Origin of the sequence: Pseudomonas sp. Irchel 3E13 (assembly GCF_900187455.1) — a bacterium.
Lineage (GTDB): Bacteria > Pseudomonadota > Gammaproteobacteria > Pseudomonadales > Pseudomonadaceae > Aquipseudomonas.
In genome coordinates this window covers 57374-113246 of sequence record NZ_FYDX01000016.1, presented here as the reverse complement: position 1 = coordinate 113246, position 55873 = coordinate 57374, and the positions used below count along the sequence as shown (strand labels likewise).

At 62.7% G+C, this 55873-nt stretch carries 55 protein-coding genes and 1 pseudogene (2 of these 56 cut by a window edge); 30 read left to right on the top strand and 26 right to left on the bottom strand.

Features of this window, described 5'->3' with window-relative positions; translation table 11 throughout:
- A protein-coding gene (locus CKW37_RS25385) for a glutamine synthetase family protein (protein WP_095158952.1) crosses the window boundary here: on the bottom strand, window positions 1–773 show its 5' portion. 610 nt of this gene lie to the left of the window's left edge; the window shows 773 of its 1383 coding nt (coding positions 1–773); the start codon lies at window positions 771–773; the stop codon falls past the left edge of the window.
- Window positions 774–1015: 242 nt separating this feature from the next.
- On the opposite strand from CKW37_RS25385, the gene CKW37_RS25380 reads away from it, so the two are divergent.
- From CKW37_RS25380 to CKW37_RS25360, 5 genes are all read left to right on the top strand, one after another.
- Window positions 1016–1888, top strand: coding sequence for a LysR family transcriptional regulator (locus CKW37_RS25380; RefSeq protein ID WP_095158951.1), 873 nt, complete (start codon window positions 1016–1018; stop codon window positions 1886–1888).
- Window positions 1889–2053: 165 nt separating this feature from the next.
- Window positions 2054–2317 (top strand): DNA-directed RNA polymerase subunit omega, encoded by a 264-nt coding sequence (gene rpoZ / locus CKW37_RS25375; protein ID WP_095158950.1) that lies wholly within the window; start codon window positions 2054–2056, stop codon window positions 2315–2317.
- A 60-nt stretch (window positions 2318–2377) separates the two neighbouring features.
- Window positions 2378–4486 carry a bifunctional GTP diphosphokinase/guanosine-3',5'-bis pyrophosphate 3'-pyrophosphohydrolase gene (spoT, locus tag CKW37_RS25370; RefSeq protein WP_095158949.1) on the top strand — a complete coding sequence of 703 codons (2109 nt, stop codon included), beginning with the start codon at window positions 2378–2380 and terminating at the stop codon, window positions 4484–4486.
- A gap of 23 nt (window positions 4487–4509) precedes the next feature.
- On the top strand, window positions 4510–4890 hold the full coding sequence (locus CKW37_RS25365; protein WP_095158948.1) for a RidA family protein: 381 nt from the start codon (window positions 4510–4512) through the stop codon (window positions 4888–4890).
- Window positions 4891–4945: 55 nt separating this feature from the next.
- A complete protein-coding gene (locus tag CKW37_RS25360; protein WP_095158947.1) occupies window positions 4946–5683 on the top strand; it encodes a hypothetical protein in 738 nt (245 codons plus the stop codon).
- Between the two features lie 12 nt (window positions 5684–5695).
- Here CKW37_RS25360 and CKW37_RS25355 read toward each other — a convergent pair whose 3' ends face one another.
- Complete coding sequence (locus CKW37_RS25355; protein WP_095158946.1) at window positions 5696–6553, bottom strand: SDR family oxidoreductase; 858 nt, start codon at window positions 6551–6553, stop codon at window positions 5696–5698.
- 197 nt (window positions 6554–6750) lie between these two features.
- Between CKW37_RS25355 and exbB the strand changes: the two genes are divergently transcribed.
- The 6 genes from exbB to CKW37_RS25325 all read left to right on the top strand — a co-directional run bounded on the left by exbB (window position 6751) and on the right by CKW37_RS25325 (window position 13559).
- On the top strand, window positions 6751–7758 hold the full coding sequence (gene exbB / locus CKW37_RS25350) for a tonB-system energizer ExbB (protein WP_095158945.1): 1008 nt from the start codon (window positions 6751–6753) through the stop codon (window positions 7756–7758).
- Between the two features lie 3 nt (window positions 7759–7761).
- The gene (gene exbD, locus CKW37_RS25345) at window positions 7762–8190 is read left to right on the top strand and encodes a TonB system transport protein ExbD (RefSeq protein WP_095158944.1); all 429 of its coding nucleotides are present in this window, start codon (window positions 7762–7764) and stop codon (window positions 8188–8190) included.
- Window positions 8187–8927, top strand: a complete 741-nt coding sequence (locus tag CKW37_RS25340) for an energy transducer TonB (protein ID WP_095158943.1) — start codon at window positions 8187–8189, stop codon at window positions 8925–8927. The genes exbD and CKW37_RS25340 overlap by 4 nt, the downstream gene beginning before the upstream one ends.
- Before the next feature lie 147 nt (window positions 8928–9074).
- Window positions 9075–9995 (top strand): hydrogen peroxide-inducible genes activator, encoded by a 921-nt coding sequence (locus tag CKW37_RS25335; protein WP_095158942.1) that lies wholly within the window; start codon window positions 9075–9077, stop codon window positions 9993–9995.
- A 9-nt stretch (window positions 9996–10004) separates the two neighbouring features.
- Window positions 10005–12080: an ATP-dependent DNA helicase RecG gene (gene recG / locus CKW37_RS25330; RefSeq protein WP_095158941.1), complete on the top strand. Its 2076-nt coding sequence runs from the start codon at window positions 10005–10007 to the stop codon at window positions 12078–12080.
- A 78-nt stretch (window positions 12081–12158) separates the two neighbouring features.
- Window positions 12159–13559 (top strand): aminoacyl-tRNA deacylase and HDOD domain-containing protein, encoded by a 1401-nt coding sequence (locus CKW37_RS25325; protein ID WP_095158940.1) that lies wholly within the window; start codon window positions 12159–12161, stop codon window positions 13557–13559.
- A gap of 44 nt (window positions 13560–13603) precedes the next feature.
- Here CKW37_RS25325 and CKW37_RS25320 read toward each other — a convergent pair whose 3' ends face one another.
- The 4 genes from CKW37_RS25320 to CKW37_RS25305 all read right to left on the bottom strand — a co-directional run bounded on the left by CKW37_RS25320 (window position 13604) and on the right by CKW37_RS25305 (window position 15947).
- A complete protein-coding gene (locus CKW37_RS25320; protein WP_095158939.1) occupies window positions 13604–13978 on the bottom strand; it encodes an SCP2 sterol-binding domain-containing protein in 375 nt (124 codons plus the stop codon).
- Window positions 13979–14133: 155 nt separating this feature from the next.
- Window positions 14134–14409 (bottom strand): HU family DNA-binding protein, encoded by a 276-nt coding sequence (locus tag CKW37_RS25315; RefSeq protein ID WP_095158938.1) that lies wholly within the window; start codon window positions 14407–14409, stop codon window positions 14134–14136.
- 187 nt (window positions 14410–14596) lie between these two features.
- Window positions 14597–15745 (bottom strand): NAD(P)/FAD-dependent oxidoreductase, encoded by a 1149-nt coding sequence (locus CKW37_RS25310; RefSeq protein ID WP_095158937.1) that lies wholly within the window; start codon window positions 15743–15745, stop codon window positions 14597–14599.
- A 34-nt stretch (window positions 15746–15779) separates the two neighbouring features.
- Complete coding sequence (locus CKW37_RS25305) at window positions 15780–15947, bottom strand: rubredoxin (RefSeq protein WP_095158936.1); 168 nt, start codon at window positions 15945–15947, stop codon at window positions 15780–15782.
- A 148-nt stretch (window positions 15948–16095) separates the two neighbouring features.
- Here CKW37_RS25305 and CKW37_RS25300 point away from each other — a divergent pair, with 148 nt between their 5' ends.
- The gene (locus tag CKW37_RS25300; protein WP_095158935.1) at window positions 16096–16662 is read left to right on the top strand and encodes a chorismate lyase; all 567 of its coding nucleotides are present in this window, start codon (window positions 16096–16098) and stop codon (window positions 16660–16662) included.
- Entirely contained in the window at window positions 16662–17552 is an 891-nt protein-coding gene (gene ubiA / locus CKW37_RS25295) for a 4-hydroxybenzoate octaprenyltransferase (protein WP_095158934.1), read from the top strand. The genes CKW37_RS25300 and ubiA overlap by 1 nt, the downstream gene beginning before the upstream one ends.
- A gap of 87 nt (window positions 17553–17639) precedes the next feature.
- Here the strand turns inward: ubiA and CKW37_RS25290 are convergent, their stop codons facing one another.
- Window positions 17640–18008, bottom strand: coding sequence for a hypothetical protein (locus CKW37_RS25290; protein WP_095158933.1), 369 nt, complete (start codon window positions 18006–18008; stop codon window positions 17640–17642).
- Between the two features lie 148 nt (window positions 18009–18156).
- On the opposite strand from CKW37_RS25290, the gene phoB reads away from it, so the two are divergent.
- From phoB to CKW37_RS25275, 3 genes are all read left to right on the top strand, one after another.
- Window positions 18157–18846 (top strand): phosphate regulon transcriptional regulator PhoB, encoded by a 690-nt coding sequence (gene phoB / locus CKW37_RS25285; RefSeq protein WP_095158932.1) that lies wholly within the window; start codon window positions 18157–18159, stop codon window positions 18844–18846.
- A 153-nt stretch (window positions 18847–18999) separates the two neighbouring features.
- Complete coding sequence (phoR, locus tag CKW37_RS25280) at window positions 19000–20274, top strand: phosphate regulon sensor histidine kinase PhoR (RefSeq protein WP_256587860.1); 1275 nt, start codon at window positions 19000–19002, stop codon at window positions 20272–20274.
- 114 nt (window positions 20275–20388) lie between these two features.
- Window positions 20389–21729, top strand: a complete 1341-nt coding sequence (locus tag CKW37_RS25275) for a hemolysin family protein (protein ID WP_095158930.1) — start codon at window positions 20389–20391, stop codon at window positions 21727–21729.
- 6 nt (window positions 21730–21735) lie between these two features.
- Here the strand turns inward: CKW37_RS25275 and CKW37_RS25270 are convergent, their stop codons facing one another.
- From CKW37_RS25270 to CKW37_RS25235, 8 genes are all read right to left on the bottom strand, one after another.
- Window positions 21736–22632 (bottom strand): peptidoglycan DD-metalloendopeptidase family protein, encoded by an 897-nt coding sequence (locus CKW37_RS25270; protein WP_095158929.1) that lies wholly within the window; start codon window positions 22630–22632, stop codon window positions 21736–21738.
- Window positions 22633–22809: 177 nt separating this feature from the next.
- Entirely contained in the window at window positions 22810–23712 is a 903-nt protein-coding gene (locus tag CKW37_RS25265) for a response regulator (RefSeq protein WP_095158928.1), read from the bottom strand.
- 163 nt (window positions 23713–23875) lie between these two features.
- Entirely contained in the window at window positions 23876–24631 is a 756-nt protein-coding gene (gene phoU, locus CKW37_RS25260; RefSeq protein ID WP_095158927.1) for a phosphate signaling complex protein PhoU, read from the bottom strand.
- Window positions 24632–24753: 122 nt separating this feature from the next.
- Window positions 24754–25587, bottom strand: coding sequence for a phosphate ABC transporter ATP-binding protein PstB (gene pstB, locus CKW37_RS25255; RefSeq protein ID WP_095158926.1), 834 nt, complete (start codon window positions 25585–25587; stop codon window positions 24754–24756).
- An 85-nt stretch (window positions 25588–25672) separates the two neighbouring features.
- On the bottom strand, window positions 25673–27343 hold the full coding sequence (pstA, locus tag CKW37_RS25250) for a phosphate ABC transporter permease PstA (RefSeq protein ID WP_095158925.1): 1671 nt from the start codon (window positions 27341–27343) through the stop codon (window positions 25673–25675).
- 17 nt (window positions 27344–27360) lie between these two features.
- The gene (locus CKW37_RS25245; protein ID WP_095158924.1) at window positions 27361–29649 is read right to left on the bottom strand and encodes an ABC transporter permease subunit; all 2289 of its coding nucleotides are present in this window, start codon (window positions 29647–29649) and stop codon (window positions 27361–27363) included.
- Window positions 29650–29787: 138 nt separating this feature from the next.
- Complete coding sequence (locus tag CKW37_RS25240) at window positions 29788–30786, bottom strand: phosphate ABC transporter substrate-binding protein PstS (protein ID WP_095158923.1); 999 nt, start codon at window positions 30784–30786, stop codon at window positions 29788–29790.
- A gap of 162 nt (window positions 30787–30948) precedes the next feature.
- The gene (locus CKW37_RS25235; RefSeq protein ID WP_095158922.1) at window positions 30949–32238 is read right to left on the bottom strand and encodes an MFS transporter; all 1290 of its coding nucleotides are present in this window, start codon (window positions 32236–32238) and stop codon (window positions 30949–30951) included.
- A 363-nt stretch (window positions 32239–32601) separates the two neighbouring features.
- Here CKW37_RS25235 and CKW37_RS25230 point away from each other — a divergent pair, with 363 nt between their 5' ends.
- The gene (locus tag CKW37_RS25230) at window positions 32602–33003 is read left to right on the top strand and encodes an acyl-CoA thioesterase (protein WP_009402429.1); all 402 of its coding nucleotides are present in this window, start codon (window positions 32602–32604) and stop codon (window positions 33001–33003) included.
- A 71-nt stretch (window positions 33004–33074) separates the two neighbouring features.
- A complete protein-coding gene (locus CKW37_RS25225) occupies window positions 33075–33971 on the top strand; it encodes a D-hexose-6-phosphate mutarotase (protein WP_095158921.1) in 897 nt (298 codons plus the stop codon).
- Between the two features lie 19 nt (window positions 33972–33990).
- Here CKW37_RS25225 and CKW37_RS25220 read toward each other — a convergent pair whose 3' ends face one another.
- The 4 genes from CKW37_RS25220 to purE all read right to left on the bottom strand — a co-directional run bounded on the left by CKW37_RS25220 (window position 33991) and on the right by purE (window position 36496).
- Entirely contained in the window at window positions 33991–34524 is a 534-nt protein-coding gene (locus CKW37_RS25220) for a DUF3299 domain-containing protein (RefSeq protein WP_256587854.1), read from the bottom strand.
- 51 nt (window positions 34525–34575) lie between these two features.
- Entirely contained in the window at window positions 34576–34821 is a 246-nt protein-coding gene (locus CKW37_RS25215; RefSeq protein WP_095158919.1) for a GlsB/YeaQ/YmgE family stress response membrane protein, read from the bottom strand.
- A 90-nt stretch (window positions 34822–34911) separates the two neighbouring features.
- Entirely contained in the window at window positions 34912–35994 is a 1083-nt protein-coding gene (locus tag CKW37_RS25210; RefSeq protein WP_095158918.1) for a 5-(carboxyamino)imidazole ribonucleotide synthase, read from the bottom strand.
- Between the two features lie 10 nt (window positions 35995–36004).
- Window positions 36005–36496 carry a 5-(carboxyamino)imidazole ribonucleotide mutase gene (gene purE, locus CKW37_RS25205; protein WP_065758113.1) on the bottom strand — a complete coding sequence of 164 codons (492 nt, stop codon included), beginning with the start codon at window positions 36494–36496 and terminating at the stop codon, window positions 36005–36007.
- Window positions 36497–36750: 254 nt separating this feature from the next.
- Here purE and CKW37_RS25200 point away from each other — a divergent pair, with 254 nt between their 5' ends.
- Window positions 36751–37392, top strand: coding sequence for a hypothetical protein (locus CKW37_RS25200; RefSeq protein ID WP_095158917.1), 642 nt, complete (start codon window positions 36751–36753; stop codon window positions 37390–37392).
- A gap of 7 nt (window positions 37393–37399) precedes the next feature.
- Here CKW37_RS25200 and CKW37_RS25195 read toward each other — a convergent pair whose 3' ends face one another.
- Window positions 37400–38308, bottom strand: coding sequence for a LysR substrate-binding domain-containing protein (locus CKW37_RS25195; protein WP_095158916.1), 909 nt, complete (start codon window positions 38306–38308; stop codon window positions 37400–37402).
- 180 nt (window positions 38309–38488) lie between these two features.
- On the opposite strand from CKW37_RS25195, the gene aspA reads away from it, so the two are divergent.
- From aspA to CKW37_RS25170, 5 genes are all read left to right on the top strand, one after another.
- Window positions 38489–39913, top strand: coding sequence for an aspartate ammonia-lyase (gene aspA, locus CKW37_RS25190; protein ID WP_095158915.1), 1425 nt, complete (start codon window positions 38489–38491; stop codon window positions 39911–39913).
- A gap of 188 nt (window positions 39914–40101) precedes the next feature.
- The gene (locus CKW37_RS25185) at window positions 40102–41097 is read left to right on the top strand and encodes an asparaginase (RefSeq protein ID WP_095158914.1); all 996 of its coding nucleotides are present in this window, start codon (window positions 40102–40104) and stop codon (window positions 41095–41097) included.
- Window positions 41098–41148: 51 nt separating this feature from the next.
- A complete protein-coding gene (locus CKW37_RS25180) occupies window positions 41149–42141 on the top strand; it encodes an AraC family transcriptional regulator (RefSeq protein WP_095158913.1) in 993 nt (330 codons plus the stop codon).
- Window positions 42142–42291: 150 nt separating this feature from the next.
- Entirely contained in the window at window positions 42292–43338 is a 1047-nt protein-coding gene (locus CKW37_RS25175; protein ID WP_095158912.1) for a histone deacetylase family protein, read from the top strand.
- Complete coding sequence (locus CKW37_RS25170; protein WP_095158911.1) at window positions 43335–44438, top strand: polyamine ABC transporter substrate-binding protein; 1104 nt, start codon at window positions 43335–43337, stop codon at window positions 44436–44438. The genes CKW37_RS25175 and CKW37_RS25170 overlap by 4 nt, the downstream gene beginning before the upstream one ends.
- A 69-nt stretch (window positions 44439–44507) precedes the next feature.
- On the opposite strand, the gene CKW37_RS25165 is transcribed toward CKW37_RS25170, so the two are convergent.
- The gene (locus CKW37_RS25165) at window positions 44508–46037 is read right to left on the bottom strand and encodes a PLP-dependent aminotransferase family protein (RefSeq protein ID WP_095158910.1); all 1530 of its coding nucleotides are present in this window, start codon (window positions 46035–46037) and stop codon (window positions 44508–44510) included.
- A 91-nt stretch (window positions 46038–46128) separates the two neighbouring features.
- Here CKW37_RS25165 and CKW37_RS25160 point away from each other — a divergent pair, with 91 nt between their 5' ends.
- The 3 genes from CKW37_RS25160 to CKW37_RS25150 are packed head-to-tail and all read left to right on the top strand — an operon-like array spanning window position 46129 to window position 47907.
- Window positions 46129–46758, top strand: coding sequence for an FMN-binding negative transcriptional regulator (locus tag CKW37_RS25160; protein ID WP_095158909.1), 630 nt, complete (start codon window positions 46129–46131; stop codon window positions 46756–46758).
- A 13-nt stretch (window positions 46759–46771) separates the two neighbouring features.
- Entirely contained in the window at window positions 46772–47218 is a 447-nt protein-coding gene (locus tag CKW37_RS25155; RefSeq protein ID WP_095158908.1) for a GNAT family N-acetyltransferase, read from the top strand.
- A gap of 14 nt (window positions 47219–47232) precedes the next feature.
- Window positions 47233–47907: a GNAT family N-acetyltransferase gene (locus CKW37_RS25150; RefSeq protein WP_095158907.1), complete on the top strand. Its 675-nt coding sequence runs from the start codon at window positions 47233–47235 to the stop codon at window positions 47905–47907.
- Between the two features lie 4 nt (window positions 47908–47911).
- On the opposite strand, the gene CKW37_RS25145 is transcribed toward CKW37_RS25150, so the two are convergent.
- Window positions 47912–48811 (bottom strand): homocysteine S-methyltransferase family protein, encoded by a 900-nt coding sequence (locus CKW37_RS25145; RefSeq protein WP_095158906.1) that lies wholly within the window; start codon window positions 48809–48811, stop codon window positions 47912–47914.
- A 106-nt stretch (window positions 48812–48917) separates the two neighbouring features.
- Here CKW37_RS25145 and CKW37_RS25140 point away from each other — a divergent pair, with 106 nt between their 5' ends.
- Window positions 48918–49736, top strand: coding sequence for a transporter substrate-binding domain-containing protein (locus CKW37_RS25140; RefSeq protein WP_095158905.1), 819 nt, complete (start codon window positions 48918–48920; stop codon window positions 49734–49736).
- The gene (locus CKW37_RS25135; RefSeq protein WP_095158904.1) at window positions 49733–50554 is read left to right on the top strand and encodes an amino acid ABC transporter permease; all 822 of its coding nucleotides are present in this window, start codon (window positions 49733–49735) and stop codon (window positions 50552–50554) included. Before CKW37_RS25140 ends, CKW37_RS25135 begins: the two co-directional genes overlap by 4 nt.
- 31 nt (window positions 50555–50585) lie before the next feature.
- Here CKW37_RS25135 and CKW37_RS25130 read toward each other — a convergent pair whose 3' ends face one another.
- The 4 genes and pseudogenes from CKW37_RS25130 to CKW37_RS25115 form a co-directional block, all read right to left on the bottom strand.
- A complete protein-coding gene (locus tag CKW37_RS25130) occupies window positions 50586–50864 on the bottom strand; it encodes a helix-turn-helix domain-containing protein (protein ID WP_095158903.1) in 279 nt (92 codons plus the stop codon).
- A pseudogene (locus tag CKW37_RS25125) lies at window positions 50861–51892 on the bottom strand (HipA domain-containing protein); the annotation flags it as partial. The pseudogene CKW37_RS25125 and the gene CKW37_RS25130, both read right to left, overlap by 4 nt.
- A gap of 195 nt (window positions 51893–52087) precedes the next feature.
- Entirely contained in the window at window positions 52088–53896 is a 1809-nt protein-coding gene (oadA, locus tag CKW37_RS25120; protein WP_095158902.1) for a sodium-extruding oxaloacetate decarboxylase subunit alpha, read from the bottom strand.
- A gap of 10 nt (window positions 53897–53906) precedes the next feature.
- Window positions 53907–55322 carry an acetyl-CoA carboxylase biotin carboxylase subunit gene (locus CKW37_RS25115; RefSeq protein WP_095158901.1) on the bottom strand — a complete coding sequence of 472 codons (1416 nt, stop codon included), beginning with the start codon at window positions 55320–55322 and terminating at the stop codon, window positions 53907–53909.
- 204 nt (window positions 55323–55526) lie between these two features.
- Here CKW37_RS25115 and CKW37_RS25110 point away from each other — a divergent pair, with 204 nt between their 5' ends.
- Window positions 55527–55873, top strand: partial view of a LysR family transcriptional regulator gene (locus CKW37_RS25110; RefSeq protein WP_175653128.1) — the 5' end (the start) only. The gene runs 601 nt beyond the window's last position; the window shows 347 of its 948 coding nt (coding positions 1–347); the start codon lies at window positions 55527–55529; its stop codon lies off the right edge, out of view.

The window sequence follows — 55873 nt, the reverse complement described above, 5'->3', positions numbered from 1 at the left end:
TTGGCCATGAACGTGGAGTCCATTTCATGGTCGTAGGCGACGTTCTTGATCACCCGCTTGAGCAGCAGCGCGTAGTCACAAGCTTTCAGCGGATCGGCGACGTGGTGCAGGTTCACTTCGAACTGCGCCGGGGCGCTTTCCTTGACGATCGCGTCGGCCGGGATGTCCTGTTCCTTGGCGGCTTCGAGAATGTCCTGCAGGCAATCGACGTATTCGTCGAGGTCGTCGATCAGGTAGACCTGGGTCGATTGCGGACGCTTGCCGGAAATCGGCGAACGCGGCGGTTGCGGGCGACCGTTCAGGTTGTCCTGGTCGATCAGGTAGAACTCCAGCTCGAACGCGGCGCAGATGGTCAGGCCCAGGGCGTCGAACTTCTCGATAACGCCACGCAGCACTTCGCGCGGGTCGGCGAAGAACGGCTTGCCGTCCATCTCGTGCATGGTCATCAGCAACTGCGCGGTAGGACGCTTCTGCCAGGGCTCGAAGCTCAGGGTGCCGGGGATCGGGTAGCAGATGCGGTCGGCGTCGCCGATATCCAGGCCCAGGCCGGTGCTTTCCACCGTTGAGCCATTGATGTCCAGGGCGAACAGCGACGCGGGCAGGTTGATGCCCTTTTCATAGACTTTGACCAGGCTCGCCCGCTCGACGCGCTTGCCGCGCACCACTCCGTTCATATCGGCGATCAGCAGATCGACGTACTGCACCTCAGGGTGGGCCTTTAGAAATTCGGCCATTTCGTCAACGGGGATGGCGCACGGAGAGACCGACGTCATGGCTAGGCATCCTTTAGAGTTTTTATTGGGGCAGCGATGTAGGGGGGTAATGCGGGTATTCGGGGCGGCGATGGCTGGCTTTTATTCTCGGGATTTCCATCGTGGGGAACGGCTGGCGCGTCATCTATCGGACGAGCGCTCCAGGTTCTGCGGCATCACGCCTTGCTAGACGGCCACCGTCGCACTATAGAATGGCCCCCACGCAACAGACATTGGCATTTTGGCAAGCAAAGAGTGCATCGATGCAATATCAGATCAGCCATGCCGACCTCTCCCTGGTTCTCGCCCTGGTCCGCGGACGCTCCCTGGCCAAGGCGGCAGAACTGCTCAAGGTCGACGTTTCCACGGTGTTCCGCTCGATCCGGCGGATGGAGGCCGCGCTCGGCACCGCGTTGTTCGTTAAAAGCCGCAAGGGCTACATCCCCACCGGCACCGCCCAGGCCCTGGCCGAACAGGCCGAGCGCGCCGAGCAGGCGCTGGACGCCGCACGCGTGGCGCTGGCCCATGGCGAACAGGTGGTCAGCGGCACTGTGCGCCTGACCTGCACCGACGCGGTATTGCACAGTCTGCTGCTGCCGGCGCTGGCCGAGTTCATGCCGGCATACCCGGCGCTGTCACTGGAACTGGCGACGTCCAACACCTTCGCCAACCTCAGCCGCCGCGACGCTGACCTGGCCTTGCGCCTGACCAACTCGCCGCCCGAGCATCTTGTAGGACGCTGCCTGGGTTCGGCTTCTTATGTCGTGTGCGGTCGCGAGGAATTTCGCAGCCGCTTGACCGAAGCGCCCGCCAGCGTGCCGTGGATCTCGCCGGACGATTCCATGCAGGATCACCCCACGGTGGTCTGGCGCAGCGAAAAACTGCCCGGCGTAATGCCGCGCTACCGCTGCAGCGGCATTTCGTCCATCGCCCAGTTGGTCAGCGCCGGCCTCGGTGTGGCCGCGCTGCCGGACTATATGGCGCACACCCTGCCGGGGGTCGAGCAACTGAGCGAAGCGCTGCCCGGTTGCGATACCCAATTGTGGCTGCTGACCCGCCCGGATTGCCGGGCATTGCGCTCGGTCCAGGCACTGTTCGACGAACTGACCCCGCGTTTGCGCAATGCGTTGATCTGACAGGTCACGCAAGACAGTTGTAATAGACGCTTACAAGTAGGTATCGTCGGCATATCCGGGGCTCGAACCGAAATCAGCGCTTCCCTAACGGCTGGTGATTTTTTAAACTATCGAGTCCGCTCGCCCATTTGGGCAGAACACCGCATTCGCTATTTGAGGAACACCATGGCCCGCGTAACCGTTGAAGATTGTCTAGACCACGTGGATAACCGCTTTGAGCTGGTCATGCTGTCCACCAAGCGTGCCCGCCAACTGGCCACCGGCGGCAAAGAGCCGAAAGTGGCGTGGGAAAACGACAAGCCTACCGTCGTTGCCCTGCGCGAAATCGCCGAAGGCTTCATTACCAATGAGTTTCTCGCCGCAGAAGATATCGTCACTGAAGACCCGGTCTTCACTGCGTTCGACGAAGAGGCCAACGAGGCCGTCTAAGTCTATGCCTGGTCGACGTTGTGCGGCGCGGGTCCCTTATCCTCGGCAGGAGGTCGTATCTTGCCGAGCATAGATGCCCTCGCCGATCGTCTGTCGACCTACCTCGGGCCCGACCAGGTCAACCTGGTCCGCCGAGCCTATTTCTACGCTGAACAGGCCCACGACGGCCAACGCCGCCGCAGCGGCGAGGCGTACGTCACGCATCCGCTGGCCGTCGCCAGCATCCTCGCCGACATGCACATGGACCATCAGAGCCTGATGGCGGCCATGCTGCACGACGTGATCGAAGACACCGGCATCGCCAAGGAAGCCCTCAGTTCACAGTTTGGCGAAACCGTCGCGGAACTGGTCGATGGCGTCAGCAAGCTGACCCAGATGAACTTCGAGACCAAGGCCGAGGCCCAGGCGGAAAACTTCCAGAAGATGGCCATGGCCATGGCCAGGGATATCCGGGTGATTCTGGTCAAGCTGGCCGATCGCCTGCACAACATGCGCACCCTTGAAGTGCTGTCTGGCGAAAAACGCCGGCGCATCGCCAAGGAAACCCTGGAAATCTACGCCCCCATCGCCAACCGCCTCGGCATGCACAGCGTGCGCATCGAGTTCGAGGACCTGGGTTTCAAGGCGATGTACCCGATGCGCTCGGCGCGCATCTACCAGGCTGTCAAACGCGCCCGCGGCAACCGCAAGGAAATCGTCAACAAGATCGAAGAGTCGCTCAGCCACGCCCTGGCGGTGGATGGCATGGAAGGCGAAGTCAGCGGTCGGCAAAAACATATCTATGGCATCTACAAGAAGATGCGCGGCAAGCGTCGCGCCTTCAACGAGATCATGGATGTCTACGCGTTCCGCATCATCGTCGACAAGGTCGACACCTGCTACCGCGTGCTCGGTGCTGTGCACAATCTGTACAAGCCCCTGCCCGGCCGCTTCAAGGACTACATCGCAATCCCCAAGGCCAACGGCTACCAGTCGCTGCATACCACGCTGTTCGGCATGCACGGGGTCCCCATCGAAATCCAGATCCGCACCCGCGAGATGGAAGAGATGGCCAACAACGGCATCGCCGCCCATTGGCTGTACAAGTCCAGCGACGACGAACAGCCCAAGGGCACCCACGCCCGCGCACGGCAGTGGGTCAAGGGCGTGCTGGAAATGCAGCAACGCGCCGGCAACTCCCTCGAATTCATCGAGAGCGTGAAGATCGACCTGTTCCCGGACGAGGTCTACGTCTTCACACCCAAGGGCCGCATCATGGAGCTGCCGAAAGGCTCCACTGCGGTCGACTTCGCCTACGCGGTACACACCGACGTCGGCAACAGCTGCATCGCCTGCCGGATCAACCGCCGCCTCGCGCCGCTGTCCGAACCGCTGCAGAGCGGCTCGACGGTCGAAATCGTCAGTGCCCCGGGCGCACGACCGAATCCGGCGTGGCTGAACTTCGTGGTCACCGGCAAGGCCCGCACGCACATCCGCCACGCCCTCAAGCTACAGCGCCGTTCCGAGTCCATCAATCTGGGCGAACGCCTGCTGAACAAGGTGCTCAACGGCTTCGACAGCGCCCTGGACAAGATTCCGCCAGAGCGCGTCCAGGCCATGCTCGCCGAGTACCGCCTGGAACTGATCGAAGACCTGCTCGAAGACATCGGCCTGGGCAACCGCATGGCCTACGTCGTGGCCCGACGCCTGCTCTCCAGCGAAGGCGAGCAGCTGCCAAGCCCGGAAAGCCCGCTGGCCATCCGCGGTACCGAAGGTCTGGTGCTGAGCTACGCCAAATGCTGTACGCCGATTCCGGGCGACCCCATTGTCGGCCACCTCTCGGCCGGAAAAGGCATGGTGGTGCACCTCGAAGGCTGCCGCAATATCAGTGAAATCCGCCATAACCCGGAAAAATGCATCCAGCTTTCCTGGGCCAAGGACGTCACCGGCGAGTTCAACGTCGAACTGCGCGTCGAGCTGGAACACCAGCGCGGCCTGATCGCCCTGCTCGCCAGCAGCGTCAACGCGGCCGACGGCAACATCGAGAAAATCAGCATGGACGAGCGTGATGGCCGCATCAGCGTCGTCCAGCTTGTGGTCAGCGTGCACGACCGCGTACACCTGGCCCGCGTGATCAAGAAACTGCGCGCACTGGCGGGGGTCATCCGCATCACCCGCATGCGCGCGTAGCCCTTCCCGTGCAAGGAGTCACCATGAGCAAGACCGTCATCACCAGCGACAAGGCCCCAGCCGCCATTGGCACCTACTCCCAGGCGATCAAGGCCGGCAATACCGTCTACATGTCGGGCCAGATCCCGCTTGATCCAAAAACCATGGAACTGGTCGAAGGCTTCGAAGCCCAGACCGTCCAGGTATTCGAAAACCTCAAGGCCGTGGCCGAGGCTGCTGGCGGTTCCTTCAAGGACATCGTCAAGCTGAACATCTTCCTGACCGACCTGAGCCACTTCGCCAAGGTCAACGAAGTCATGGGCCGCTACTTCGAGCAGCCGTACCCGGCTCGCGCGGCCATCGGCGTTGCCGCCCTGCCACGCGGCTCGCAGGTCGAGATGGACGCGATCCTGGTTCTCGAGTAATACCCTGCGGCGAGCCTGAGGGTTCGCCGCTTTTCCTCCCCTGAAGGACCCCGTAATGCGCAACGCGCTTGCCCTTTCGCTGCTTGCCGCACTGCTCGGCGGCTGCGCGAGCCACAAACCCGAAGACTACAACGGTGTCTGGATCAACCAGAACGCCATCGATGCTGCGTCCAAAGGCACTGGCCTGCGTTACGCACTCGAGCGCCACGGACCGAACTTCGAATGGAAGGTCAACGTCGCCGCCGGACAAGCCAGCTACAGCAACGGCTTCGAGCTGGTGGAAGGCCGCCTGAAGGCCATCGATGAAGACCACTGGCAAGTAGAACTCGACGGCGACCAGGTGGAAAACCTCGAACTGGATGGCAAGGAACTGGTGCAGGCCACCAGCGACTGGGCCCCGGAACAGCGTTTCCAGCGCAGCAGCGACACCATCAACCCCGATATTCCCCCAGGCGCCGCCTTCGAGCAGGCCCTGTATGGCGCCTACCTGAAAGGCAACTGGAAAATCCTCGAAGGCCCTGGCCAGGGCGGCACCGTGCGCTTTCGCGACAACGGCGCCCTCGACGGCCTGCCCAATCTGGACCGCTACGCCCTTTGCCTGGCGGGCGATTGCGCCAGCATGACCGGCAAGTTCGACAGCCTGTGGCTCGAGCGCAACCAGCAGGGCAATCCGTGGATCTTCAAGCGCGACGGCAAGCAGATGGAAATCTTCCAGTCCATCAACGACTCCCAGCCCGACGAAATGCCATCGCTGCGCCCCGGCGCTCGCCGCTGGCTGCTGGAACAGAAATAACGGACGGGCGCGTCAGCCGCGCCCTTCAAGAATCGCCGCATAGCCTTCGCGATAACTCGCAAATGTGGGCGTCCAGCCCAGCGCCCGAGCCCGGGCGTTGCTGCAGCGCTTGCTACCGGTACGGCGCACGCGCTGCTCCTCGGACCACTCGGTAACCCCCATGTACTCGCGCAACCAGGCCACCACCTCGGCCAGCGGCGCGGGCGCATCGTCCACACCGATGTAGCAATCCTCCAGCGCCCGCCCGTCCCGATCCGCCTGCAGCAGAAACGCCAGCAGGCCGGCGGCATCCTCGGCATGGATGCGGTTGCCGTACAGCGGCGGCTCCTCGGTAACCCGATACCCTTGGCGCACCTGGCTGAGCAGCCATTCGCGGCCCGGCCCGTAGATCCCGGTCAGGCGCACCACGCTGGCCGGCACGCCGCTCTCCAAGGCAAGGCGCTCCGCCTCCAGCATCACCCGCCCGGAATATTCGCGTGGCGCGGTTTCCGCGGTTTCATCTATCCACTCGCCGTCCTGCTGGGCGAAAACACTGCTGCTGGAAACGAATAGCAGCCGACGCGGCTTCTGCCCCCGCTCGGCCAGCCAGCTCAGCACGTTGCGCAGCCCCTCTACATAAGCTGAGCGATAACCCGGTTCGTCATGCTGGCTAGCGGCCACGCTGTAGACCAGATAATCAGGCGCCACCACCGGCCAATCAGCCGGGCATTGACCTTGTTCGAGATCAGCCTTGATGCCCGTGACCCCCTCCGGCAAAGCGCCAGTATTCCTGCGCAAGCCGCTGACCGCCCAGCCAGAAGCCAGCAATTGCCTGGCCAGGCGCCCCCCCACATCGCCACAGCCGACGATCAGAACTGAAGGTAAAGACATGCCAAAACTCCCATAACCAAAGACCGAACTATTTCGCCAAAATCGATAGGCGGCTAGCCATCGCTGTAAAAAAAGCTACTTTATTACTTCTGCTAACAAGAATTACTTGCAATAATGGCCGCCCCTTTTTTCTGTTCTCGGCCTGTTTCGAGGCCTTGAAGACCATTCACGCATCCTCTTCATCAGGTCCGGCCAGCATGACACGCATCCAACCTTCCGCTTCGCCAACCACGTCGCGCGCCTTGCGCGCCATCGCAGCGCTGATGCTCAGCCTGACGCTGGCACCTGCCGCGATGGCAGAAGAACCTGCCGCAGCCACCGCCACTCCCGCAGCAGCGGTCGCACCTGCGACGCCAGCCGCAGAAGGCACCGCTGCCGCACACGGCGCAGAGCACGCAGCCGCTACTCCGGCAGACCCGGCCGCCGCGCCAGTCGAAGCGTCGGTGGAAGGTCCCCTGAATGCCGACGGCGAACCGCTCGCCGACGACCCAACCCTGGGCCTGGGCCACGACCTGTCGCCATGGGGCATGTACCAGAACGCTGACGTCATCGTCAAAACCGTCATGATCGGCCTGGCCATCGCCTCGATCATCACCTGGACCATCTGGATCGCCAAAGGCTTCGAGCTGCTGGGGGCCAAGCGCCGCCTGCGTCGCGAAATCGGCCTGCTGAAGAAGTCGGTCAGCCTCAAGGACGCCAGCGACAATACCAATGTCCCCGGCACCCTGTCGCACACGCTGGTCCATGACGCGCTGGAAGAAATGCACCTGTCGGCCAACGCCCGCGAGAAAGAAGGCATCAAGGAACGCGTCAGCTTCCGCCTCGAACGCCTGGTTGCCGCCAGCGGCCGCAACATGAGCAGCGGCACCGGCGTACTGGCTACCATCGGCTCCACCGCACCGTTCGTCGGTCTGTTCGGTACCGTCTGGGGCATCATGAACAGCTTCATCGGCATCGCCAAAACCCAGACCACCAACCTTGCAGTCGTTGCCCCGGGTATCGCCGAAGCACTGCTGGCCACCGCGCTGGGTCTGGTTGCCGCGATCCCGGCGGTTGTCATCTACAACGTCTTCGCCCGCTCCATCGCCGGCTACAAGGCTCAGGTGTCCGACGCCTCCGCACAGGTACTGCTGCTGGTCAGCCGTGACCTGGACCACCAGCCTGGCGAGCGTTCCGCGCAGCCGCACATGGTGAAAGTGGGGTAAACCATGGGCCTGCATCTTAACGAGGGCGGCGACGATCTCGCCGAAAACCACGAAATCAACGTTACGCCGTTCATCGACGTAATGCTGGTTCTGCTGATCATCTTCATGGTGGCAGCGCCGCTGGCGACGGTCGACATCAAGGTCGACCTCCCAGCCTCGACCGCGAAGCCCGCGCCGAGACCGGAAAAGCCTGTGTTCCTGAGCGTCAAGGCTGACCAGAAGCTTTACCTCGGTGAAGACCTGGTCCAGCAACCGAGCCAGCTGGGGCCGATGCTGGATGCCAAGACCAAGGGTGACAAGGAAACCACGATCTTCTTCCAGGCCGACAAAGGCGTGGACTACGGCGATCTGATGGAAGTCATGAACACATTGCGCGCCGCCGGCTACCTCAAGGTCGGTCTGGTCGGGCTTGAGACGGCAGCCAAGAAATGATCGAGACCCGGTACAAGCTGGGGCGTTACGGCGGTAGCCTGTTACTCGTGCTGGCAGTGCATGCCATCGCAATCGTGTTGGCGCTGAACTGGTCGGCACCGCAGGCCATCGAACTGCCGCCCGCAGCAATGATGATCGAAATGGCTCCGATGCCAGAGCCGGCGCCGCCACCACCGCCCAAGGTCGTGACGCCGCCGCAACCGCCCGCACCGGTAGAGGAACCGCCGTTGCCGAAGCTGGTTGAAGCACCGAAGCCGAAAATCGCTATTCCGAAACCTGCCAAACCCAAGGCCAAGCCCCAGCCGCCAAAGCCGGAGCAAAAGCCTGATCCGCAGGAGAAACCGGTCGAGCAGGACGTCGTCGATACCCCGCCGAGCAACGCGCAGGCGCAAAAATCGGCGGCACCGGCACCGGCACCGAGCATCGCCAGCAACAGCAACGCCTTGCCGACCTGGCAGAGCGACTTGCTGCGTCACCTGGGCAAGTTCAAACGCTACCCGGAAGACGCTCGCCGTCGCGGCCTGCAGGGCATCAACCGGTTGCGCTTCGTGGTCGATGGCGAAGGCCGGATCCTGTCCTACTCGCTGGCCGGAGGTTCGGGCAGTGCCGCGCTGGACCGCGCGACCCTGGAGATGATCCGCAAGGCACAGCCAGTGCCGGCGCCACCCAAGGAGCTGCTCAACAACGGCAGCATCGAAGTGGTTGCACCGTTCGTCTACTCGCTGGACAAGCGCTAAGGCTGGAAAAAAGACGGCGACCCTCAGGTCGCCGTCTTCCTTCATGAAGCCTGGATCATTGTTTCTGTCGCCCCGATGCAAGTCTGATAACGTGCTTCTATCGGTTGCAGCCGCTATGCTGGGGCCGCTACTTCATGGACGCATGTTATGACCCTCACAGAATTACGCTACATCGTCACTCTCGCTCAGGAACAGCATTTCGGCCACGCCGCCGAACGCTGCCACGTCAGCCAGCCGACCTTGTCGGTGGGCGTGAAAAAGCTTGAGGACGAGTTGGGCGTACTGATTTTCGAGCGCAGCAAAAGCGCGGTGCGCCTGACCCCGGTCGGCGAAAGCATCGTCGCCCAGGCGCAGAAAGTCCTCGAACAGGCCCAGGGCATCCGCGAACTGGCCCAGGCTGGCAAGAACCAGCTGACCGCGCCGCTCAAGGTCGGAGCCATCTACACCGTCGGCCCGTACCTGTTCCCCCACCTGATTCCACAACTGCACCGGGTCGCCCCGCAGATGCCGTTGTACATCGAAGAAAACTTCACCCACGTGCTGCGCGACAAACTGCGCAACGGCGAACTGGACGCGGTGATCATCGCCCTGCCGTTCAATGAAGCCGACGTGCTGACGCTGCCGCTCTATGACGAGCCGTTCTATGTGCTGATGCCCAGCGGCCACCCCTGGACCCAGCAAGAGACCATCGACGCCAGCCTGCTCAACGACAAGAGCCTGCTGCTGCTGGGCGAAGGTCACTGCTTCCGCGACCAGGTGCTCGAGGCCTGCCCGACCCTGGCCAAGGGTAGCGACGGCGCCAAGCACACCACGGTGGAATCCAGCTCGCTGGAAACCATCCGTCACATGGTCGCCTCTGGCCTCGGCATCTCGATCCTGCCGTTGTCGGCGGTGCACAGCCATCACTACGCGCCTGGCGTGATCGAAGTCCGTCCGTTGAGCCCGCCCGTGCCGTTCCGCACCGTGGCCATCGCCTGGCGGGCCAGTTTCCCGCGGCCGAAGGCCATTGAGATCCTCGCTGATTCGATCCGTCTGTGCTCGGTGGCCAAGCCACCCGCGGACCAATAGGTTTTCGCCATGACCGAGTTGTCCCAGGTGTCGGTCACCGCATTGAAAGGCGTCGGCGAAGCCATGGCCGAGAAGCTCGCCAAGGTCGGCCTGGAAAACCTCCAGGACGTGCTGTTCCATCTGCCCCTGCGCTATCAGGACCGCACCCGCGTGGTGCCCATCGGTGCGCTGCGTCCTGGCCAGGATGCGGTCATCGAAGGCGTGGTCAGCGGCGCCGACGTGGTGATGGGCAAACGCCGCAGCCTGGTCGTGCGCCTCGGTGATGGCAGCGGCGTGCTGAGCCTGCGCTTCTATCACTTCAGCAACGCCCAGAAAGACGGCCTCAAGCGCGGCACCCACCTGCGCTGCTACGGCGAAGCCCGGCCCGGCGCCTCGGGGCTGGAAATCTACCACCCCGAGTACCGCGCCCTTACCGGCGACGAGCCGGCGCCGGTGGACCAGACCCTGACCCCTATCTACCCGACCACCGAAGGCCTCACTCAACAGCGCCTGCGCCAGTTGAGCCAGCAGAGCCTGGCTATGCTCGGCCCGCGCAGCCTGCCGGACTGGCTGCCCGAGGAACTGGCCCGCGACTACCAGCTCGGCCCGCTGGACCAGGCCATTCGCTACCTGCACCAGCCGCCCGCCGATGCCGATGTCGATGAGCTCGCCGAAGGCCAGCATTGGGCCCAGCATCGCCTGGCCTTCGAAGAACTGCTCACCCACCAGCTTTCACAGCAACGCCTGCGGGAAAGCCTGCGGGCTCTGCGCGCGCCGGTGCTGCCCAAGGCCAAGCGGCTGCCGGCGCAGTTCCTCGCCAACCTGGGCTTCCCGCCGACCGGCGCGCAGCAGCGGGTCGGCAATGAAATCGCTTACGACCTGAGCCAGCCCGAGCCCATGTTGCGCCTGGTCCAGGGCGATGTTGGCGCGGGCAAGACCGTGGTCGCCGCCCTCGCCGCGCTACAGGCGCTGGAAGCCGGCTACCAGGTGGCGCTGATGGCGCCCACCGAGATTCTCGCCGAACAGCACTACATCACCTTCAAACGCTGGCTCGAACCGCTGGGTATCGAAGTCGCGTGGCTGGCCGGCAAGCTCAAGGGCAAGGCCCGCACCGCGTCGCTGGAGCAGATCGCCAGCGGCACGCCCATGGTGGTTGGCACCCATGCGCTGTTCCAGGAAGAGGTGAAATTCCACAACCTCGCCCTGGCGATCATCGACGAACAGCACCGCTTCGGCGTCCAGCAGCGCCTGGCCTTGCGCCAGAAAGGCGTGGGCGGCCGTTTCTGCCCGCACCAGTTGATCATGACCGCGACCCCAATCCCGCGGACCCTCGCCATGAGCGCCTACGCCGACCTCGACACCTCGATCCTCGACGAACTGCCGCCCGGGCGTACCCCGGTCAACACCGTGCTGGTCACCGACAGCCGGCGCTTCGAAGTGGTCGAACGGGTGCGTGCCGCCTGTGCCGAAGGGCGCCAGGCGTACTGGGTGTGCACCTTGATTGAAGAATCCGAAGAGCTGACCTGCCAGGCCGCCGAAACCACCTTCGAGGAGCTTTCCAGCGCCTTGGGCGAGCTGCATGTGGGGCTGATTCACGGGCGCATGAAGCCTGCGGAAAAGGCCGCGATCATGGCCGAGTTCAAGGAAGGCCGCCTGCAACTGCTGGTGGCCACCACCGTGATCGAGGTCGGCGTGGATGTGCCGAACGCCAGCCTGATGATCATCGAAAACCCCGAGCGCCTGGGCCTGGCCCAGTTGCACCAATTGCGTGGCCGTGTCGGCCGCGGCAGCGCCGTGAGTCACTGCGTGCTGCTGTATCATCCGCCACTGTCGCAGATCGGCCGCGAACGCCTGGGGATCATGCGCGAAACCAACGACGGCTTCGTCATCGCCGAAAAGGACCTGGAACTGCGCGGCCCGGGCGAAATGCTCGGCACGCGCCAGACCGGCCTGCTGCAGTTCAAGGTCGCCGACCTGATGCGCGATGCCGACCTGCTGCCCGCCGTTCGCGACGCCGCCCAGGCGCTGTTGGCGCGCTGGCCCGATCACGTCAGCCCGCTGCTCGAACGCTGGCTGCGTCACGGCCAACAATATGGCCAGGTGTGACGTGATCCACGCAATTGGATCCAGCCACCCGGTCAAGCTGGGTATACTCTGCCTCTGTAAAAAATTTGGATACAGACCATGATTGAAGTTGCCCTCGATACAGCAACCCCACAGGTTCCGTCTGTTATCCGGCTGCTGCTCGACAAGCTCGGCGTCGCCTATCGCGAAGTGCCCGAACAACCGCAGTTGCCGCCCGAAGCCCGTGTTATGGCCGTCCTGCTGGACGACTCGGTCGGCGCGCTGATGGTGCTGTTCCCGCAGAGCCAGTTGCTCGACCTCAGCCGTCTCACCGAACTGACCGGGCGCAAGCTGGCCGCGGTGCCGCTGGAGCGTCTGCAACAGATGCTCGACAAGCACGGGCTGAAGATCCTGCCGGCCATACCCGCGCTGACCAGTTCGCCGTGCCTGTACGAAGAAAGCGTGCTGCAGCCGGAGCGTCTGTTGGTGCAGTCGGGTGAAGCAGGCCTGCTGCTGGAAATCGAGCGCGATGACTTCAAGAAGATGCTCAGCAAGGCCAGCGCCGGCAAGTTCGGCGAGCTGCTGAGCCAGATCCGTCCGAACCTCGACCGGCCCGCTGACGACAGCGAGGAAATCACCCAGGCCGTTCAGGTTTTTACCGCGCGTCGAATCCAGCAGCGCCTGGAAGCGACCATCGAAATCCCGCCGCTGGCCGAAACCGCGCAGAAAATCATCAAGCTGCGGGTAGACCCCAACGCCACCATTGATGACATCACCGGTGTGGTCGAAACCGACCCGGCGCTGGCGGCCCAGGTGGTCAGTTGGGCGGCCTCGCCCTACTACGCCTCACCCGGCAAGATCCGCTCGGTGGAAGACGCCATCGTCCGCGTGCTCGGCTTCGATCTGGTGATCAACCTGGCGCTGGGCCTGGCGCTGGGCAAGACCCTCAGCCTGCCGAAGGATCATCCGCAACAGACCACGCCGTACTGGCAGCAATCGATCTACACCGCTGCGGTGATCGAGGGTCTGACGCGCGCAATGCCGCGGGCTGAACGCCCGGAAGCGGGGCTGACCTATCTGGCGGGGCTGCTGCACAACTTCGGCTACCTGCTGCTGGCCCACGTGTTCCCGCCGCATTTCTCGCTGATCTGCCGACACCTGGAGGTCAACCCGCACCTGTGCCACAGCTATGTGGAGCAACATCTGCTGGGCATCAGCCGCGAGCAGATCGGCGCCTGGCTGATGCGTTTCTGGGACATGCCGGAAGAGCTCGCCACCGCCCTACGCTTCCAGCACGACCCGCATTACGCCGGCGACTACTCGGCCTTCCCCAATCTGGTGTGCCTGTCGGTGCGCCTGCTGCGTGCTCGCGGTATCGGCTCCGGGCCAGACGAGCCTATTCCGGACGAGCTGCTGGAACGCCTGAGCATCACTCGCGAGAAGGCTGAAGACGTGGTCCACAAGGTGCTGGAAGCCGAAACCATGCTGCGCGAACTGGCCTCGCAGTTCAGCCAGCACTGAGTCCGGCTGTAGCGGCTGTCACGAAAAAGCCTGGCCCCTTGGGGTCAGGCTTTCTTTTTGGGCTTCAGGTACTTCATCAGGCCCTGGAACCACATCACCAGGGCCGGGTTGCCCTTGATCTGAATGGTCTTGTCCTGGATCCCCTGCATGAACGCCAGTTGCTTGTTCTTCGCCTGAAGGGTCTCGAAGCCGAACACGGCGTCCTTGAAGGCGATGGCGAAGGCCGGGGTCGGATGGGTGCCGCCGCTGCTGCTGATGCGATTGTCTTTGACGACGAAGTGGCGGGCGACCTTGCCGTCCAGCGTCTGTAGCTGGAACACCAGATCCTTGCCCTGCAATTGCTGCTGGAAAGCCGGATTCTTGCGGCTGGCCCGGGACATCAGCAGCCCCATGGCCCAAAGGAGAAAGCGGAACTTCATGAATGCGCCTCGGCGAAAAAGTGACTGGCGCGCGCAGTTTATCCTTTTAGTGAACGAATGCTACTGGTCGACCTGCTTTTGCTCCAGCGATCACCCCAAGCAAAACGGGCATCCCTTGGGATGCCCGTTCTCACTGCATTCGATGAATCACGCTCTCAAGGATTGACGCTGTCCTTGAGGAACTTGCCTGGCTTGAACGCCACGGTATTGCTGGCCTTGATTTTCACCGGCTCGCCGGTTTGCGGGTTTTTGCCGGTGCGGGCACCGCGGTGACGCTTCTCGAACGTACCAAAGCCTACCAGGGTCACTCCGTCCCCTCCGTGCAGGGCGTTGGTGATTTCTTCGAGCACGGCATTCAGGACACGGTTGGCCTGCTCTTTGGTGAGATCGGCCTTTTCAGCGATGGCTGCGGCGAGTTCGGGTTTACGCATGGTGAAGCCCCTTTGACGGAATTTTTTGTTGTTATGCCGTGCCGCCCAACAGGCAGCGCCCAAGGCACCGCAGGCTCTAAACTGCGGCAGACGGGAGTGAGGATGGCACGCCACCAAGGGCCGCGCCAGTCTCTGCGCGGCCATTGTGGCGGCAATGGAGGGGTAAATCCGACAGAACGCCTGTTATTTACGCCATCAGGGGCGGAAGCTGGCGATTCAGTGCCAGCTTCTCCATCACCGCAGTACCCGTAAGGGCATAGCCGAGCAGTTGGCCCGCAGCATCGTGGCAGAGCACTTTCAGGTCGGCGCCCTGCCCCTCGACTGTCCACTGCCCCTCTTGCCCTAGCGGCGGCGGCGACACCACCAGCGGGCAGGCCGGGGTTTTCACCGTGATCGGCATCGGTCCATAGCTGACCGCAGTCGGGTTGCCGGCCAGCGTCTGCGACAACGCCCGCGCCCCGCCCATCAACGGCATCACGTAGAGCAGGTTGATCCCGTCCACTTCGGCGCAATCGCCCAATGCGTAGATATTGGCATGGGACGTGCACAGGTGGCGGTCAACGACCACCCCGCGATTGGTCCTCAAACCGGCTGCCGAGGCCAGGTCGGTGCGGGGTTTCAGGCCGACCGCAGAAACCACCAGATCGCAGGCGATCACGGAGCCGTCCGACAGATGCGCCTCAAGCCCGTCCGCCACCCGCTGCAAGCGGTTCAGCACCGGCCCGAGGTGGAAGCGCACGCCCAGCCCTTCAAGCCCGGCCTGGACCGCTGCCGCGGTGGCCGGATGCAACAGGGTCGGCATGACCTGCTCGCACGGCGCCACCAGCTCAACCTCGAAGCCGCCCAGGCTCATGTCATTGGCGAACTCGCAGCCGATCAGGCCAGCCCCGAGGATCAATACCCGGCGCTTGCCCGCCGCCGCCGCGCGGAAACGCGCGTAGTCCTCCAGGTCATTGATCGGGAACACCAGATCGGCAGCATCGCCCTCAAGCGGTACGCGTACGGTTTCCGCGCCCCAAGCCAGCACCAGGTCGCGGTAGCGCACCTGCTCTTCGCCGATCCACAGGCGCTTGTGGCCGGGGTCGATGCCACTGATGCGAGTGTGAGTGCGGACCTCGGCCTTCAGTTGCTCAGCCATGGCGCCCGGCTCGGCCATGCACAGGCCGTCGGCGTCCTTGTTCTTGGCAAAACCGGTCGAGAGCATCGGCTTCGAATAGGAGCGGCCATCGTCCGCGGTAATCAGCAATAACGGCGTCTCGCCGTCGAGCTTGCGAAATTCGCGGGCGAGGTTGTAACCCGCCAGTCCGGTGCCGATTATCACGACGGGATCGGTCATGCCTTGCGTGTCCTTCAAAAAGGGTGAAAAAAGATCAGCCGATGGCGATCATCTCGAAATCCATCTTGCCGACGCCGCAGTCCGGGCACAGCCAGTCTGCCGGAACGTCTTCCCAACGGGTGCCGGGCGCGATGCCGTCATCCGGCCAGCCCTCGGCCTCGTCGTAAATCAGGCCGCACACCACACATTGCCACTTCTTCATCGTTGATCTCCTTACATTCAGGCCAGGCGCGATCGTTATGCGTCGATCGTCAGCAGGGCTTTGTACTGAGGCTGGCCAGGCGATGCAAGTTGCCAGGGGCAAACATGCTAAGCTCGCCGCCTCTCTGGCCTGTAACCGCTGATCTACCGTGCCATACGAATCCTCGCAATTTCCGGCTGCGCAATGGACGCAGCACACACCGCAGCTCGCCGCGAAAACGCCTGCGCTGATCCTGGACTGGCTGTTCGACCAGGGCTCCCTGACCCGCCGTTTGACCCGCCTCTCTGCTGACCATTTCTCCGTGACGCCCCTTTATGAAGGCTGGCAGACCCTGCGCACCGACGAATGCCAGGCCCTTGGCCTGGCGCCGGGCAGCGAAGGCTGGGTGCGCGAGGTTTACCTGCGCGGCCATGGCGAACCCTGGGTGTTCGCCCGCAGCGTTGCCGGCCGCGAGGCCTTGCTCAACGATGGCCTTGATCTGGAAGCGCTGGGCAGCCGGTCACTGGGCGAGTTGCTGTTCTGTGATCGCGGCTTCGCCCGTCAGGCGATCGAAGTCTGCCACTACCCGCCGGATTGGCTGCCGCCCGAGCAGAACAGCGAAGGTCTGTGGGGCCGCCGTTCGCGTTTCGACCGTGGCGCGCTGGGCCTGCTGGTGGCGGAGGTGTTTCTTCCCGCGCTGTGGCACGCCACCGAAGCTTTCCAGGAGGTCCGCTGATGTACCTGAGCCTGCTCAAGTCGCTCAATCGCCTGCATCCCCGTGCGTGGGATTTCATCCAACTGAGCCGTATGGACAAGCCGATCGGCATCTACCTGCTGCTCTGGCCGACCTTGTCGGCGGTCTGGATTGCCGGCAAAGGCTCGCCGACCCTGGCCAATGTGCTGATCTTCCTGTTCGGCGTGGTGCTGATGCGCGCAGCGGGCTGCGCTATCAACGACTTCGCCGACCGCAAGGTGGACGGACACGTCAAACGCACCGCCGAGCGGCCACTGGCCAGCGGCAAGATCAGCGGCCGGGAAGCTCTGGCGTTGTTCGCGCTGCTGGTGGGCCTGAGTTTCCTGCTGGTGCTGTGCACCAATGCCACCACGGTGTATCTGTCGTTCGGCGCGGTGGCGCTGGCGGCTTGCTACCCGTTCATGAAGCGCTACACCTACTACCCGCAGGTAGTCCTGGGCGCGGCGTATTCGTGGGGCATTCCGATGGCGTTCACCGCAGCGAACGGCGAGCTGCCGGCGATCGCCTGGCTGCTGTACATCGCCAACCTGCTGTGGACGGTGGGGTATGACACCTACTACGCGATGGTCGATCGCGACGACGACCTGAGGATCGGGGTGAAATCCACCGCGATCCTGTTCGGCGAAGCCGACCGCATCATCATTCTGTCGCTGCAGGTAGGGTCGCTGCTGTGCCTGCTGCTGGCCGGCAACCAATTCGACCTGGGCGGCTGGTTCCATCTCGGCTTGCTGGGCGCGGCGGTGTGCTTCGCCTGGGAGTTCTGGTCAACCCGCAGCCTGGCGCGGGACGCCTGCTTCAAGGCGTTCCTGCACAACCATTGGGCGGGTTTGATCATCTTCGTCAGCATCGTGATCGACTACGCGACCCGCTGACTCGAACGCAGTGCTACCGGGTCGATCGCAATCGCCGGCAAGCCGGCTCCCACAGTGGCTGATTCAAGCCTCTGTGGGAGCTACGGTTCAGGGCTTGGCGACGTGCCAGACGTCCTTCATGCCATCACCGGTCATGTCTCCGCCCTTCTTGTCCTTGACGAAGGTGTACAGTGGTTTGCCGTCATAGGCCCACTGCATGCTGCCGTCGGCACGCTTGATCTGCGTCCATTTGCCTTCGGCCTTCTCACCGGCCTTGGCCGCCAGGGGTGGCCAGTTCTTCGCGCATTCGTCGTTGCACATGGACTTGCCGCCAGCATCCTTGTCGAAGGTGTAGAGCGTCATGCCGTTGTGATCCACCAGCATGCCGTCCTTCTCCATGGCATGGTCGGCCAGGGCCATCCCCGGTAAGGCGAGAGCTGCGCAGAGCGTCATCCAGTTCAGCGTATGTCGTGTCATTGGATTCACCGTTAAATCTCGGGAGTGGGATTTACAGCCTAGCTCAGTAACGAAATGTTGCTGCAACGGCCCCCGACCTGTCACACGACTGCAATAATTCCGTTATCTAATGCGGGCCAAGACACCAGAAGCTGGGAGAGGTTTGAGCATGGTTGGCAGGAACATTCTGATCGTTGACGACGAAGCGCCAATTCGCGAAATGATCGCCGTTGCATTGGAAATGGCTGGCTATGACTGCCTCGAGGCCGAAAACTCGCAACAGGCCCATGCCATCATCGTGGACCGCAAGCCGGACCTGATCCTGCTCGACTGGATGCTGCCGGGCACCTCGGGCATCGAGCTGGCCCGCCGCCTCAAGCGCGACGAGCTGACCAGCGACGTACCGATCATCATGCTCACCGCCAAGGGTGAGGAAGACAACAAGATCCAGGGCCTGGAAGTCGGCGCCGACGACTACATCACCAAGCCGTTCTCGCCGCGCGAGCTGGTCGCCCGCCTCAAGGCCGTCCTGCGCCGTGCCGGCCCGAGCGATGGCGAAGCGCCGATCGAAGTCGGCGGCCTGCTGCTCGATCCCATCAGCCACCGCGTGACCATCGACGGCAAGCCCGCCGAGATGGGCCCCACCGAATACCGCCTGTTGCAGTTCTTCATGACCCACCAGGAGCGTGCCTACACCCGCGGGCAACTGCTCGACCAGGTCTGGGGCGGCAACGTCTATGTCGAGGAACGTACCGTCGACGTGCATATCCGGCGCCTGCGCAAGGCACTGGGTGAAGCCTATGAAAATCTGGTACAAACCGTTCGCGGCACCGGATACAGGTTTTCAACCAAGGGTTGAAAGCCGTTTCAAGCTTGCGCTTGATCCAGTCTCAAGAAGAGCAAAAAGCAAAACGCGATCCGCTTCACCCTTGCAGCGTGTAGCTGCAACGTGAGGCTGATCCCCAAGGATCCCGAAGTGAACCAGAACTGGCACGGCACCCTCATTCGCCACATGCTGCTGCTGATTACCGTCTGCCTGCTTGTCGGGCTGATCAGCGGCCACTATGGCTGGAGCCTCGCGCTCGGCCTGGCTGTCTACCTGGGCTGGACCCTGAAACAGATGCTGCGGCTGCACCAGTGGCTGCAAGAGCACAGATCCGATGAAGCACCACCGGACGGCTACGGCCTGTGGGGCGAGATCTTCGACAGCATCTATCACCTGCAGCGCCGCGACCAACGGGTCCGCGGGCGCCTGCAAGCGGTGATCGACCGCGTCCAGGAGTCCACCGCCGCGCTGCGAGATGCGGTGATCATGCTCGACAGCGAAGGCAATCTGGAGTGGTGGAACCGCGCAGCCGAAACCCTGCTGGGCCTCAAAACCCCGCAAGACAGCGGCCAGCCGGTGACCAATCTGGTCCGCCATCCACGCTTCAAGGAGTATTTCGAGCAGGAAAACTACCTGGAGCCGCTGGAAATCCCGTCGCCGATCAGCGACCGCCTGCGCATTCAGTTGCACATCACCCGCTACGGCAACAACGAGCACCTGATGCTGGTGCGCGACGTCACCCGTATCCACCAGCTCGAACAGATGCGCAAGGATTTCGTCGCCAACGTATCCCACGAATTGCGCACACCGCTGACCGTGATTGCCGGCTACCTGGAAACCCTGCTGGACAACGTGGAAGACGTGAATCCACGCTGGACGCGGGCGCTGCAGCAAATGCAGCAACAGGGCGGACGCATGCAGACGCTGCTCAACGACCTGCTGCTGCTGGCCAAGCTGGAAGCCACCGATTACCCGTCGGACAACCTTCCGGTCGCAGTCGACACCCTGCTGCACTCCATCAAGGGCGACGCCCAGGCACTGTCTGGCCAGCGCAACCAGCGCATCACCCTGGAAGCCGAGCCCGGCCTGCGCCTGAAAGGCAGCGAGGCGGAACTGCGCAGCGCCTTCTCCAACCTGGTGTTCAACGCCGTGAAGTACACCCCGGACGAGGGCAATATCCGCATACGCTGGTGGGGCGACGAACACGGCGCGCACCTGAGCGTGCAAGACTCGGGCATCGGTATCGACGCCAAGCACCTGCCGCGCCTCACCGAGCGTTTCTACCGGGTCGATTCCAGCCGCGCCTCCAATACCGGTGGCACCGGCCTGGGCCTGGCGATCGTCAAGCACGTGCTGCTGCGCCATCGCGGTCGCCTGGAAATCAGCAGCGTTCCGGGCCATGGCAGCACCTTTACCTGCCACTTCGCCGGCGTTCAGATCGCCGCCCGCAAGGTTCAGTGATCCAGCGCACTTTGCATTTGGGTTTTCAGCCGCTACATTGGCGGACGGGTGCCAGCATGAGCTGGCATCTTTTTTCCTCCTATTTCAAGAAGACGGACCCCGTAAAACTCCATCATGGACCCTTCCCCTAGTATCAGCCTCGCCTCACTCTTCGCCGATTTCGGCATGATTCTTTTCGCTCTCTTGCTGGTTCTGCTCAACGGCTTTTTCGTAGCCGCCGAGTTCGCCATGGTCAAACTGCGCTCGACCCGGGTCGAGGCAATCGCCGAACAGAATGGCTGGCGCGGACATATCCTGCGCACCGTACACAGCCAACTGGACGCCTACCTGTCCGCCTGCCAACTGGGTATCACCCTGGCATCGCTGGGCCTTGGCTGGGTCGGCGAACCGGCGTTCGCCCACCTGCTCGAACCGCTGTTGGCCGCCATCGGCGTGCAGTCGCCGGAGATCATCAAGGGCGTTTCGTTCTTCAGCGCCTTCTTCGTGATTTCCTACCTGCACATCGTGGTCGGTGAGCTGGCGCCCAAGTCCTGGGCGATCCGCAAGCCAGAGCTGCTGTCGCTGTGGACCGCCGTGCCGCTGTACCTGTTCTACTGGGCCATGTACCCGGCCATCTACCTGCTCAACGCCAGCGCCAACGCCATCCTGCGTATCGCCGGCCAAGGCGAGCCCGGCCCGCACCACGAGCATCACTACAGCCGTGACGAACTGAAACTGATCCTGCACTCGAGCCGTGGCCAGGATCCCAGCGACCAAGGCATGCGCGTGCTGGCCTCGGCGGTGGAAATGGGCGAGCTGGAAGTGGTCGACTGGGCCAACTCCCGCGAAGACATGATCAGCCTCGACGTCAATGCGCCGCTGAAAGAGATCCTGGCGATGTTCCGCCGGCACAAGTTCAGCCGTTACCCGGTGTACGACGCCGAGCGCGGCGAGTTCGTCGGCCTGCTGCACATCAAGGACCTGCTGCTGGAACTGGCGGCGCTGGACCACGTTCCAGAATCCTTCGACCTGGCCGAACTGACCCGCCCGCTGGAGCGCGTCTCCCGGCACATGCCGCTGTCGCAGTTGCTGGAGCAGTTCCGCAAAGGCGGCGCGCACTTCGCGCTGGTCGAGGAGGCCGACGGCAAAGTCATCGGCTACCTGACCATGGAAGACGTGCTGGAAGTGCTGGTCGGCGATATCCAGGACGAACACCGCAAGGCCGAACGCGGCATCCTCGCCTACCAGCCGGGCAAGCTGCTGGTGCGGGGTGACACGCCGCTGTTCAAGGTCGAGCGCCTGCTGGGCCTGGACCTCGACCACATCGAGGCGGAAACCCTCGCTGGCCTGGTCTACGAGACCCTCAAGCGCGTCCCCGAAGAGGAAGAAGTGCTGGAAGTCGAAGGCCTGCGCATCATCATCAAGAAGATGAAAGGGCCGAAGATCGTCCTGGCCAAGGTGCTCAAGCTCGATTGAGCACCGTCACGGGTTGCCGGCGGTGAAGTTCGGCAACCCACCCACGGGCTGGTTGAACTGGTAGGGAATCGACTCCACCGCCAGCCCGACATTGCGCTGCACCACGAAATGCAGGTGCGGCGCGGTGCTCCTGCCGGTATTTCCCGACCGCGCCAGCGGCGTGCCATACGCCACCTGCTGCCCTTCCCTGACCACCACCGAACCGCGCATCAAGTGCAGGTACACGCCCATGGTGCCGTCGCTGTGCAGGACCCTCACGAAATTGCCGGACGGCTGCGTCCCGCGCCCGCTTTGCCGGTTCTCCACCTTGACCACCACGCCAGGACGCGCAGCGATGATCGGCGTGCCCTCGGGCATGGCGATGTCCATGGCGTAGCGGCCTTTGGGCCCGAAATGGCTGAAGCGGCCGTTAGGGCCCTGGGTCAGGCGAAACGGTCCGCCACGCCAGGGCAAGGGGTAGCGATAGGCCTGCGGCCGCTGCACGGGGTCGCCGAGGGCCGTACGAAATTTCTCGCGGTAAGTCACCGGTTTGCCCGGTTGCAAGGCACTGACGCTGGTCAGCGCTACCGTGGCCCGTGGCGGCACCACCCGCCGTACTACCCGCGGTCCGACGTCCCTCGCATTGCCCAGGCGCTCCAGGCGCAACTCGACTTCGACGGGCGCGAACAACTCGTTGTACACGGAGAAATGCACACCGCCAGCATGCGGCGTGGCTTGAAGGTGCACCTGACTGTCCAGTTGCTCGACCATCTGGTCCCGAAAGATGAAAGGCCGCGCACCAGGCTGGGGCCGATCAGAGTAGGAAACAACACCGTAAGGGTCGGTGCTTTTATAGATGGTCATGGCCAGAGCCGGCCCGGCAGATAGCAGCAAGGCGCAGAACAGCAGCAGGCGGGATGGCATGACTAATGGCCTTCTGACAGTTGTGCTTTGTCGAAGCCTAGCAGCCGGTTTTTGTCGCAGAAGGCGGGGACTGTTTCAGGAAGGTTCAAGCCGATCAGCGGTGGCAATTTGCCGCCAGACGGCGCGTCGGCGAGTCGCTGGGCAGCTTCGCTCGACGCAGGTCGGGGTGAACGGTGATCAGGCGCTCGGAATGTATTGCTTCTGGGCCGTACCGCGGGCGATCAGGCGAGACAGGTAGTCGAGCTTCTGCGCATCCTGGTCGACAAAGCGGAAGATCAGTTGCAGCCAGTCGCTGTCGGGCTTGGGCTCAAGTGCCGCGACCGAATGCAGGTAACCGTTGAGCCGGGCGATCTCCGAGGTTTCGCCTTGCTCCAGGTCCAGCACGGCGCCTTCCAGCACCTGCGGCAGGGCATCGCTGCGGCGTACCACCAGAGAAGCTTCCTTGAGGGTCAGTGCCTTGATGATGCAGGGCTGATTGCCGCTGGACAGGCGCAGCTGGCCTTGGCCACGTCCGGCCGGCACGGCAGGCTTGGCCGGCTCAGGCGCGGGAGCGCTGACCTGTGGCTGGGCGGCTGGCGCCGCGACCGGTGCACTGGCCTTGGCCTGCTCAGGCTTGCCGCTGGTCAGGGCCGACAGCGAGTCATTGGCAAAACCGCTGGAGGAGCGTGCATTACCGCCGGCCATGCTCGCCTCGAGCTTGCCAACCCTGGCCAGGGCCTTTTTTACTTTGGTCAGCAACTGCTCGTTGGTGAACGGCTTGCCGACATAGTCGGAAACGCCGGCCTGGATGGCCTGAACCACGTTTTCCTTGTCGCCGCGGCTGGTCACCATGATGAACGGCAGGGTCTTCATCGAGTCCTGCTGGCGGCACCAGGTCAGGAGTTCGAGGCCGGACATCTCCGGCATTTCCCAGTCGCACAGAATCAGGTCGAACACTTCCCGGGCCATCAGGGTCTGGGCTTTGCGCCCGTTGACCGCATCTTCAATGACCATGCCCGGAAAATAGTTGCGCAGGCATTTCTTCACCAGATCGCGGATAAACGGCGCGTCATCCACCACCAAAACACTGACTTTACTCATCGCCACTCCTTCCTGATCCCGACTAGCATAACGTTGACTGATGGCCATTGGCCAAAACTTCGGTCACGCCGGGACATAACGCATTCGTTCGCGGGTGCCTTCTATTGCGCTGCCGCAAACGAAAACGCCCGGCCGGAGCCAGGCGTTAGTTCTCGGGGCAGTCTTATTTATCGTCAGATTCGCCCGAAACATTAGCTTTTTCAGTGCCCTGAACTTCTTCCCTCATGCGCGCCAGGCCCAGGTGACGGACGTCGGTACCGCGCACCAGGTAAATCACCAGCTCAGAGATGTTGCGCGCGTGGTCGCCGATACGCTCCAGCGAACGCAGGGCCCAGATCACGCTCAGCACCCGCGAGATGGAACGCGGGTCTTCCATCATGTAGGTGACCAGTTCGCGCAGCGCGGTCTTGTATTCGCGGTCGATGGTCTTGTCGTATTGAGCAACCGACAGGGCCAGTTCGGCGTCGAAGCGGGCGAAGGCGTCCAGTGCATCGCGGACCATGTTGCGCACCTGGTCGCCGATATGGCGAACCTCGACGTAACCGCGCGGCGATTCGCCTTCCTCACAGAGCTGGATGGCGCGGCGAGCGATCTTGGTCGACTCGTCACCGATGCGCTCCAGGTCGATCACCGACTTGGAAATGCTGATGATCAGGCGCAGGTCCGACGCGGCCGGCTGGCGACGGGCAAGAATGCGCACGCATTCCTCGTCGATGTTGCGTTCCATCTGGTTGATTTGCTCGTCAACCTCGCGCACCTGCTGGGCCAGGCCGGAGTCGGCCTCGATCAGCGCGGTGACCGCGTCGTTGACCTGCTTCTCGACCAGGCCGCCCATGGCCAGAAGGTGGCTGCGCACCTCTTCGAGCTCGGCGTTGAACTGCTGGGAGATGTGATGGGTGAGGCTGTCTTTGTCGATCATGCTTTCGCTCCGCGAATAAGCTGCCAGCTTCAAGCCGCAAGCTTCAAGTCGTTCGTGTAATCCCTGAGTTCACCTTGTTGCCGCTCGTGGCTCGCAGCGTGAAGCTGTCGCGCCCCGCGCGACTAGCCGTAGCGACCGGTGATGTAGTCTTCGGTCTGCTTCTTCGCCGGGTTGGTGAACAGGGTATCGGTATCACCGAATTCGACCAGTTTGCCCATGTACATGAACGCGGTGTAGTCCGAAACCCGGGCCGCCTGCTGCATGTTGTGGGTCACGATGACGATGGTGTACTTGGACTTCAGCTCATAGATCAGCTCTTCGACCTTCAGGGTGGAGATCGGGTCCAGTGCCGAGCAAGGCTCGTCGAGCAGCAGGACTTCCGGTTCCACGGCGATGGTACGGGCGATCACCAGACGCTGCTGCTGACCACCGGACAGGCCGAGGGCCGAGTCGTGCAGGCGGTCTTTCACTTCTTCCCACAGCGCCGCGCCTTTCAGTGCCCATTCGACGGCTTCGTCGAGCACGCGCTTCTTGTTGATGCCCTGGATGCGCAGGCCGTAGACCACGTTTTCATAGATGGTCTTGGGGAACGGGTTCGGCTTCTGGAACACCATGCCGACGCGACGGCGCAGCTCGGCGACGTCTTCGCCCTTGCGGTAGATGTTGTTGCCGTAGAGGTTGATCGCGCCCTCGACACGGCAGCCGTCGACCAGATCGTTCATCCGGTTGAAGGTCCGCAGCAGTGTGGATTTACCGCAGCCGGACGGGCCAATGAAGGCGGTCACGCGCTGTTTGGGGATGTTCATGCTGACGTCGAACAGGGCTTGTTTCTCGCCGTAGAACAGGCTCAGGCCGGGCACTTCGATGGCCACGGTTTCTTCCGCCAGACGCAGGCTCTGTTTGTCGCGACCCAAGGCCGACATATCGATGCCGTGGGTGTGGGGTTCATGCTGCATGGTCAGACTCCATACGCTATCAATTTCGTTTCATCGAACCGCCCGGCACACGGCGCGGGCGGCACTTGCAAAAAGACGGTGACGATCAGTGATCCAGCGCTTTGTACTTCTCGCGCAGGTGGTTACGGATCCAGACCGCCGACAGGTTCAGCGTGGCAATGACCAGCACCAGCAGCAGCGCGGTGGCGTATACCAGCGGACGCGCGGCCTCGACGTTCGGGCTCTGGAAGCCGACGTCATAGATGTGGAAGCCCAGGTGCATGATCTTCTGGTCCAGGTGCAGGTACGGGTAGTTGCCGTCCACCGGCAGCGACGGCGCCAGTTTCACCACACCCACCAGCATCAGCGGCGCCACTTCACCGGCGGCACGGGCCACCGCGAGGATCATGCCGGTCATCATCGCCGGGCTGGCCATCGGCAGGACGATCTTCCACAGCGTCTCGGCCTTGGTTGCGCCGAGGGCCAGAGAGCCTTCACGCACGGTCCGCGGGATCCGCGCCAGACCTTCTTCGGTGGCAACGATCACCACCGGTACCGCCAGCAGTGCCAGGGTCAGCGAAGCCCAGAGCAGGCCCGGCGTACCGAGGGTTGGCGCCGGCAGCGATTCGGGGAAGAACAGCCGGTCAAGCGAGCCACCCAGCACGTAGACGAAGAAGCCCAGGCCGAACACGCCGTAGACGATCGCCGGAACACCGGCCAGGTTGTTCACCGCGATGCGGATCAGCCGGGTGATGGGTCCCTGACGAGCGTATTCACGCAGGTAGACCGCTGCCAGCACGCCGAATGGCGTCACGATCACGGCCATGATCAGAGTCATCATCACCGTACCGAAAATGGCCGGGAAGATACCGCCTTCAGTGTTGGCTTCACGCGGGTCGTCGCTGAGGAATTCCCAGACCTTGGCGAAGTACACGCCCAGCTTGGTGAACAGGCCCATGCCGTTCGGCTGGTAGGCGTGCACCACCTTGCTCAGGTTGATCTCGACTTCACGGCCGTTGCCGTCACGCGCTACCAGGCTGTCGCGAGCGAAATCCTGGTGCAGGGTGCCCAGACGCTCTTCGATGGCCTTGTAACGGTTGTTCAGCTCGGCACGCTCGGACTCGATGTCGGCCTGGGCGGCGGCGTCCAGCTTGCCTTCCAGCTCCAGCTTGCGGCCGTGAAGGCGCAGGCGCTCAAGACCGTGGTTGATGGCACCGATGTCTTTCTTCTCAAGACTTTGCAGGTCGCGGGCCAGCTTCTCCGAGCGGGCCAGACGGTTCTGCAGTTCGGTCCAGGCGGCCTGGCCTTCGCCGACCACCTTGCCGTTTTCCTTAACGCTGACCAGGTAGCCGTAGAAGTTGCCCCACTCGCGGCGTTCCAGGGCGATCATCTCGGCGGGACGCTGTTCGTCGGTCAGCCATTCACCCACAACCCAGGTGAAGTCGCTGCCGTTGAGGTCACGGTTACCGACCTTGATCAGTTCGCGGGTCATGAATTCCGGGCCGACGTCAGGTACCGGCAAGCCGGCACCTTTCAGACGGGCACGTGGTACTTCTTCCTTTTGCACCACTTCGCCCACTACCACGTGCGCGGGCTGGCCCGGCACGGTGTAGTTGGCCTGGACCAGGTCGGCGGGCCAGAAATGGCCCAGACCACGTACAGCGATGACCGAGAGCAGACCGATGGTCATGATGACCGCGATGGCCACCGAGCCACCGCTTATCCAGACACCGGGGGCGCCGCTCTTGAACCAGCTTTTGAGGGAATCCTTTTTCACGGATCTCTACCTTCCTATCAAAGCGACGAGTATTTCTTGCGCAGACGCTGGCGAATCAGCTCGGCCAAGGTGTTCATCACGAACGTGAACATCAGCAGCACCAGCGCGGCAAGGAACAGGACGCGGTAGTGGCTGCCGCCGACTTCCGATTCGGGCATTTCCACGGCGACGTTGGCTGCCAGGGTGCGCATACCTTCGAACAGGTTCAGCTCCATGACCGGGGTGTTGCCGGTGGCCATCAGCACGATCATGGTTTCGCCTACCGCACGACCCATACCGATCATCAGTGCCGAGAAGATACCCGGGCTGGCGGTCAGGATGACTACGCGGGTCAGGGTCTGCCACGGCGTGGCGCCCAGAGCCAGCGAACCCAGGGTCAGGCTGCGCGGCACGCTGAACACGGCGTCCTCGGCGATCGAGTAGATGTTCGGGATAACCGCGAAGCCCATGGCGATACCCACTACCAGGGCGTTGCGCTGGTCGTAGGTGATGCCCAGGTCGTTGGTGATCCACAGGCGCATGTCACCGCCGAAGAACCAGGTCTCCAGGAACGGACTCATGTACAGGGCGAACCAGCCGGTGAAGAGGATTACCGGGATCAGGATGGCAGCTTCCCAACCGTCCGGTACTCGCAGGCGGATCGACTCGGGCAGGCGGCTCCAGGAGAAGCCGGCGACCAGGATACCCAGCGGCAGCAGCATCAGCAGACTGAACACGCCCGGCAAGTGGCCTTCAAGGTACGGCGCGAGGAACAGACCCGCGAAGAAGCCGAGAATCACCGTCGGCATCGCCTCCATCAACTCGATCACCGGCTTGACCTTGCGGCGCATGCCCGGTGCCATGAAGTAGGCGGTGTAGATCGCTGCGGCGATGGCCAGCGGTGCAGCCAGGATCATCGCGTAGAACGCGGCCTTGAGCGTACCGAAGGTCAGCGGCGAGAGGCTCAGCTTGGGTTCGAAGTCGGTGTTCGAGGCGGTCGACTGCCAGACATACTTCGGCTCGTCGTAGTTCTCGTACCAGACCTTGCTCCACAGCGCGCTCCAGGAAACTTCCGGGTGCGGGTTCTTCAAGGTCAGCGGCAGCAGCTTGCCACCTTCTTCGATGATCACGCGGTTGGCCCGCGGCGACAGTGCCAGCACGCCAGCGCCTTCAGCGGCCGGCTCGACCAGCAGGGTGCGGTGCGCGGTGCTGTGGAACACACCCAGCTTGCCGTTGGCGTCCAGGGCGATGAAGCCCTTGCGGCGCTCTTCGGCGTCGATCTGCACGATCGGCGCGTTGTCCATCTTGAAGTCGCGGATGCGTTTGAAACGCTGCTCGCCGTCTGGATCGCGCGCCATGAACCACTGGCTCAGACCGCCTTTGGAGTCTCCGAGAATCAGCGAGATGCCACCGACCAACTGGGTGCTGGCGGTGATTTCGGCATTGCCGTCTTCGAGCAGTTTGTAGCGACCGTTGAGGCTCTTCTCACGCAGGCTGAACACGTCGGCCTGAGCGCGACCATTAATGACGTAGAGCCACTGCTGGCGTGGATCGATGAAGATCGCCTTCACCGGCTCGGTCATCTGCGGCAGCTCGATACGGCTCTGCTCGCTGGTGACTTCGCCCGTCATCATGTTTTCTGTACGGCTGAGCGACAGCACCTGCAGGTGAGCGCCTGCGGAACCGGCCAGCAACAGCGTGTCGCCGTTGTGGTTCAGGCTCACGTGTTCAACGGCACGGCCCTGGTCGTCCAGCGCGACAGGCTCCTGGCCATACGGGAAGTCGACGGCAGGGGTGATGGTTTTCTTGTTGTCCGGGTAGGTGATCTTGTAGCTGTGGCTGAAGACCATCACCTGACCATTGGACAGGCCCAGCACGATCAGCGGGCTGCCCGGCTGGTCGGAACCGATCGAAGTCACCTGGACGCCTGCCGGCAGTGGCAGGTCGACGCGTTTGAGCTCGGCACCGGTCTTGGTGTCGAAGAACAGCGCCTGGCCCTTGTCGGAGACACGCATCCCCACCAGGTTCTGCTCTTCCAGGGCGATCATCAGCGGTTTGCCGGCGTCCTGTTGCAGCCAGGTCGGCTCCAGCGCTTTCTTGCTGGTCAGCGTCGCACCCTGGAACAGCGGCACGACCACGTAGGCCAGATAGAAGAAAATCAGGGTGATTGCCGCCAGCACGGCAAGCCCGCCCACCAGGACATACCAGCGGGTGAGGCGATCCTTGAAGGCGCGCAGGCGACGTTTGCGTTGCAACTCGGGCGTATTGAAATCAATCCGCACGGGGGGAGAATTTTGGGTCATGGTGGAGTTGGCCAGATCATTCATGCGCACACCCTAGCGGTCCCGTATGACAAAAACATTACAGTGCAGTGACGCAAAAAAGCCCGCCGCGCAGAGGTCCTGGCAGCGGACTGACAATTTGCGGCAGGGTTCGGCATCCTCCGAACCCTGCCTGAGTCACACTCAGTTCTTCGCGACGCCCGCGGTCTGGCTCAGACCGAGGTCAGCCAAGGCTTTCTCAGCCACTTTGGCTGGCAGCGGGATGTAGCCGTCTTTCACCACGACCTGCTGGCCTGCCTGGGACAGAACCAGTTTCACGAACTCGGCTTCCAGCGGGGCCAGAGGCTTGTTCGGGGCCTTGTTGACGTAGACGTAGAGGAAACGCGACAGCGGGTAGGTGCCGTTCAGGGCGTTGGCTTCGTTGTCTTCAACGAACTCGCCGCCTTCTTTCTTGGCCAGGGCTACGGTCTTGACGCTAGCGGTCTTGTAACCGATGCCCGAGTAACCGATACCGTTCAGCGAGGAGCTGATCGACTGAACCACCGAAGCGGAGCCTGGTTGTTCGTTCACGTTTGGCTTGAAGTCGCCTTTGCACAGGGCTTCTTCCTTGAAGTAGCCGTAGGTGCCGGATACCGAGTTACGGCCGAACAGTTGAACCGGCTTGTTAGCCAGGTCACCGGTCACGCCCAGGTCGCCCCAGGTTTTGACGTCGGCTTTGCCGCCGCACAGACGGGTCGACGAGAAGATCGCGTCAACCTGAGCCATGGTCAGGCCTTTGATCGGGTTGTCCTTGTGGACGAACACAGCCAGGGCGTCAACGGCGACCGGGATAGCGGTCGGCTTGTAGCCGTACTTCTGCTCGAAAGCCTGCAGCTCGACGTCCTTCATCTTGCGGCTCATCGGGCCCAGGTTGGCGGTGCCTTCGGTCAGCGCGGGTGGCGCGGTGGAGGAGCCGGCGGCCTGAATCTGAATGTTTACGTTCGGATATTCCTTCTTGTACGCCTCGGCCCACAGCGTCATCAGGTTGGCGAGGGTATCGGAACCAACGCTGGAGAGGTTGCCCGACACACCGGTGGTCTTGGTGTAGGTCGGAATAGCTGGGTCAACAGCGGCAACCGCATTGGCGGTGGCAACGCCAGCGGCGACAAAGGTCAGGGCCGCCATCAAACGCTTCAGTTTCATGCCTTGCTCCTAGCAGGAATTCGGGGGTGAGATGGATCGGGCCCAGTATCTGCAGGCCGTGTGACTACTCTATGAATCGATTGTGACAATTAGATGAAAGGCCATCACCCCAATCGGGTGATGGCCTTTTCAGAATGTTGCGAAGGGCGAGCTAGAGGGGGTTCAGCGCTTGGTTGCCAACAAATAAAGCCCGACCAGCAGACCAATGGTGCAGATACCGGCGACATACAGCGCCGGGGCCATGGGGCTGAACTTGAGCAGCGCGGTCACGGCCATCGGGGTCAGGCCGCCGAAGATGGCGTAGGCGACGTTGTAGGAAAACGACAGGCCGCTGAAGCGCACCACCGGCGGGAAGGCGCGGACCATTACGAACGGCACCGCACCGACGATGCCTACGCACAGGCCGGTCAGGGCGTACATCGGGAACAGCAGGTCTTTGTGGTCGGCGAGGGTGTGGTAGAAGGTCCACGAGGTGATCAACAAGGCCAGGCTGCCCGCGACGAAGATGCGGCCCGCGCCGAAACGGTCAACCAGCTTGCCGGCGCCGATGCAGCCGAGGGTCAGGAAGACGATCGCCAGGCTGTTGGCCTGCAAGGCCACGGTCGGGGTGAAGCCGTAGACCGTCTGCAGGATGGTTGGGGTCATAAGAATCACGACGATGATGCCGGCCGACAGCAGCCAGGTCAGCAGCATCGACAGCACGATGGCTCCGCGGTGGTCACGCAGCACCGCGCGCAGCGGCACTTCCTCGGCCAGCGCTTTGCGCTGCTGAAGTTCGGCGAACACCGGGGTTTCGTGCAGCCAACGGCGCAGGTACACCGAGAACAGGCCGAACACACCGCCGAGCAGGAACGGGATCCGCCAGGCGTAATCGGCCACTTCCGTCGGGGTGTAGACGGTGTTGATGAGTGTGGCGACCAGCGAACCAAGCAGGATGCCCGCCGTCAGGCCGGCCGTCAGGGTGCCGCAGGCGAAACCGGTATTACGCGCCGGCACGTGCTCGGAGACGAACACCCAGGCGCCGGGGACTTCACCACCAATCGCCGCGCCCTGAATCACCCGCATCAGCAACAGCAGAATGGGCGCCGCCATGCCGATCTGCGCGTAGGTTGGCAGCAGGCCCATGATCAGGGTCGGCACCGCCATCAGGAAGATGCTCAGGGTGAACATCTTCTTTCGCCCGAGCAGGTCGCCGAAGTGGGCCATGACGATGCCGCCCAGCGGCCGCGCCAGATAGCCCGCGGCGAAGATGCCGAAGGTCTGCATCAGGCGCAGCCATTCGGGCATGTCCGGTGGGAAGAACAACTTGCCGACCACCGTGGCGAAGAACACGAAGATGATGAAGTCGTAGAATTCCAGCGCACCGCCCAGGGCGGAAAGCGACAGGGTCTTGTAGTCACTGCGGGTCAGCGGCCGGGCGGGCTGCTCGATACTGGAGGGCACGGAGGTCATTGAGGCTTCTCTTATTGGCGACTCAGACCTGATGGCACGGTTGTTACAGGCCTGAAATGAACTCCGCACGATAACAAATTGTCCGAAAGCGACACAGATCTACATATTCCCCGCAGATAATGGTGACCGCATGGTCGTCGGTGCTTGCGAGGCTCTATATACTGGCCCCTCGTAGAAACAGGTTGCGCCCAAGGTGGGATATTGTGCGAAAACGCTGCCAAGTATGCTTGGTCGGTTTCGCAGAGTTTCCCTTCGCCGCCCTTCGAAGCGTAAGCAGCGTGGTATGAGTCTGCTGAATCGTTTTTCGCGGCATCCGATACTGCGTCAACCAACGAAGCGACACGGGTCAGAGGCACCCCCGGCATGATTGAACTCGAACAAGAAGATCCCATCCCGCAAGGCGACCTGGCCTTGCAGATCACCGCACTCCCGCGGGAAACCAACGGTTTCGGCGATATTTTCGGCGGCTGGCTGGTAGCCCAGATGGACCTCGCCGGCACGGCCATGGCCAGCCGCGTCGCCGGCGGTCGCGTCGCTACCGTCGCCATCGACCGCATGGCATTCCTGGTGCCTGTCGCCGTCGGTGCGCAATTGTCCTTCTATACCCAGACCCTGGAAATCGGCCGCAGCTCGATCCAGATGATGGTCGAAGTGTGGAGCGATGATCCGCTGTCCAGCGAATGGCGCAAGGTCACCGAGGCCGTCTTCGTGTTCGTCGCCATCGACGGCAGCGGCCGCACCCGCTCGGTCCCGCCTCGTCGCTGACCTGGCTGCGCGGTAAACTCGTCGATCTGTGAAAGGTCAAAGACCTTACGGCACCTCAACGAGATCAGCGCATGTCCACACCCAAGGTCGAATCGGAACAACACGGCGAACTCAATTGCTGGCGCATCACCAGCGACAGCGCCGAGCTGCTGGTGGCCCAGCAGGGCGCGCAGGTGCTGAGTTATCAGCGTCTGGGCGAACCGCCTCTGCTCTGGCTCAGCGATCAGGCCCTGTTCACGCGCGGCAAGTCGGTGCGCGCTGGCGTGCCGGTGTGCTGGCCGTGGTTCGGCAACCTGCAGCGCAATCCCGAAGCGGTCCGCAACCAGTTCAACGGCAGCGATGCGCCGGCCCATGGCCTGGCACGCGGGCGCGACTGGCAATTGCTTGGCATCGACAGCAGCGGCGACAGCGTGCAACTGGCGTTCACGCTGCCGGAAAGCCAGGGCGACCTGCCCGGCTGGCCCCACCAGGTCGAACTCACCCTGTCCATCGTGATGGATGAGCAACTGACCCTGAACCTTACCAGCACCAACCTTGGCACCGACCACGTCACCCTGAGTCAGGCGCTGCACAGCTACTTCGCCGTCAGCGATGTGCGTTCGGTCCGGGTGGAAGGTGTGAATGGTCTGAGCTACATCGAGACCCTGGCCGACTGGGAGCAACGCAGCCAACCTGCGGACCTGACCTTCAGCGGCGAGACAGACCGCATCTACCTCAACACCCCTTCCCTTTTGAGCATCGTCGATCCGGCGTGGAACCGGCGCATCCGCCTGAGCTGCTCCGGCTCGCGCTCGGCGGTGATCTGGAACCCGTGGACCGAGCGCGCCGCGCAGCTCGCGGACATGGCCGACGACGGTTGGCAGCGCATGCTCTGCATCGAGACCGCGAACGTCTGGGACGATCTGGTGGAACTGGCACCCGGCGCCAGCCATACCCTGGGTCTGAGCATCGCCAGCGAAACTCTCTGACAACCCGCGGACCTGTGTCTTACAGGTCCGCGTCCTCCACCACGCGTACCTTTCCGGCGTCCATGGCGTAGGCGGCGTCGGCCAGGTCATTGTTGACCTTTTCGACTTTCAAGGTGCCGCTGACCCATAGCGGGGTGTAGATGTCGTCCAGCTTCACGCCCTTCGGATAGCGCACCAGCACCAATTGGTTCGGCGGCGGCGGCGGGACATGGATGCAGGCGCCCGGATAGGGGACAAGGAAGAACAGCGTGCTGTTGCCCTTGGCATCGGACTCCAGCGGCACCGGGTAACCGCCAATACGGATCGACTTGCCGTTCATCGCCGCGACGGTCTTCGTCGAGTACATCACCGCGGGCAGGCCCTTGCTCTGCTTCAAGCCACCTTTATCGGTGAAGGTGCCTTGAGCTTCAGGTGAGTCGTGGTCGATTTCTGGCATCTCTTCCAGCGCTTTCTGATCCGACTTCGGCATCAGTTCCAGCCAATCGGTTTCAGGCAGTTCGGCCCGGGCGAGAGTGCTGCACAGCAGCAGCGGAATGAGGAATAACGCACGCATGAAAAATGCTCGGCAACCGTCGGAGAAGTTGCCGAGCATTCTATCCCGCCATCAGCTTTTTTTGATGAATCCGTAGATCACCAGAAGAATGATCGCGCCCACCAGTGCCCCCAGGAAACCGGCCGCCTGGCCTGCCTGGTAAATCCCCAGCGCCTGGCCACCGTAGGTCGCGGCCAACGAGCCGGCGATACCGAGGAGGATGGTCATGATCCAGCCCATGCTGTCGTCGCCGGGCTTTAGAAAGCGCGCCAGCAAGCCAACGATGAGGCCGATGAAGATGGTTCCGATGATTCCCATGGCATTCCCTCTGATGTGAGTGCACTGCCAAAGCCTAGTCAGCGCTTTGGCGTCCTGCCATCAGAGGGGTGCCGAACGGAGAGGTTCAGTTCAACCCGCGATCAGCGCTTCGACCTGCTGGATCTTCTGCTCCAGGGTGGCCATGTCGGCGCAGCGCAGGGTGGCGTGGCCGACCTTGCGTCCGACCTTGAACGCCTTGCCGTAGTGGTGCAGGTGGCAGTCGTCAATGGCAACCACTTTATCCACAGACGGCACTTCGCCGATGAAGTTGAGCATGGCGCTTTCGCCGACCTTGCCGGTCGGGCCCAGCGGCAGGCCGGCAACGGCGCGCAGGTGGTTCTCGAACTGGCTGCACTCGGCGCCTTCGATGGTCCAGTGCCCGGAGTTGTGGACCCGCGGCGCGATTTCGTTGGCTTTCAGGCCGCCATCGACTTCAAAGAATTCGAAGGCCAGAACGCCGACGTAATCGAGCTGCTCAAGCACGCGGCTCGCATAGTCTTCGGCCAGGGACTGCAGCGGGTGATCGCTGCTGGCCACCGACAGGCGCAGGATGCCGCTCTCGTGGGTGTTGTGGACCAGCGGGTAGAAGCGGGTTTCGCCATCCCGTGCACGCACGGCGACCAGCGAAACTTCACCGGTGAACGGTACGAAACCTTCCAACAGGCACGGCACGCTGCCCAGCTCGGCGAAGGTGCCGATTACGTCGGCCGGCGTGCGCAGCACTTTCTGGCCCTTGCCGTCGTAACCCAGGGTGCGGGTTTTCAATACGGCTGGCAGACCGATGCTGGCCACGGCGTTTTCCAGGTCGGCTTGCGACTGGATATCGGCGAAGGCCGGGGTCGGGATGCCCAGGTCCTTGAACATGCTCTTCTCGAACCAGCGGTCGCGAGCGATGCGCAGGGCTTCGGCGCTCGGGTAGACCGGCACGAATTGCGACAGGAACGCCACGGTCTCGGCCGGAACGCTTTCGAACTCGAAGGTCACCAGATCGACTTCATCGGCCAGTTGGCGCAGATGATCCTGGTCGCCGTAGTCGGCACGCAGGTGCTCGCCCAGTGGCGCGGCGCAGGCGTCTGGCGCCGGGTCGAGGAAGGCGAAGTTCATGCCCAGCGGGGTGCCCGCCAGAGCCAGCATACGGCCGAGCTGGCCGCCACCGATTACACCGATTTTCATGCGTGTGACCTCAGGCCTGGCGTGGATCTGGGTTGTCCAGAACGCTGTCTGTCTGTTCTGCGCGGAACTGCTTGAGCACGGCGTGGAACTGCGGGTGCTTGGCCCCCAGAATGCTCGCCGAGAGCAGTGCTGCGTTGATCGCGCCAGCCTTGCCGATTGCCAGGGTCGCCACCGGAATGCCGGCGGGCATCTGAACGATCGACAGCAGCGAATCGACACCCGACAGCATCGACGACTGCACCGGTACGCCCAGCACGGGCAGGTGAGTCTTGGCGGCGCACATGCCTGGCAAGTGGGCAGCGCCACCCGCTCCGGCGATGATCACCTCGATGCCACGGCCTTCGGCCTCTTCAGCGTACTGGAACAGCAGGTCCGGAGTGCGGTGGGCGGAAACCACCTTCACTTCGTAGGGAATGCCGAGTTTTTCCAGCATATCGGCGGTGTGGCTAAGGGTGGACCAATCGGACTTGGAGCCCATGATCACGCCAACCAGTGCACTCATCGTCGAGCCTCTCCTGTAAGCGTCTTCCGACGCACCAAAAGCAACGAGCCACGCGGGAAGACCGGCGTGGCTCGTCATACGGATTCTGAATCGACCGACTGGTCGAAGGCGCGGGATTATAGCGCAATGAGGAGCAAAGCGCCCAGCCCTGTCGCGATGTCCGGCCATTGCCCCGCTGCTGGACTTCCAGATGCTCTGGCCCCGAGGGCTGGCGGTACGGTGGGTCACCGCACATCAACGTCAAGGATGACACCATGCACAACTCGCTGTTTCCCGCCCTGCCACTGGCAATCACCCTGACCCTCAACGCGCCGCTCGCCAGTGCCGAAGCCACCCCGACGCTGACGATCTGGGTCTTTCCCCACGATGAGCTGTCTGAACTTTCAGACGAACAGCTACAAAAAGACTACTTCGAGGCCTGGATGGACGAGATACGCCTGATCGCTCGCCTCCCGGTCGCCCTGCGCTTCACGCGGCGTATTCCCGGCCTGACCGACATCACGTACCAAGGGCTGGACGCCTCCGCCACGCTGTCGGAATGGGCCGACGCTGCCTCGGTCTGGCGGCGCCAACAGCCCAGCCCAGAAGACGTCACCGACAACAAGTACCTGCTGCTGACCCGCAATGAACTGGAACGCCATGGCAACGACAGCATTTTTGGCATGGCCTACCAGACGGGCCATTCCGCGATTGCCTCGCTGGGTACCTACGCCACGGTGGGGCATGAACTGGGCCATACGCTGAGCGCCACCCACGAGCAGTCCTATATCAGCTTCAATGGCTGGTTCTGCGAAACCTATATGTTCCCCAACCGATTTGGCCTTCGCTCGAACTGTTATCGCTACTCCGATGAAAACCGGGAGAACATCGCCAATTACCTGAAACGGCTGCGTTGATGACGGTTCAAGGCTGTTCTTGCGTCCCGGACTCGAGCTTGCGCCAGAGCAGCCGCACATTGGCCTTGCGCACCAGCGCGCAGCGATAAAGACGTATCTCCAGTGGCACATGCCACTGGGGCCCGCCGCAGATCACCAACTCGCCACGCTCCAGCTCCGCCCGCGCCGACAGGCTCGGCACCCAGGCGATGCCCAGCCCTTCCAGCGCCATGCCCTTGAGGCTATCGGCCATCGCGGTTTCATAGATGGTGGTAAAGCGCAGGTTGCGCTGGCGCAACAGCAGGTTCACCGAGCGGCCGAGAAACGCCCCGGCGCTATACGCCAGCAGCGGCACACTGGCCTCGCCTTCGAGGTCGAACAGCGGTTTGCCGTCCGCCCCCGCCGCGCACACCGGAAGCATCTCGGTGTTGCCCAGGTGCAGCGACGGGAAAATTTCCGCATCCATCTGCAAGGCCGCGTCCGGGTCGTAGAACGCCAGCATCAGGTCACAACCGCCCTCGCGCAGGGCGTGCACCGCATCGCCGACGTTGGTGGCCACCAGGCGGGTAGCGATATTCAGGCCGTCGTTGCGCAACTGGGCGATCCAGCGCGGGAAGAATCCTAGTGCCAGCGAGTGCGCCGCGGACACCTGGATCACCTCGCCCTGCCCGCCTTCAAGGTGATGCAAATGGCGGAGAACTTCGCTCAACTGGTCGACAACGGTGCGGGCGGTGACGAGAAACAACTGCCCGGCGGCGGTCAGCTCGATCGGTGTGCGCGAGCGGTTGACCAACGTCAGGCCCAGCGCCGCCTCCAGGCTGCGGATACGGCGGCTGAAGGCCGGCTGCGTGACGAAGCGGCGCTCGGCGGCCTGGGAAAAACTGCGGGTGGCGGCCAGGGCACTGAAGTCTTCCAGCCACTTGCTTTCAACGTTCATCAAAACTCTCCAAACCACGCACCAAAATGGTACACGCTCGAACCAGGAAGAACGTCACATCAGACGTTATGCCGTTTGTGCATAGGTTAGCGTGCAACAGCATTGGCCGCAAAACAGCTTCCGCTCCTACGATTAGCGCCATTCCGGCATGTGCCGGGTTAATTCGAGATGATATCCATCATGTCCGCTGCTGCATCGTTCCGCGTCGAGAAAGACCTGCTTGGTACCCTGGAAGTCCCTGCTGATGCCTACTACGGCATCCAGACCCTGCGCGCTGCCAACAACTTCCACCTCTCCGGTGTTCCGCTGTCGCACTATCCGAAGCTGGTCGTGGGCCTGGCCATGGTCAAGCAAGCCGCAGCCGACGCCAACCGTGAGCTGGGTCATCTGAGCGATGCCAAACATGCCGCCATCAGCGAGGCCTGCGCCCGCCTGATCCGTGGCGACTACCACGAGCAGTTCATCGTGGACATGATTCAAGGCGGTGCTGGTACTTCCACCAACATGAACGCCAACGAAGTCATCGCCAACATCGCGCTGGAGGCCATGGGCCACCAGAAAGGCGAGTACAAATACCTGCACCCGAACAACGACGTGAACATGGCGCAGTCGACCAACGACGCCTACCCGACCGCGATCCGCCTGGGTCTGCTGCTGGGTCACGACGCGCTGCTGGCCAGCCTCGACAGCCTGATCCAGGCGTTCGCTGCCAAGGGTCAAGAATTCAGCCACGTACTGAAGATGGGTCGTACCCAACTGCAGGACGCCGTACCGATGACCCTGGGTCAGGAATTCCGTGCCTTCGCCACCACCCTGACCGAAGACCTGAACCGCCTGCGCACCCTGGCACCAGAAGTGCTGACCGAAGTGAACCTGGGCGGTACCGCCATCGGTACCGGCATCAACGCCGACCCGGGCTACCAGGCCCTGGCCGTTCAGCGCCTGGCAACCATCAGCGGCCAGCCGCTGGTACCGGCCGCCGACCTGATCGAAGCCACTTCGGACATGGGCGCCTTCGTCCTGTTCTCCGGCATGCTCAAGCGTACCGCAGTCAAGCTGTCGAAGATCTGCAACGACCTGCGCCTGCTGTCCAGCGGCCCACGCACCGGCATCAACGAGATCAACCTGCCGGCTCGCCAGCCAGGCAGCTCGATCATGCCAGGCAAGGTCAACCCGGTTATCCCGGAAGCCGTCAACCAAGTCGCCTTCGCCATCATGGGCAACGACCTGGCCCTGACCATCGCTGCCGAAGGCGGTCAACTGCAACTGAACGTGATGGAACCGCTGATCGCCTACAAGATCTTCGACTCGATCCGCCTGCTGCAGCGCGCCATGGACATGCTGCGTGAGCACTGCATCGTCGGCATCACCGCCAACGAACAGCGCTGCCGTGAACTGGTCGAACACTCGATCGGCCTGGTCACCGCCCTGAACCCTTACATCGGCTACGAAAACGCCACCCGTATCGCCCGCATCGCCCTGGAAAGTGGCCGTGGCGTGCTGGAACTGGTGCGCGAAGAAGGCCTGCTGGACGAAGCGATGCTCAACGACATCCTGCGTCCGGAAAATATGATTGCTCCGCGTCTGGTTCCGCTGAAGGCGTAACCCGCGCAACAAACCGTCTCACCAGGTCGAGGGACTAGACACCTCTCACCTTTTGAGGGCCCAGGGCTAAACCCCGGGCCCTTTTTTTTTTCTGATGAAAGCCCCCTCCCTTCAATCCGCCTGACAGCTCTCCACCGGATGTCGTACTGTTCCCCGCCACGAACAAGACCGACCATGGAGAATGGCGCATGACTTCGGCGTCCGCACGACCCGCCCGCAGCATCATGGTGCTGTATACCGGTGGCACCATCGGCATGCAGGCCGGTGCCCACGGCCTGACCCCCGCCTCCGGCTTCGAGCAGCGCATGCGCGCGCAACTGAGCGGATCGGGTCGCCTCGCACCCTGGCGTTTCCGCGAAATGACGCCGCTGATCGACAGCGCCAACATGACCCCGCAGTACTGGCTGCGCCTGCGCACGGCGATCATCGAAGCGATCGATTCTGGCTCCGATGCGGTGCTGGTCCTGCATGGCACCGATACCCTGGCCTACAGCGCCGCGGCGATGAGCTTTCAACTGCTCGGGCTGGACGCACCGGTACTGTTCACCGGCTCCATGCTGCCGGCGGGCGTAGACGACAGCGATGCCTGGGAAAACCTCACCGGCGCACTGCAAGCCCTGACCGACGGCCAGGCACCCGGCGTACAGCTCTATTTTCACGGCGAGCTGCTGGCGCCCAGCCGTACCGCCAAGGTCCGCAGTTTTGGCCGGCATCCCTTCGTCACCCTCAAACGCAACAGCACCGCGACCTCATCGCCCGCCGTGCCCGCCGCCCTGGATTACCGCCAGCCGAAACAGGTGGCGAATGTTGCCGTCCTGCCGCTGGTGCCGGGCTTTTCCGCGCACGTGCTGAGGGCGGTGATCAACACCGGTGCCCGCGGCGTGATCCTCGAATGTTTCGGCAGCGGCACTGGCCCGGGCGACAACCCGGACTTTCTCGCCGCCCTCGGCGAGGCCCACGCCAGTGGCGTGGTGGTGGTTGCGGTCAGCCAGTGCCATGAAGGCGGCGTCGAACTGGATATCTACGAGGCCGGCAGCAAATTGCGCCAGGCTGGCGTGTTGTCGGGCGGCGGCATGACCCGCGAAGCGGCGTTCGGCAAGTTGCAGTTGCTGCTCGGTGCCGGGCTGCCGGTGGACGAAGTGCGCCGTCTGGTGGAAGTGGATCTGGCCGGCGAGCTGCGCTAAAGGCACACAATTTGCTCGCTCACCGATCAGCCCAATTGCCGGACACCCCGCATGCTGCACTCACACCTGACCACCCTGAACGCGGTTTCCCTGGTGCTCCAGGCCTTCCAGAGCCAGGGCCTGGACGACGATTCGTTGCTCAAGGGCAGCGGCATCAGCCCGGCGGACCTGGGGCGCGCCGACCCGCGCATCACCACCCGCCAGGAGATGCTGGTGTGCGCCAACGCGGTGGCCCGGCGCCGGGAAATCGGCCTGGAACTGGGCCGACGGATGCACATTTCGTCCTACGGCATGCTCGGCTATGCCCTGCTCTCCAGTGCCACCTTAGGTGACGCGTTACGTCTGGCGCTGCGTTATCCCGCGCTTCTGGGAACACTTTTCCAGTTGCGCCTGATCGAGGACGGCGAGCGCATCTGGTTCAGCGCCAGCGGCTACCGCGAAGAACCGCAACTGGCCGCCTTCAACGCCGAGTTCTGCCTGACCTCGCTGAAAATCATCTGCGATGACCTGCTGGGCCAGCCGCTGCCTCTGCTCGGTGCGCGCTTCGCCCACCCGACGCCCGATTACCATCCGCTCTACAGCAACCCCTTCACCTGCCCACTACGCTTCGAGGCCGACGACAACGCGTTCGCCTTCGACCGCCGTTGGCTGGAACATCCCCTGCCGCTGGCCGACCAGGTGACCCACCGGGCCATGAGCGAACGTTGCCGCCAGTTGAATCTGGAATTCACCGGTCGCCAAGCCTGGCTCGGGCGCATCCGTGAACTGCTGGCCCGGCAACTGGACGCCGCCCCCGGCCTGGAAGGACTGGCGCGGCAGATGAACTGCTCATCGCGAACCTTGCGCCGGCACTTGAGTGAAATGGGCAGCAGCTATCAACAATTGCTGGACGAACTACGCTTCGAGCGGGCCAAGCAATTGCTCGGCGAGGGGAACATACCGATCTACCGGATCGCCGAGGAACTGGGCTTCAGCGAGACCGCCAGCTTCCGCCACGCGTTCATGCGCTGGAGCGGCGTGGCCCCGAGCCATTTCAAGACCTGAGCTCATAGCGTCAAGGCGTGCACCATCCAGGGGCCAAATCCGGACACTCGTCGTGGCCATATCGATCCCCTTTTGGCCGTTTGCGCCGTTCTGCTTCACCGGGCCGCCATCAACAATGGACCGATACGCCAGTGACCGGAGAACAACAACATGCTGACGATCTATTCCGATGACCACCGCCTGCACCACGGCCGCTGCGAGCTGATCGACGGGCAACTGATGCCCTGCTTCGAAATGCCGTCGCGGGCCGACCACGTACTGGAGCGGGTCAAGACCCGTAACCTCGGGCCCATCAGCGGCCCGCGCGATTTTGGCCGTGAACCGTTGCTGCGGGTGCACGACGCCGGCTATCTGAACTTCTTCGAAGGGGCCTGGGCCCGCTGGGCCGAGCTGAACCGCGACGGCGACCTGCTGCCATTCACCTGGCCGGCGCGCACCTTGCGCCGGGTCAAACCGACCAGCCTGCTGGGCGAACTGGGCTACTACAGCTTCGACGCCGGCGCGCCGATCACCGCCGGCACCTGGCAAGCAGCATACAGCGCCGCGCAAGTGGCGCTCACCGCCCAGGCCGCGGTGCAGGCCGGCGCCCACAGTGCCTTCGCTCTTTGCCGTCCGCCAGGGCACCACGCCGCCAGCGACGTCATGGGCGGCTATTGCTACCTGAACAACGCGGCCATCGCCGCCCAGGCGTTCCTCGACCAAGGCCACGGCAAAGTGGCGATCCTCGATGTCGACTACCACCACGGCAACGGCACCCAGGAAATCTTCTACGACCGCAGCGACGTGTTCTTCGCCTCGATCCACGGCGACCCGCAGGCCGAATTCCCGTTCTTCCTCGGTTATGCCGACGAACACGGCGACGGCGACGGCCTGGGCTACAACATCAACTACCCTCTGCCCGCCGGCAGCGACTGGGCCGCCTGGAACAACGCGCTCGAGCAGGCCTGTCAGCGCATCGACGCCTACGCGCCGGACGTGCTGGTGATTTCCCTCGGCGTGGACACCTTCAAGGACGACCCGATCTCCCAGTTCAAGCTCGACAGCCCTGATTACCTGCAGATGGGCGAGCGCATCGCCCGCCTTGGCAAGCCGACCCTGTTCGTCATGGAGGGCGGCTATGCGGTGGAAGAAATCGGCATCAACGCCGTGAACGTTCTCGAAGGTTTCGAACGCGCCCAACAGGAAGCCCAAGCATGACTCGATTAAAACGACTGCTCGCCCCCCTGCTCTGTACCACCCTGCTCGCCGGCAGCCTCCAGGCTGTCGCCGAACAGCGCACCCTGCGGGTCTACAACTGGTTCGACTACATCACTCCGCAAACCCTGACGGATTTCCAGAAGGACGCCCAGGTCAAGCTGATCTACGACATCTTCGACACCAACGAGGCGCTGGAAGCCAAACTGCTGACCGGAAACTCCGGTTACGACGTGGTGGTGCCTTCCAACGTGTTCCTGGCCAAGCAGATCGAGGCCGGCGTGTTCCAGCCGCTGGACCGCAGCAAGCTGCCAAACTGGCAGCACCTGGACCCGGCGCTGATGAAGCTGATCGAGGCCAACGACCCCGGCAACAAGTTCGCCGTGCCCTACATGTACGGCACCGTGCTGATCGGCTTCAACCCGGCCAAGGTCAAGGCGGCACTGGGCGAGAATGCGCCGGTGGACAGTTGGGACCTGATCTTCAAGGAAGAGAACCTCTCCAAACTCAAGCAGTGCGGCGTGGCGCTGCTCGATTCGCCGTCGGAAATCATGCCGCTGGCCCTGCAATACCTGGGCTTGCCGCCTAACAGCAGCAAACCGGCGGACTACAAGAAAGCCGAAGAATTGATGATGAAGATTCGTCCATCCATCACCTATTTCCACTCGTCCAAATACATGGCCGACATCGCCAACGGCGACATCTGCGTGGCGGTGGGCTACTCCGGCAGCTTCTCCCAGGCTGCCAACCGCGCCACCGAAGCGAAGAACGGTGTGGTGGTGGACATGCGCCTGCCGAAAGAAGGCGCGCCGATCTGGTTCGACATGCTGGCCATCCCCAAAGGCGCGGCCAACCCGGAAGATGCCTACACCTTTATCAACTACCTCCTGCAACCGAAGGTGATTGCGCCGATCAGCGATTTCGTCGGCTATCCGAACCCGAACAAGGACGCTACCGAACTGGTCGCCCCGGCGATCCGCAACAACCCGAACCTGTACCCGACGGCGGAGGCGATGACCAAGCTGTATACCTTGCAGCCGCTGGGCCGTGACGCGGAGCGGGCACGGACGCGGGCCTGGACCAAGATCAAAGCGGGGACCTGAGTGTAATTATCCCGAGCAAGCTCGCCCCCTGTAGGAGCGAGCTTGCTCGCGATGCGCCCCAAAAAACGCTCACCCCTTCCAAACCTTCCTCAACACCCCCAACGCCTGCGCAATCCCCGCCTCCCCCACCGCCGCAAACCCCAACACCAGCCCGGCGCTCTTATCCACAGACGCGGGCGTCCCCGGTAGCCAGTAGTCACTCAGCGGATTGATCTCCACACCCGCCTCAAGCGCTCGCTCCACCAGCCACTGCTCCCGCTCGAAGTTATCCACATCCACTTTGACGTGCAGCCCCGCAACCATTTCCGGCAACCCACCCACGCCCGGAATATCCACAGGCCAACCGGCCTGCAAGGCATTACGCCGGCTCAGCGCCGCCCGCCGCATGCGCCGGATGTGCCGCTGGAAATGCCCTTGGGCCATGAACTGCGCCATCACCGTCTGCGTGCCGACTTCCGAATGCCGCACCATCAACGCCCGACACCGGGAAAACGGCTCCACCAATTGCCGCGGCAGCACCAGATAGCCCAGACGCAGGGCCGGAAAAGCCACCTTGCTGAAGGTGCCGACGTACAACACCCGCCCGCTACGATCGAGCGCCGCCAGCGGTGCCAATGGCGCGCCGCTGTAGCGGTATTCGCCGTCGTAGTCGTCCTCGACAATCCAGCGCTCGTTGCGCTCGGCCCAGGCCAGCAGTTCCAGGCGTCGGGCCAGGCTCATCACCACGCCCGTGGGGTATTGGTGTGAAGGCGTGACGTAGGCCAAGCGGCAATCACTCAAGGCGGCCAATGCGTTGCAGTCGAGCCCTTCGTTATCCACAGCCACGCCGTGCATCGTCGCGCCGGTCAGGGCGAAGGCACAGGCGGCGGCGCGATAGCCCGGGTTTTCCACAGCGACCCCCGCCCCAGGCTCCAACAGCAACTGTGCACAAAGGCTGATGGCCTGCTGTGCGCCGGTGGTGATCACAATTTGTTCAGGCGTGCAGGAAAGACCCCGCGATCGACGCAAATAAGCGGCAATCAGTTCGCGAAGCATCGGTTCACCTGCCGGATCACCGTAACCGAGACCGGCCGCATCGGGATTTCGCCAGAAACCCGTCTGCAACTTGGCCCAGACCTCGAACGGGAACAGGTCGAACGCTGGCACACCGACCCGGAAAGCCCGCGGCGGACCGCTGCGCGGCGTGGGCAAATGATGATTTTCCAGACGAAAAAGCGCATCCGTGTGGATAACTTTACTGGACGAATCACCAGTATTTTCCGGGGGAATTGTGGATAAGGCTGTTGATAAACCCCGGGATAACCTTGTGGATACTTTTGTGGACAACTTTGGCAGGTGGCTGACATAGGTTCCGTCTCCCACCCGACTTTCGATGAAACCCTCGGCATACAGTTGGTCGTAGGCGCGCACCACGCTGTTTCGCGACAAACCAAGAATCGCTGCCATGTCGCGGCTGGCCGGTAGCCGGGCACCGCTACCAAGACGTCCATCGAGCACACGCGCGCGCAATGCCTGATAAAGCTGCCGGCTAAGGCCCTGGCGGCGGTCAAGAACGATCCCGGTGGGATCGAACGGCAAGGAAACGGAAGGCTCTACCATGTTATTGGACCCAGGAAATTAGCCTGAAATGGCTCTTACACTAGACCAATAGCCTGCCTAGGATGAGTCCATTCGCCAAGGAAACTTTGTCATGTTCTCACCCAGCGCCTTCAAAGATGACGACCTGCAACGCCAGCTCCAGCACATTGAGAACACCCGCCTGGCGGTACTGATCACCCAGGGCGAGCAGGGCCTGCAAGCCAGCCATGTGCCGCTGCTGCTGAATCCCGATGAAGGCCCCAATGGCACGCTGTACGGGCACCTGGCCCGGGGCAACCGGCAATGGCAGGAACTGGAGCGCGGGGCCGAGGTGCTGGTGGTGTTTCCCGGCGCCGACGCCTATGTCAGCCCGGGCTTCTACCCGAGCAAGGCCGAGGACCCGCGGACCGTCCCGACCTGGAACTACACAGCGGTGCACGCCTGGGGCACGCCCCGCGTCTACCATGAAGCCGAACCGCTGCTGGATATCGTCCGGCGCCTGAGCGACCGCCATGAGCAGGGCCGCGAGCGTCCCTGGTCGGTGGACGACGCCCCGGCCGATTACCTGCAAGGCATGCTCAAGGCCATCGTCGGTTTCGCGGTGCCCATCGCGCGCCTGCAGAGCAACCGCAAGCTTAGCCAGAACCGTTCGACCCTCGACCACGACGGCGTGCGCGACGGCCTGGCCGCCAGCCCCGACCCACTGGACAACCAACTCGCTGCGCTGATGCAGCAACCTTGAAGGAACGCGCCACATGTCTACCGTTCAGATCCGTCCGGTTACCGCCGCCGATCACGCTGCCTGGCTGCCACTGTGGCAGGCATACCTGCATTTCTATGAAACCCGCCTGCCCGACGACGTCAGCCAAGTGACCTGGCAGCGCCTGCTCGACCCGGCCGAAACCACCAACTCGGCACTGGCCTGGGTCGATGGCAAGGCGGTGGGCATGGTCAACTGGATCTACCACCGCTCCAACTGGTCTGTGGAAAACTCCTGCTACCTGCAGGACCTCTACGTTGACGGCAGCCAGCGCGGCAAGGGCGTCGGCCGCGAGTTGATCGAGCACGTCTACGATGTCGCCCGCGAAGCCGGTTGCGCCAAGGTGCATTGGCTGACCCACGAAACCAACGCCACGGCCATTTCCCTGTACGAGCAGGTCGCCGAGCGTCCGGGCTTCATCCAGTTCCGCAAGCCGCTGTAAGACGGAGCCTTCCCATGAGTACGAATCTGAACTGGAAACCCGCCACGGAACCGCACCCGGAGCCATTGACCGGCCGCTTCATCCGCCTGGAGAAACTCGACCCGCGCCGGCACGGCGATGATCTCTGGCAAGTGCTCCAGGGGCCGGGTGCCGATGGCCTGCTGTGGGACTACCTGCCTTATGGTCCCTTCAGCGAGCGCGCGCCGTTCGACCGCTGGCTGGAAGACAACGCCAGCAGCCGCGACCCGCTGTTCTATAGCGTCGTCGATCTGGCCAGCGGACAAGTGCAAGGCATTCTCAGCCTGATGTCCATCGTCCCGGCGCACGGCCGCATCGAGATCGGCCACATCGCCTTCGGCGCGGCAATGCAGCGCACGCCCAAGGGCACGGAAGCGGTCTATCTGCTGGGCAAGCTGTCCTTCGAACTGGGCAACCGCCGCCTGGAATGGAAGTGCAACAACGCCAACGCCCGTTCGCGACGGGCTGCGGAGCGCTTCGGGTTCAGCTTCGAGGGGGTGTTCCGTCAGCACATGGTGGTCAAGGACCAGAACCGCGACACGGCTTGGTATTCGATCCTGGATGACGAGTGGCCGGCGATTGCCGCCGGCTTCGAGCGCTGGCTGAGCGAAGACAACCAGCGTCCCGAGGGTCAACTCAGAACGCTGGAAGCCTGCCGCGCCACGCCGTAAGGCGTTACTTCAAACGCTGGGCCAACAGGGCGATATGCTCCGGGCCGATCCCGCAGCATCCGCCCAGCAGGCTGGCGCCGCGTTGGCGCCAATCCTGCGTCCAGTGCAGGTAACCCGGCGGGTCGAGGTCTTCGCGCAGCTCATCCAGGCCATCGTTGGCGGTGGCGTCCTTCGGCTGCGGCGGGAAGGCGTTGGCGTAGGCGCCGACGGCAATCTCAACGCCCAGGCGCTTGAAGGTGGCGATGGCGTCGTCGATGGCGGCGCCGATCACCTCTGGCTGGCTGCAGTTGAACAGCAGGGTCTGCACGCCCAAGGCCGCAACGGCCTCGGCCGCATCGACCACCGGCTCGCCGGAGCGCAAACGCGGCACCTCATCGACATCCTCGTCCTGCAACGTGAACGACACCCAGAACGGCTTGCCGTCTTGCGGAAGACCGGCACGGATCGCCTGCACTTCAGCGATAGCGCTCTGGGTCTCTGCCAGCCACAGATCGACATGGTCGGCCAGACCTTCAACCAGCGGCGTCAGCACGTCGCCGACGCGTTCAGCCTGATACAGGTCTGGGCGATAAGAGCCGAACAACGGCGGCAGCGACCCGGCCACCCGTACGGCTTGCGGGCCGGCATCCGCCGCAGCGCGGGCAAGCTGCCCGGCGGTACTGGCCAGGGCGCGGCCTTCGGCCTTGAAACGCTCCTCGCCGATATGAAAAGGCACCACCGCATAGCTGTTGCTGGTAATGACCTGAGCGCCCGCCTCGATATAGGCCCGATGTACCGCCACCACCGCTTCCGGGGCCTCGCTCAACGCGAGTGCCGACCACTCTGGTTGCCGGAACGGCGCACCGCGGCGCTGCAGCTCCCGGCCCATGCCGCCATCAAGAATGACCAACGCCTTTTCGCCCATATAACACCTGCTTCTAAAGATATAAATAAAACGTATTAGTGCCGCTATTGTTATAACTATCTAATACCTCACAGGCTTTGTCTTACAACTTTTTCCGGTGATTCCTATGAAACTTTCTTCTCTGCTAGGCGCGGGCCTGCTGGCCTTGACCGCTACCCAAGCCTTTGCCGGTGCCACCCTGGACCGTGTGGAATCCCGCAAAGAGCTGGTCAACGTGCTGATGGAAAGCTATCCGCCGTTCTCCTTCCTCAATGAACAGAACCAGCTGGACGGCTTCGACGTCGATGTGGCCAAGGCCGTGGCTGACAAGCTGGGTGTGAAATTGCGCCTGGAAACGCCGTCCTGGGACGTGATCGCCGCAGGACGCTGGAGCGGCCGCTACGACATCTGCATCTGCTCCATGACCCCGAGCAAGGCCCGCGCCGAGGTGTTCGCCTTCCCGGTCGAGTACTACGCCTCGCCAGCAGTGATCGTGGTCAACGCCAAGGACGAACGCATTCACTCGGCCAAGGACCTCGACGGCCTGAAAGTCGGCCTGACCAGCGCCTCCAGCTACGAGAGCTACCTGAACAAGAACCTGGTGATCGAAGGCGCCGAAGACACCAAGCTTGAGTACCCCTTCGAAGCGGTGCAGATCGCCCCGTACGACACCGATAACGTCGCCTTCCAGGACCTCGGCCTGGGTGCCGGCGTGCGCCTGGATGCCATCCTCACCAACCTGGTCACCGCCAAGCCACGCCTGGACCAGGACAAGCGCTTCAAGCTGGCTGGCGCGGCGCTCTATGAAGAGCCGAACTCGGTGGCCATCGAAAAAGGCGATGCAGAATGGGATGCCAAGGTCCGCGATGTCTTCGCGCAACTGAAGCAGGACGGCACCCTGACGCGCATTTCGCAGAAATGGATCGGCGCTGACATCAGTAAATGAGTGCTCAACAACTGCCGCCAAAGCCCGTCGAAACCCGCGCGGGCTTGCCGCTGCCGGGCTTTCGCGCCCGGCTCTACCTGACCTGGCTGGTCCTGCTGCTGGTGTTCGTGGGCTTCTTCCTGAGTTTTGATCTGAAGTTTTCGATCATCCTTGAGAAGTTTCCCAATCTGGCCGGCTTCAAACTCGGCCCGAACGGCTTCCTGCAAGGCGCCGCGCTGACCCTGTTCCTCTGCCTGTGTTCGATGGTCTGCTCGGTGGTGCTGGGCTTCGCCGCCGCGTTGGCGCGGCTGTCGAACAGCGCGGTGTTGCTGGGCATTGCCAGCTTCTACACCTCGTTCTTCCGCGGCACACCGCTGCTGATCCAGATCATGCTGCTCTACCTGGGCCTGCCGCAGATTGGCCTGGTGCCGGGCGCGATCACTGCGGGGATCATCGCCCTGTCGCTGAACTACGGCGCCTACCTGAGCGAAATCTTCCGCGCCGGCATCCTCGGCGTCGCCCAGGGCCAGCGCCAGGCGGCACTGGCGTTGGGCATGCGGCCGACTACCATCTTCTGGCACGTCACCCTGCCCCAGGCCATGCGCACCATCATCCCGCCGGGCGCCAACCAGTTCATCTCGATGCTGAAAGACTCGTCACTTATTTCGGTGATGGGTGTGTGGGAAGTGATGTTCCTGGCGCAGTCCTACGGACGCTCCAGCTACCGCTATCTGGAAATGCTCACCACCGCGGCGCTGATCTACTGGCTGCTGTCGTTTGCCCTGGAACTGGTGCAGGCGCGGTTGGAGCGGCATTACGGGAAGGGGTATCAGCGGTAAAAGTGAGTGCGCCAGCGATTTGGCTGCTCACTCAGCGCAACCGATCCGGCCGCCTCATGACCCCCATCTGCAAACCGAACGGCCGGAACACGGCATTCAGCGAATTGAGTGTCGGGTTCCCTTCCCCCTGTTCAATCTGAATCAGGGTCCGCACCGAAATTTTGCACATCTTCGCGAACTGGGTTTGCTGCATCTTGGCGACTTCGACCCGCAACCGACGCACGGCGGCACCCAATTCAAGTGAGCCATCGGCGATACCCGCCATTACGCTTTCGATCAGCAACCCTCGAATCTCGATCGAAACCGTCATAGCAACTCCCAGTCCTTCATGCGTTGTTCAAGGTTTTTCAAAGCGATGTGCGGATGATCAATGACCGCCTTCGGCAAACCCGACTCCGCCAGCAGATCCGGCAGCGCCAGCAAACCACGAGCATCCTGGCGCAAGCGCTCGAACGCCTGTTGCGGATCCACCAACGGTTCCAGCAACTGACAAGCCGCTCGCCAGCCGACCTCTCTCATATGCTCCACAGGCGAAGCCCATTTGGTGGTTCGTGTGATGCCTTCGGCGTCCATCACCATGGGCGCGAGGTCATAGATCGGCGCCAGCCGCAGCGCATCCTCGCCACGAATGATCGCCGTGTTGCGCCCGTGGTTGTCGGAGTTGCCGAGAATCTTGTTGATCAGATCACGGCGCATATATTCCGCCACCAGATCAGGCACCTGATCCTTCTGCCCGGCATTTATCCACAGGGCGGCCAGCCCTTGGATAACTTCCAGATGATCCATCCGGCTGCCTGGCTCGGTCACTCCCGCCAGCGAATACACCGACTCGACCGCCAATCGCTCAACGCCGGAAGCACCGATCCGACGGTCAAAGCGCTTCATCCAGAGGCTAGGTTTATCAGCCTCTTTCAGGTCCAGCTCGGCAGTTGCTACCGTATCGATGCCAAGGCGTTGCAGCGCCTTGTAGTAGAGGAATTCGGCACGCAGGATCGTCTGATCGTTGTCTAGCGCCTGGTTACGAGCAAACTTCACAAACCAGTGGCAGGCGGCATGTTCGTCATTCAGCACCGCATCCGGATAGAGCTGCCCATTCCGTCCTTCTGTCAGCAGCAGCTTGGGCGCCTCGCCCCCCGCCCCCGTAGCCCCACCAATAGCCGCGCCCTGCTCGTAGGCATACTCAAGAAAGCGCTGATCGCGACTGACGACATCCTCGAAACTGAACCCCATCGGGGCGCCGGTATCCAGCGTCTCGGCCGACTCCTTGATGCGCAGATTGCCAATCGGTGCCGGCGTGCTGCGCGTCAGCAAGAAGATGTCTTCAGCCAACGCCTCCGGCGGCCTCTGTCAGCGAATACTACTGATCTGCAATATAGTGCAAATCCCGAGACCTAACAGGTAATATTTCTGCATTTTAGTGCAGATATTTTTAGAATTCTTGAGGTTCTCTGCATTTAAATGCATATAGCCAATCGAAAAAAAGGGGAGCAATTCGCTCCCCATGAGGTTAACCGTTTACTGCCGAGGGCTTGATCAGCCCTCGATCTCGATCAGGATTTCGCCCGGGTTGACCCGGTCGCCCTTGGCAACGTGGATGGCGGTGACCTTGCCGGCGATCGGCGATTGCACTTCGGTTTCCATCTTCATCGCTTCGGTGATGAGCACTGCCTGACCGGCCTTGACCGTATCGCCTTCCTTGACCAGGACATCGACGATGTTGCCCGGCATGGTGGTGCTGATATGGCCCGGCGCAGAGGCCTGTTTACGCTTGCTGCCGCCGCCACCGACGAATTCGTTGAGCGGTTCGAACACCACTTCTTCCGGCATGCCGTCGATGGACAGGTAGAAGTGACGCTTGCCTTCGGCCTTGACGCCCACACCGGTGATGTCGACGCGGTAGGTCTCGCCGTGCACGTCGATGACGAACTCGGTCGGTACGCCTTCGCCGCTGGCGGAGGCCACGGCGCCGGCTTCCGGAATCGGCAGCAGCACTTCAGGGGTCAGGGTGCCGGCTTCGCGTTCTTCGAGGAATTTGCGCCCGATATCCGGGAACATGGCGAAGGTCAAAACGTCTTCTTCCGACTTGGCCAGGCCGCCGATGTCCGCGCGCAGCTTGGTCATTTCGGGCTTCAGCAGGTCCGCCGGACGCACGTCGATCACTTCTTCGCTGCCGATGGCCTGGCGACGCAGTTGCTCGCTGACCACGCCCGGCGCCTTGCCGTAGCCGCCTTGCAGGTAAAGCTTCACCTCGTTGGTGATGGTCTTGTAGCGCTCGCCGGCCAGTACGTTGAAGAACGCCTGGGTGCCAACGATCTGCGAAGTCGGGGTGACCAGCGGCGGGAAGCCGAGGTCTTCACGGACTCGCGGGATCTCCGCCAGCACTTCGTTCATACGGTTCAGCGCGCCCTGCTCTTTGAGCTGGTTGGCCAGGTTGGAAATCATGCCGCCGGGCACCTGGTTGACCTGAACACGGGTGTCGACCGAGGTGAATTCGCTTTCGAACTGGTGGTATTTCTTACGCACTGCGTAGAAGTACAGGCCGATTTCCTGCAGCAGTTGCAGATCCAGGCCGGTGTCGAACTCGCTGCCCTTGAGCGCAGCGACCATCGATTCGGTACCCGGGTGGCTGGTGCCCCAGGCGAAGCTGGAGATGGCGGTGTCGATGTGATCCGCGCCGTTCTCGATCGCCTTGAGCTGGCACATGGCGGCCAGGCCGGCGGTGTCATGCGAGTGGATGAACACTGGCAGCGATTGCTCGGCTTTCAGCGCCTTGACCAGTTCGCCGGTGGCGTATGGGGTCAGCAGGCCGGCCATGTCCTTGATCGCGATGGAGTCGCAACCCATGGCTTCCATTTGCTTGGCCTGGGCGACGAAGGCGTCGATGGTGTGAACCGGGCTGGTGGTGTAGGCGATGGTGCCCTGGGCGTGCTTGCCGGCGGCCTTCACGGCTTCGATCGCGACGCGCAGGTTACGCACGTCGTTCATCGCGTCGAAGATGCGGAAGACGTCGATGCCGTTGACCGCGGCCTTGGCGACGAACGCCTTGACCACGTCGTCGCTGTAATGGCGGTAGCCCAGCAGGTTCTGGCCGCGCAGGAGCATTTGCAGGCGGGTGTTGGGCAACGCCGCGCGCAGTTTGCGCAGGCGCTCCCACGGGTCTTCCTTGAGGAAGCGCACGCAGGCGTCGAAGGTCGCGCCGCCCCAGACTTCCAGCGACCAGTAGCCGACCTTGTCGAGCTTGTCGCAGATCGGCAGCATGTCGTCGGTGCGCATGCGGGTGGCCAGCAGGGACTGGTGGGCGTCGCGCAGGATTGTGTCGGTTACGAAAATTTTCTTGGACATTATGGGTTCCTCACAGGCCTGCATGCGCGGCGATGGCGGCGGCGATGGCCAAAGCCAGCTCTTCGGGTTTGCGCTTGATCGAGTAGTTGGTCAGTTCCGGATGGCTTTCCACGAAGCTGGTGTTGAACTGGCCGCTGCGGAACTCCGGATTGCGCAGGATTTCCTGGTAGTACGCGGCGGTGGTCTTGACCCCCTGCAAACGCATGTCATCCAGGGCGCGCAGGCCGCGGTCCATGGCTTCTTCCCAGGTCAGCGCCCAGACCACCAGTTTCAGACACATGGAGTCGTAGTACGGCGGAATGGTGTAGCCGGTGTAGATCGCCGTGTCGGTGCGCACGCCGGGACCGCCGGGCGCGTAGTAACGGGTGATCTTGCCGAAGCTGGGCAGGAAGTTGTTCTTCGGGTCCTCGGCGTTGATCCGGAATTGCAGGGCGAATCCGCGGTGCTGGATGTCTTCCTGCTTGACCGAGAGCGGCAGGCCGGAGGCAATACGGATCTGCTCGCGAACGATGTCGATGCCGGTGATTTCCTCGGTGATGGTGTGTTCCACCTGCACCCGGGTGTTCATTTCCATGAAGTACACCTCGCCATCGGCGAGCAGGAACTCCACGGTACCGGCGTTTTCATAACCGACCGCCTTGGCCGCGCGCACCGACAGGTCACCGATATAGGCGCGCTGTTCCGGGGTGAGCTGCGGGCTCGGGGCGATCTCGATCAGCTTCTGGTTGCGGCGCTGGATCGAGCAGTCGCGCTCGAACAGATGCACCACATTGCCGAAGCTGTCGCCAAGAATCTGGGCTTCGATGTGTTTCGGGTTGACGATGCACTTTTCCAGGAAGACTTCCGCCGAACCGAAGGCTTTGGTCGCTTCGGAAATGACCCGGGGGAAGGCCTGCTCCAGCTCTTCGCGGCTGTTGCAGCGACGAATCCCGCGGCCACCGCCGCCGGACGTGGCCTTGAGCATCACCGGATAACCGATGCGTTCACCTTCCTGCAGGGCCTCATGGATGTCGGCAACGTTGCCTTCGGTACCGGGTGTAACCGGTACGCCGGCCTTGATCATGCTGCGGCGGGCTTCGGTCTTGTCGCCCATGCGGCGAATGACTTCGGCGGCCGGGCCGATGAACTTGATCCCACGTTCCGCGCAGATATCCGCCAGTTCGGCGTTTTCCGACAGAAAACCATAACCCGGGTGCAGTGCGTCGCAGCCGGTTTCCACAGCGAGGTTCACCAGCTTGCGCGGGTTCAGGTAACCGGCCAGGGGCTCGGCACCAATGCTGTGGGCCTCATCGGCACGCTTGACGTGCAAGGCGTGGCGGTCGGCGTCGGAATAGATCGCCACGGAGCGGATACCCATTTCGGCGCAAGCCCGCACGATCCGAACTGCGATTTCACCCCGGTTGGCGATCAGGATTTTTTTTATCACTGGATTCTTCCCAAAGCCGCTGGACAAACAACCGGGCTCTGCCGGTCGGCGCGTGACCAGAGCTAGCTGGCCAGTCGCACAAACACCCTAGCGCTGTAGGTGAATAAACAAAAATCAATATTTGTTAGAGGCTCCATTAGCAAAAGCTTATAGTGCTGTTACAAGGTTTTGCCAAGGGCTGGGGATAACATGCGTAAGTCATTGATGCGTATGACATTGCGTCAATTGCAGATCTTCAATGAAGTGTGCGATTTGCGCTCTTACAGCCGCGCTGCGGAGGAAATGGCGCTAACGCAACCCGCCGTTAGTCTACAGATCCGCCAGCTCGAAGAACTGGTCGGCCAGCCGTTGTTCGAGTACGTCGGCAAGAAACTCTACCTCACCGAAGCCGCCGAGGCCTTGCAGCGCGCCAGCCGGGACATCTTCGGCCGCCTGGAAAGCCTCGACATGCAGCTTTCCGACATGCAGGGCTCGTTGCAGGGCCAACTGAAGCTGGCAGTCGAATCGAGCGCCAAGTACTTCGTGCCGCACTTGTTCGCGGCGTTCAAGAA

Excerpts from the sequence above, each read along its gene's own strand:
- CKW37_RS25265 (WP_095158928.1), bottom strand. The coding sequence starts at position 23,712 with ATGAGTAAAGTCAGTGTTTTGGTGGTGGATGACGCGCCGTTTATCCGC.
- CKW37_RS25185 (WP_095158914.1), top strand. The coding sequence starts at position 40,102 with ATGACTTCGGCGTCCGCACGACCCGCCCGCAGCATCATGGTGCTGTAT.
- recG (WP_095158941.1), top strand. The coding sequence starts at position 10,005 with ATGACCGAGTTGTCCCAGGTGTCGGTCACCGCATTGAAAGGCGTCGGC.
- CKW37_RS25220 (WP_256587854.1), bottom strand. The coding sequence starts at position 34,524 with ATGCGTGCGTTATTCCTCATTCCGCTGCTGCTGTGCAGCACTCTCGCC.
- CKW37_RS25145 (WP_095158906.1), bottom strand. The coding sequence starts at position 48,811 with ATGGGCGAAAAGGCGTTGGTCATTCTTGATGGCGGCATGGGCCGGGAG.
- CKW37_RS25230 (WP_009402429.1), top strand. The coding sequence starts at position 32,602 with ATGATTGAACTCGAACAAGAAGATCCCATCCCGCAAGGCGACCTGGCC.
- purE (WP_065758113.1), bottom strand. The coding sequence starts at position 36,496 with ATGAGTGCACTGGTTGGCGTGATCATGGGCTCCAAGTCCGATTGGTCC.
- CKW37_RS25130 (WP_095158903.1), bottom strand. The coding sequence starts at position 50,864 with ATGACGGTTTCGATCGAGATTCGAGGGTTGCTGATCGAAAGCGTAATG.
- CKW37_RS25245 (WP_095158924.1), bottom strand. The coding sequence starts at position 29,649 with ATGAATGATCTGGCCAACTCCACCATGACCCAAAATTCTCCCCCCGTG.
- CKW37_RS25340 (WP_095158943.1), top strand. The coding sequence starts at position 8,187 with ATGATCGAGACCCGGTACAAGCTGGGGCGTTACGGCGGTAGCCTGTTA.
- CKW37_RS25325 (WP_095158940.1), top strand. The coding sequence starts at position 12,159 with ATGATTGAAGTTGCCCTCGATACAGCAACCCCACAGGTTCCGTCTGTT.
- phoR (WP_256587860.1), top strand. The coding sequence starts at position 19,000 with ATGCTGCTGCTGATTACCGTCTGCCTGCTTGTCGGGCTGATCAGCGGC.
- CKW37_RS25235 (WP_095158922.1), bottom strand. The coding sequence starts at position 32,238 with ATGACCTCCGTGCCCTCCAGTATCGAGCAGCCCGCCCGGCCGCTGACC.
- CKW37_RS25175 (WP_095158912.1), top strand. The coding sequence starts at position 42,292 with ATGCTGACGATCTATTCCGATGACCACCGCCTGCACCACGGCCGCTGC.
- CKW37_RS25150 (WP_095158907.1), top strand. The coding sequence starts at position 47,233 with ATGAGTACGAATCTGAACTGGAAACCCGCCACGGAACCGCACCCGGAG.
- CKW37_RS25160 (WP_095158909.1), top strand. The coding sequence starts at position 46,129 with ATGTTCTCACCCAGCGCCTTCAAAGATGACGACCTGCAACGCCAGCTC.
- pstB (WP_095158926.1), bottom strand. The coding sequence starts at position 25,587 with ATGCAGCATGAACCCCACACCCACGGCATCGATATGTCGGCCTTGGGT.
- phoB (WP_095158932.1), top strand. The coding sequence starts at position 18,157 with ATGGTTGGCAGGAACATTCTGATCGTTGACGACGAAGCGCCAATTCGC.
- CKW37_RS25180 (WP_095158913.1), top strand. The coding sequence starts at position 41,149 with ATGCTGCACTCACACCTGACCACCCTGAACGCGGTTTCCCTGGTGCTC.
- phoU (WP_095158927.1), bottom strand. The coding sequence starts at position 24,631 with ATGATCGACAAAGACAGCCTCACCCATCACATCTCCCAGCAGTTCAAC.
- CKW37_RS25195 (WP_095158916.1), bottom strand. The coding sequence starts at position 38,308 with ATGAACGTTGAAAGCAAGTGGCTGGAAGACTTCAGTGCCCTGGCCGCC.
- CKW37_RS25225 (WP_095158921.1), top strand. The coding sequence starts at position 33,075 with ATGTCCACACCCAAGGTCGAATCGGAACAACACGGCGAACTCAATTGC.
- CKW37_RS25140 (WP_095158905.1), top strand. The coding sequence starts at position 48,918 with ATGAAACTTTCTTCTCTGCTAGGCGCGGGCCTGCTGGCCTTGACCGCT.
- exbD (WP_095158944.1), top strand. The coding sequence starts at position 7,762 with ATGGGCCTGCATCTTAACGAGGGCGGCGACGATCTCGCCGAAAACCAC.
- CKW37_RS25290 (WP_095158933.1), bottom strand. The coding sequence starts at position 18,008 with ATGACACGACATACGCTGAACTGGATGACGCTCTGCGCAGCTCTCGCC.
- ubiA (WP_095158934.1), top strand. The coding sequence starts at position 16,662 with ATGTACCTGAGCCTGCTCAAGTCGCTCAATCGCCTGCATCCCCGTGCG.
- exbB (WP_095158945.1), top strand. The coding sequence starts at position 6,751 with ATGACACGCATCCAACCTTCCGCTTCGCCAACCACGTCGCGCGCCTTG.
- CKW37_RS25200 (WP_095158917.1), top strand. The coding sequence starts at position 36,751 with ATGCACAACTCGCTGTTTCCCGCCCTGCCACTGGCAATCACCCTGACC.
- oadA (WP_095158902.1), bottom strand. The coding sequence starts at position 53,896 with ATGTCCAAGAAAATTTTCGTAACCGACACAATCCTGCGCGACGCCCAC.
- CKW37_RS25170 (WP_095158911.1), top strand. The coding sequence starts at position 43,335 with ATGACTCGATTAAAACGACTGCTCGCCCCCCTGCTCTGTACCACCCTG.
- CKW37_RS25210 (WP_095158918.1), bottom strand. The coding sequence starts at position 35,994 with ATGAAAATCGGTGTAATCGGTGGCGGCCAGCTCGGCCGTATGCTGGCT.
- CKW37_RS25380 (WP_095158951.1), top strand. The coding sequence starts at position 1,016 with ATGCAATATCAGATCAGCCATGCCGACCTCTCCCTGGTTCTCGCCCTG.
- CKW37_RS25135 (WP_095158904.1), top strand. The coding sequence starts at position 49,733 with ATGAGTGCTCAACAACTGCCGCCAAAGCCCGTCGAAACCCGCGCGGGC.
- CKW37_RS25275 (WP_095158930.1), top strand. The coding sequence starts at position 20,389 with ATGGACCCTTCCCCTAGTATCAGCCTCGCCTCACTCTTCGCCGATTTC.
- CKW37_RS25365 (WP_095158948.1), top strand. The coding sequence starts at position 4,510 with ATGAGCAAGACCGTCATCACCAGCGACAAGGCCCCAGCCGCCATTGGC.
- CKW37_RS25315 (WP_095158938.1), bottom strand. The coding sequence starts at position 14,409 with ATGCGTAAACCCGAACTCGCCGCAGCCATCGCTGAAAAGGCCGATCTC.
- CKW37_RS25215 (WP_095158919.1), bottom strand. The coding sequence starts at position 34,821 with ATGGGAATCATCGGAACCATCTTCATCGGCCTCATCGTTGGCTTGCTG.
- CKW37_RS25155 (WP_095158908.1), top strand. The coding sequence starts at position 46,772 with ATGTCTACCGTTCAGATCCGTCCGGTTACCGCCGCCGATCACGCTGCC.
- CKW37_RS25320 (WP_095158939.1), bottom strand. The coding sequence starts at position 13,978 with ATGAAGTTCCGCTTTCTCCTTTGGGCCATGGGGCTGCTGATGTCCCGG.
- CKW37_RS25335 (WP_095158942.1), top strand. The coding sequence starts at position 9,075 with ATGACCCTCACAGAATTACGCTACATCGTCACTCTCGCTCAGGAACAG.
- CKW37_RS25310 (WP_095158937.1), bottom strand. The coding sequence starts at position 15,745 with ATGACCGATCCCGTCGTGATAATCGGCACCGGACTGGCGGGTTACAAC.
- rpoZ (WP_095158950.1), top strand. The coding sequence starts at position 2,054 with ATGGCCCGCGTAACCGTTGAAGATTGTCTAGACCACGTGGATAACCGC.
- CKW37_RS25240 (WP_095158923.1), bottom strand. The coding sequence starts at position 30,786 with ATGAAACTGAAGCGTTTGATGGCGGCCCTGACCTTTGTCGCCGCTGGC.
- CKW37_RS25355 (WP_095158946.1), bottom strand. The coding sequence starts at position 6,553 with ATGTCTTTACCTTCAGTTCTGATCGTCGGCTGTGGCGATGTGGGGGGG.
- aspA (WP_095158915.1), top strand. The coding sequence starts at position 38,489 with ATGTCCGCTGCTGCATCGTTCCGCGTCGAGAAAGACCTGCTTGGTACC.
- CKW37_RS25165 (WP_095158910.1), bottom strand. The coding sequence starts at position 46,037 with ATGGTAGAGCCTTCCGTTTCCTTGCCGTTCGATCCCACCGGGATCGTT.
- CKW37_RS25360 (WP_095158947.1), top strand. The coding sequence starts at position 4,946 with ATGCGCAACGCGCTTGCCCTTTCGCTGCTTGCCGCACTGCTCGGCGGC.
- CKW37_RS25270 (WP_095158929.1), bottom strand. The coding sequence starts at position 22,632 with ATGCCATCCCGCCTGCTGCTGTTCTGCGCCTTGCTGCTATCTGCCGGG.
- CKW37_RS25305 (WP_095158936.1), bottom strand. The coding sequence starts at position 15,947 with ATGAAGAAGTGGCAATGTGTGGTGTGCGGCCTGATTTACGACGAGGCC.